Origin of the sequence: Pinirhizobacter soli (genome assembly GCF_015905305.1) — a bacterium.
GTDB lineage: Bacteria > Pseudomonadota > Gammaproteobacteria > Xanthomonadales > Rhodanobacteraceae > Pinirhizobacter > Pinirhizobacter soli.
In genome coordinates this window covers 573,595-629,677 of sequence record NZ_JADZLQ010000001.1, presented here as the reverse complement: position 1 = coordinate 629,677, position 56,083 = coordinate 573,595, and the positions used below count along the sequence as shown (strand labels likewise).

The window sequence follows — 56,083 nt, the reverse complement described above, 5'->3', positions numbered from 1 at the left end:
GCTGGTCCTGAGCCCCGTGGCCACCGAGCTTCCTGAAACGGTCAACGCGGTGATCTGGGTGCGGCAGGGCAAGGAGCGCCTGGCGCTTGCCAATATTTCCGGCGCGATGATGATCCAGGCGACCATCCCCAGTTCCCTTGCCCTGTTCGCCACGCCCTGGCTGTTCGACGTGCCGCTGATGGCGGCAGGCGTGGTGACCATGATCGCGGTGATCGCCCTGTGGGTGATGTTCCGGCGCGGCGCGGTCAATGCCCGGTGGCTGGTGCCGGTGGGCCTTCTTTACGGTGTGTTTGCCGTCTTCGCCGGCTGGTATCTATCGCGCTGAGGATCAGTCCGGGTGCGAGGCGTTGCGGCCGCGCCCGGCGCCGACCTTCTTGTCCAGCGAGCCGAAGATCTTCTTCAGTACCCGGCTGAACTTGCCGCGTTTGGTCTTGCGGAGTTTTTCTTCCTCGCTGGTGAGCCACGCCACCTGGATCACGCGGCGCTCGCCCTCGTAGGGCAGGTGGCCGTGGAAGGAGTTTTCCGCCCGCTTGAACACGGCGAATTCGCCGTAGAGCGGTTTGAGCTCCGGCGAAACCATGCTGTCGATGTCGTCGATCTTGCCAAGGAAACGCAGGCAGCCATCGCTGGTGTCCGGCCATTGCGCGTTGAGGTAGATGAGCGCGGTGGCGACCTTGCTTTTCGAATCGGTGTGGATGGTGCCGTGGCGCTTGTTCAGCAGCCGGCACAGGGTGACCAGGGTGGGGTAATGGCCCAGGTTGTCTATCCCCAGGCGCTTGCCGATGGCATTGGCGAAATCACCCGAGGTCATGCGGTCGATCAGCGCATTGACCGAGGGGCCGCAGTCGCTGGCGTCATAAGGGAAGAACCCGGCGCTGGAGTACCGGGGGAAGTCCCGGTCGAGCTCGCCGCGGGCTTCTTCGGGCAGCTGGCCGTGGGCAATCATGAACGGAAACGGGTCGTGCCGCAGCGTCGTATCGGGACGATCCAGACGGGCAGGGTCGAGCAGGATGGCGTTCATCTAGGTACCGGCAGTGCGCTTCGGACGCATTGTACCGCCAGCGGCGGCCGCGCAAGCGGGTTCAGCGCGGTGGACAGAAATGGGCCGGGAACGTATCATTTGCACCCGCCCAAGCAACATCCTTCCCCAGGTCCTCGAGCCGCCCCAGGCAGGCTTGCGGACCTTGCTGCACCTAAAAGGCGGTCCCATGCTCACTCCCGCTCTGCTTGCCCTCGAAGATGGCAGCATTTTTCACGGCCATGCCGTCGGCGCCCTTGGCGAGACGGTCGGGGAGGTGGTTTTCAATACCGCCATGACGGGCTACCAGGAGATCCTCACCGATCCCTCCTATGCCCAGCAGATCGTCACCCTGACCTATCCCCACATCGGCAACACCGGCGTGAACGAGGTCGATGCCGAATCCGACCGCGTGCACGCCGCCGGCCTGATCGTTCGCGACGTACCTCGCCTGGCCAGCAACTGGCGGAGCGAGGAAAGCCTGCCCTCGTACCTGGCCCGCAACAACATCGTGGCCATCGCCGGCATCGACACCCGCCGCCTTACCCGCATCCTGCGCGAGAAGGGCGCCCTGGCTGGCGCCATCGTTGCCGGTGACGCCATCGACGCCGATGCCGCCCTGGCCAAGGCGCGCGCCTTCCCGGGTCTCAACGGCCTGGACCTGGCCAAGGTGGTCAGCACGAAGAACCGCTTCACCTGGACCGATGGCCACTACGACCTGGACGCCACCGCCTTCCACAGCGTGCCTTCGCGCCTGAAGGTCGTGGCCTGGGACTTCGGCACCAAGCGCCAGATCCTGCGCCTTTTGGCCGCGCGCGGTTGCGAGGTCACCGTGGTGCCGGCGCAAACACCGGCATCCGAGGTGCTGGCCATGCAGCCCGATGGCGTGTTCCTGTCCAACGGCCCGGGCGATCCGGCAGCCTGCGATTACGCGATCGAGGCCACGCGCCAGGTGCTCGACGCCCGCGTGCCCACTTTCGGCATCTGCCTTGGGCACCAGGTCATGGGCCTGGCCATCGGTGCGAAGACGCTGAAAATGAAGTTCGGCCACCACGGCGCCAACCATCCGGTGAAGGACCACGATGACGGCCGCGTGCTGATCACCTCGCAGAACCATGGCTTCGCGGTGGACGCTTCCACCTTGCCGCCGCATGCCAAGGTCACCCACACCTCGCTGTTCGATGGCTCGCTCCAGGGCTTCGCGCTCACCGACCGCCCGGCCTTCTGCTTCCAGGGCCATCCGGAAGCGGCGCCGGGCCCGCACGACCTGGGTTACCTCTTCGACCGATTCATTGACCTGATGGACAAGGCCAAGCGCGAGAAAGCCGGATAAGACGCAACCGCGCACCGTCCCGCCAAGCCACCGCCACCACGCCCGGAGATACAGCACACCATGCCTAAGCGCCACGACATCAAGACCATCCTCATCATCGGCGCCGGCCCCATCGTGATCGGCCAGGCCTGTGAGTTCGACTACTCCGGCGCACAGGCCTGCAAGGCGCTGAAGGAGGAAGGTTTCCGCGTGGTGCTGGTGAACTCCAACCCCGCCACCATCATGACCGACCCCGACACCGCGGACGCGGTGTACATCGAGCCGATCAACTGGCAGACGGTCGAGCGCATCATCGAGAAGGAACGCCCGGACGCGGTGCTTCCCACCATGGGCGGCCAGACGGGCCTGAACTGCGCGCTGGATCTTGCCGACCACGGCGTGCTCGACAAGTACAACGTCGAACTGATCGGCGCTTCGCGCGAAGCCATCCGCATGGCTGAGGACCGCGACCTGTTCCGCCACGCCATGGCCGATATCGGCCTGGACTGCCCCAAGGCTGGCGTCGCCCGCTCGATCGAGCAGGCGCACGAGATCCAGGCCACTGTGGGCTTTCCCACCATCATCCGTCCGAGCTTCACCCTGGGTGGTTCCGGTGGTGGCATCGCCTACAACCGCGAGGAATTCATCGAGATCGTCGGCCGCGGCCTGGAACTCTCGCCCGTGCACGAAGTGCTGGTGGAGGAGTCGGTCCTGGGCTGGAAGGAGTTCGAGATGGAAGTGGTCCGCGACAAGGCGGACAACTGCATCATCGTGTGCTCGATCGAGAACTTCGATCCGATGGGCGTGCACACCGGCGATTCCATCACCGTAGCTCCTGCGCAGACGCTCACCGACAAGGAGTACCAGCGCCTGCGCGATGCCTCCATCGCGGTGCTGCGCAAGATCGGCGTGGATACCGGCGGCTCCAATGTGCAGTTCGGCATCAACGCCCGCGATGGCCGCGTGGTGGTGATCGAAATGAACCCGCGCGTATCGCGCTCATCCGCGCTGGCGTCCAAGGCCACCGGTTTCCCGATCGCCAAGATCGCGGCCAAGCTTGCGGTGGGTTACACGCTCGATGAACTGAAGAACGACATCACCGGTGGCCTAACCCCGGCGTCGTTCGAGCCGAGCATCGACTACGTCGTCACCAAGATCCCGCGCTTTGCCTTCGAGAAATTCCCCGCCGCCGATGCCCGCCTGACCACCCAGATGAAGTCGGTGGGCGAGGTGATGGCCATGGGCCGCAGCTTCTCCGAGTCGCTGCAAAAGGCGCTTCGCGGCCTGGAGATCGGCAAGACGGGCCTGAACCCCACGGGCCTGGATATCGGCAGCGAGGAAGGCTTCCTCACCTTGAAGCGCGAACTGCGCGAACCGCGCCCGGATCGCGTGTTCCACGTGGCCGACGCCTTCCGTGCCGGCCTGTCGCTGCAGGAAGTGCACGAGCTCACCCACATCGACCCATGGTTCCTCGCCGCTTTCGAGGACATCGTGATGACCGAGGGCGAAGTGCAGCGCCTTGGCGTATCCAGCCTCGACGCGCCGCGCATGCGTGAGCTCAAGCGCATGGGCTTCTCTGACGCGCGCCTGGCAGAACTGGTCGATGGTGACGAAAACACCATGCGCCACCTGCGCCATACCCTGGGCGTGCGCCCGGTGTACAAGCGCGTGGATTCCTGCGCTGCTGAATTCGCCACCACTACCGCGTACATGTATTCCACCTACGAGGAGGAATGCGAGGCGCAGCCCACCAACCGCGACAAGATCATCGTGCTCGGCGGCGGTCCGAACCGCATCGGCCAGGGCATCGAGTTCGACTACTGCTGCGTGCATGCGTCGCTGGCGCTGCGTGAAGATGGTTTCGAAACCATCATGATCAACTGCAACCCCGAGACGGTCTCCACCGATTACGACACCTCCGACCGCCTGTACTTCGAGCCGCTTACGCTCGAAGACGTGCTGGAGATCGTGGATCTTGAAAAGCCCAAGGGCATCATTGTGCAGTACGGCGGACAGACTCCGCTGAAGCTCGCCCGTGCGCTCGAAGCCGCCGGCGCCCCGGTGATCGGCACCAGCCCCGATTCGATTGACCTCGCCGAAGACCGCGAACGCTTCCAGCAATTGATCGAGCGCATAAAGCTGCGCCAGCCGCCCAACCGCACCGCCCGCCATGCCGAAGAAGCGCTGGCCCTGGCCCGCGAGATCGGCTATCCGATGGTGGTGCGCCCAAGCTACGTGCTCGGTGGTCGTGCGATGGAGATCGTCTACAGCGACGCTGATCTCTCGCGCTACATCCGCGATGCGGTGAAGGTCTCCAACGACTCCCCGGTGCTGCTGGACCGCTTCCTCGACCACGCGGTGGAGGTGGACGTCGACATCGTTGCCGACGCCGACGGCAATGTGCTGGTCGGCGGCATCATGGAGCACATCGAGGAAGCCGGCGTGCACTCGGGCGATTCGTCGTGCTCGTTGCCCGCCTATTCGCTCAGCCAGGAAGTACAGGATGAAATGCGTCGCCAGGTGAAGCTGCTGGCGAAGGAACTGAAGGTCGTTGGCCTGATGAACACCCAGTTCGCCATTCAGGGCGATGAAGTATTCATCCTGGAAGTGAACCCGCGCGCCTCGCGCACGGTGCCGTTCGTCTGCAAGGCCACCGGTGTGTCGCTGGCCAAGATCGCCGCCCGGGCGATGGCCGGCCGTTCACTTATCGACCAGGGCACCTTGCGCGAAGTCATCCCCAGCTACTACTCGGTGAAGGAAGCGATCTTCCCGTTCCTGAAGTTCCAGAATGTCGACCCGATCCTCGGCCCCGAGATGCGCTCGACGGGCGAGGTCATGGGCGTGGGCCGCACCTTCGGCGCCGCCTTCGCGCGTGGTCACGAGGCCGCGGGCATCCGCGAGCCCGCCGTCGGCAAGGTCTTCCTTTCCGTGCGCGATGCCGACAAGGATCGCCTGCTGCCGATCGCCCAGGAACTCATCCGCCGCGGCTTCACCCTGGTGGCGACGCAAGGTACGGCATCGTTCCTCTCGTCCCATGATGTTTCTTGCGAGCGCATCAACAAGGTGCTCGAGGGCCGGCCGCACATCGTCGACCTTATCAAGAACGGCGAGATCGTCTATATCGTCAATACGACGGAGGGCAAGCAGGCCATCTCCGATTCGTTCTCCATCCGGCGCGAGGCCCTGCAGCACCGCGTCACCTATTCAACCACCGTGGCGGGCGCGCGCGCACTGGTGCACTCGCTGGACTTCCACGGTGCCGGCAGCGTGCACAGCCTGCAGGAACTGCACAAGGAACTGAACGCATGAGTCGTGCACCGATGACCAAGAAGGGCGCCGAGCGCCTGCGCGCGGAGCTGGAGCGACTGAAGTCTGTCGACCGCCCGCGCATCATCGCGGCCATCGCCGAGGCCCGCGCTCACGGCGACCTGAAGGAAAACGCCGAGTACCACGCCGCCCGCGAACAACAAAGCTTCTGCGAGGGCCGCATCAACGAATTGGAAGCCGCACTCTCCACCGCCGAGGTCTTCGACACTTCGCGCCTCTCGGCCGGCAGCCGCGTCGTCTTCGGCGCCATCGTCGACCTCGAAGACGAAGACTCCGGGGACGCCGTGACCTACCAAATCGTCGGCGACCTCGAAGCCGACATCAAACAGCGCCTGATCGCCGTGTCCTCACCGATCGCCCGCGCACTGATCGGCAAGAGCGAAGGCGACAACTTCGAATTCACCGCCCCGAACGGCGTGAAGCGCTACGAGATCACTGGCGTTCGCTACGAGACCTGACGCTTTCGGGCGTGGCGTGGCGTGGCGAGCGGGCGGGGCCCAGCGGCGGCACTCCGGGCTGCGGCGACCCTCGGGAGCTGCGCCCCCATCGGGGCGGGCTACGGCCGGGGGTTTTCGATTCGCCATCCTGGCTCAGCGAAAACGGCCGGCCATCCATGGCCGGCCCCCTGCGGGCCTTTTCCGACCGAAGCCCTTCGCCTACGCACGGAGCGCTGCCGCTGGGCGCCGCCCACTCGCCCCACCACGCCCGAACGGTGAGGTTCGCGAGGAGAGGGCACGATGGACACAGCCACTCAGTCAGGGCCGCGTGGGGCCTGACGGTATGCACGTACGGCTCGCATCGCGCCACCGCCCCACAGCTCCCCGTCAGAGTCTCGGGCATCGTGTCCAGAGCCGGGGGCGATCAGCCTCGTCGGCGACTTGTGGAACCGAGCGGTGCGGGCGGAACAGGCCCGAAGGGGGTCGGCTTCAGCCGGCCGTTTTCGCGAAGGCCGCAGGCCGCCTCGAAAACCCCCGCCCGCAGCGCGGGCGCGCCGGGGCGCAGCCATAAGAAAAAGCCGCGCAGCGGCCTCTTCTCCCAAGCGCCGGTGTAACCGGAGCGACGAGGCTGATCGCCCCCGGCTCCTGCGACCACGCCCGAGCACCGCTTTCATCGCGATGCCGAAGGCGAGCCGAAAAAAAAGACCGCCGGAGCGGTCTTCCTTCGTTCGCCGCTGCTGGTGGATCAGCGCTGGCGAGCCTTGAAGCGCGGGTTGCTCTTGCAGATTACGAACGTTTTGCCGCGACGACGGACGACCTTGCAGTCACGGTGCCGCAGCTTGGCGGACTTCAGGGATGACAGCACCTTCACGGCAAGCTCCTGGGAAACTTATGGACAATGGAAAACCGGAATTATAGCCACGTTGTGCCGTCAGGGCAAGCCAAGTGACTGTTTCGATGCGGCAACCGTGCGTAGGAAGGCGTCCAGGGCCGGTGAAGGGTCGTCGGCGCGGCTGGCCACCGCCAGCAATAGCCAGGCGTCGGCGTCGTCCACTGGTACGAAACTCACGCCGGACAGTCGTACGGCGCACAGGGAGACGGGGACCAGGGCCAGTCCTAGCCCTGCGGCCACCAGCGACAGCAGGGAGCTTACCTGCTGGCTGATCTGCCGCACTTCCGGCTGGAAGCCGGCTTTGGTGCACAGGTGCATCAGGCGGTCATACAACGTGACGGCCAGCTTCCGGGGCTGGGCCAGGAATGTTTCGTCGGCCAGTTGGCGCATCCGCAGCGATGCCTTGCCGGCCAGCGGGTGGGCGGCGGGCAGGGCTACTACCAGGCGTTCCTGGTCGACCACGTCCAGACGGAAGGCCTTTGCCTGCAGGGCTGTACGCGGGGCGCCACGAAGGAATCCGACGTCGATGTCGCCATTGGCCAGGGCGTCGTATTGCTCGGTGGTGTACATCTCGCTTAAGGCCAGGCGGACCCCGGGGGTCTCCTGACGGAAGCGGAGCAGGGCCTCGGGCAGGGCGGGGTGGAAGGACACCGATACGGCGTAGGCCAGCCGCAGTTGCCCGGAAAAGCCGGCAGCGGCGTCAGTGACCACGCGCCGCGCCGTTTCGGCCTGCGCCAGCAACTTCCGGGCTTCCACCAGGAACAGTCGTCCGGGCTCGGTCAGTGCCACGCGGCGGCGAGTACGGTCGAACAGTCGTACGTCCAGCCCCGCCTCAAGTGCCTGGATCTGCTGCGAAAGCGGCGGCTGGGACATGTGCAGCGCCTGGGCGGCGCGGGTGAAGCTCAGGGTGTCGGCCACGGCGACGAAATAGCGGAGCTGGCGCAGGTCGAACATAGTCGATTACCGAATAAGTACCAATCACAATATATATTGGCGCTTATCAAACCGTAAGCCCATAATCCGCCTGCTCGCCACCAACCCCTCCCCCTGGGTCGGCGGGCCCTTCGCTCCGCAGCGGCGCTGTTTTTAGCGACATCTGGCTCTCCTCCCCCTCGAAGCCCATGTCGTCGCGCCGTTTGCGGGGCGAACTCCTTTCTGAAGATCGCCATCACCTGCGGGCTACGCTGGACACACGCGCCGCCACGGCATGCTGCAGCAACTTCAATGCAGGAGAGCCTTCATGCTCTGGTTGATCGTGCTGATCGTCTTGCTGGCCGTGTTCGCAGCACCGGCCTGGCCCTATAGCCGCGGCTGGGGCTACTACCCGACGGGCGGCCTGGGCCTGATCGTCCTGATCCTGGTGATCCTGCTGCTAATGGGCATGATCTAGCCAGGCCTCGTCAGCGTACGCGGGGTGGGCGGGCGCGATGCCCGCTCATCTCCATGCCTGCGTTGGCGGCAAGCCGTGCGCTGACTGGCACGGAAAGGATCGATATCGCCGTGATTACCAGGAACGCTACCGAGAAATCACCCGGCACGGCATGTTCGCGGCCGTGCAACTGCACACTCGCGTGCAGGACGCCGGCTGCCACGCAAATGCCCAGCGACAGCATCAGCTGCTGGAACGTGGTGTAGAAGCTGGTGGCTGCGCTCAACGCCTCACTTGGTAGCTCCGCGTAAGCAATGGTGTTGTACGCGGTGAACTGCAGCGACTGGAAGAATCCGCCCACGCCAAGGACCAGGTAGATCGCCGTCAACGACCAGCCGGGTCGGAAAGCTGCGCATGCGGTGATCATCAGGGTGCTGAAGATCCCATTCCACACCAGCACGTTGCGGAAGCCGAAGCGGCGCAGGAACGGCTTGGCCGTGGTTTTCATCAGCACCGCGCCGGCGGCGGATATGAAAGTTATCAGGCCGCTCTTCGCCGCAGACATGCCAAAACCCAGCTGCATCATCAGTGGCAACAGGAACGGCAACGCACCAGCGCTGATGCGCGTGAGCGAGCCTGCGATCATCGACAATCGGAAGGTGTCGAAGCGCAGCAGCGAAATGTCCAGGATCGGATGCTCGATGCGGCGCGCATGCATCACGTACGCCACCATGGCCAACGCGCCACCACCGAGCAGGCCCGCCGACACGCCAAGGCCGCCGATGCCGCGCGAGGCCAGTTCCAGCCCAAACACCAGGCACGCAAGGCCAAGACCTGAGAGGAAGAAGCCCAGCATGTCGAAGCGGTGGCGCACTTCGCCGCGCACGTCCGGCACCATTCGCGCCGCCAGCACGAAGCCGATCAGCCCGATCGGCAGGTTGACGTAGAAGATCCACTGCCACGACAACACCTGCACTATCAGTCCGCCCAGTGGCGGGCCCAGTACCGGGCCGATCATCGCCGGTACCAGCAGCCACGACATCGCCGAGACCAGATCCTGCTTGCTCACCGCGCGAAGCAGGACAAGCCTCCCTACGGGCACCATCATCGCGCCGCCCATGCCCTGGATCAGCCGCGCACCCACGAGAAAAGGTAGCGTGGTGGCCTGGGCGCAAAGGATCGATCCGAACGTGAACACGGCGATGGCCGCGCAGAAGACGCGCCGGGCGCCATAGCGGTCGGCCACGGTGCCGCTGGCCGGGATGAACACCGCCAGGCTCAACATGTAGGACGTGAGTGCGACGCTCATCATCAGCGGCGACACGCCGAAGGTCTGGGCCATCGACGGCAATGCGGTGGCCAGGATCGTGCCGTCGAGCTGCTCCATGAAGAGCGCACTGGCGATGATCAGGGCGAGCGTTCGGAAGTGCGGGGTCGGGGACAATGCGCAGGGTCGATGCGTGACCGGTATATGGTGCGCCGCGCCCTCCGGAGTGTCGAGTGCCGAAAGGATTCACGCACGCCACTTCAAGCGGCGTGCGATGCTTGCGTCCTGGCGGGGCGACACACCGGGATCGAAGAGGACACGTGCATGGGAGTCTTCGTCAAGCTCGCAACGATGGCGCTTGCCGTCGTCGCAACATCAACCCTGGCGGATCCGCCAGGGTTGATCCGCGCCATGGATCAGGCAGCTGCCAAGCATCATGGCAAGTCGAAGCCCGCTGCTTCATCGACGGCGGCTGCGCCCGTCCAGGGCGATGCGCCCGGCGTTACCCGCCGCCTGGAACACGCCAACGACCATGCACTGGACGCACAAGGCCACAAGCTTGATGCCGCCGGTCATCCCGTAGGCCAGGCGCCTACGCCAGCGCCCACGTCAAGCGGCCGATAGCGGCCGGCGATACGTCATGCGATAGCGACGCATGGAGTGAACGGGGTCCGCCGATGGCTTTCCCCATGCAATGTCTAGCGGTTGCCACCGCGATTGCCGCCACCACCGCCGCCACCACCGCCGCCACCACCGCCGCTACCACCACGGTTACCGCCACCACCACCACCCGGACGCGGGCCACGGTTGCCGCCGCCCGGCCCGCGATTGCCGCCCGGACCACGGTTCTGGCCGCCCGGGCCGCGATTGGCGGCGCCCGGACCACCGGTGCCGCCCGGACGCGGGCCACGATTGCCCGGTCGCGGGCCGTTGGTGTTGCCGCGGTTGTCGTTGCCGCCGTAACCGGGGGCCACGTTGCCGCGGTTGTCCGCGTAGCGCGAGCCCGCACCCTGGCCCTGGCCACCCTGGCCGGGATTCGGACCACGGCGCTGCTGGGTGCGCGGGCCACCCGGGCGGGCACCGCCGCCGGCTGGACCGCCCGCGGTGTTGCCACGGGCGTCACCGGCGAACCAGGTGCGCATCGAAGGCAGTTCCTGACCCGGGGCGACGCGCCCACGGCGCTGGCCCTGCGGGCGGGCCGGGCGGTCGACGTTGCCGTTGACCTCGCGGCCCGGAGGACGGGGACCGCCGGCGCCAGGCGCGCCGGTCTTGCGCCGCTTGCCACCCGGACCCGGGCGGAAGGGCTCATCGCGGATGCGGTCGTAGGCGGAAAGCTCGCGGGCTTCGTCCTTGGCGCTGTTCCAGGCACTGCTGGTACCGCGGCCTTCGGGCTTGTACTCGGTTACATTGCGCGGGGCGCGGCGCTGATGAAGCACGGGACTGAGCGTGAGCACCGGAGCCGGATCACCCAGGCCTGCGCGGGTGCGAATTTCCTTGACGGCGTCCTCGCCGAGGTTTTCCGTGTCGCCGCGGCGCAGTGCGCGCGGCAGTTCCACGCTGCCGTAGCGGATGCGCTTCAGGCGGCTGACCAGGAAGCCTTGCGAATCCCACAAGCGGCGCACTTCACGGTTGCGGCCTTCGCGGATGACCACGCGGAACCAGCTATGGCTACCGCCGCGGCTGATCACGCCGATGTCGTCGAAGCGGGCAGGGCCGTCGTCCAGTTCCACGCCCGACTTCAGGCGCTCGATGGTTTCGTCGGGCACCTCGCCATGTACGCGGCAAAGGTATTCACGCTCCAGGCCGCTCTTCGGGTGCATCAGCGCATTGGCGAGCTCCCCGTCGGTGGTGAGCAGCAAAAGGCCCGTGGTGTTGATGTCCAGGCGACCAACAGCGACCCAGCGCGCATTCTTAAGGCGCGGCAGTTGTTCGAAGACGGTGGGACGGCCATCGGGATCTTCGCGCGTGGTCACCACGCCCTCGGGCTTGTGGTAGATGATGACCTCGGCGTCGCTGCGCGAGTCGGTGGACACCACGAACTGCTTGCCGTCGATGACCACCCGGTCGCCGGCGTGGACCGACGAACCAATGCCGGCGGCGGCGCCGTTGACCTCGATCTCGCCGGCCTGGATGCGCTGTTCGAGCATCCGGCGCGAGCCCAGGCCCGCATTGGCCAGCACTTTGTGCAGGCGTTCTTCCAGTCCAGCCGCTTCGGGCTTGACGTCACGTTTCAGGGATAGCACGGATCGCTGCGGCGCATTCATGCGCGGTACTCCTCGGTGTCTTGCGTTGCGGCGTCATCGTCGACGCCTGCGGGTTCTGCCTCGTCGGCAGTAGGGGAAGCCGAGGCGATGTCATCGGCCGGCTCATCGGTATCGGAGGCCAGCGCGTCGGCCGGCTCCTGGTTGTCGGCGGCAGGCATAAAAGCCAGGTCGCCAGAGTGGGCAGCGGCGTCGGCCACTGCCTGGTTTTCGTCATCCGATGCATCGGCGTCGGCGGTGAGGGCGGGCAGGGCCCGCTCGTCGCCGTCCAGGCGCATCTGCGGATTGAGATCCTCCATGTCGCGGATTTCCGACAGGGGAGGCAGGGCATCGAGCGACTTCAGGTTGAAGTAGTCGAGGAAGATGCGTGTGGTGCCGAACAGGGCAGGTTTGCCCGGGACGTCCCGGTAGCCCACTACGCGGATCCATTCGCGTTCTTCCAACGTTTTGATGATGTTGCTCGATACCACGACGCCGCGGATCTGTTCGATCTCCGGACGGGTGATCGGCTGGCGGTAGGCGATCAGCGAAAGCGTTTCGAGCAGCGCGCGCGAATACCGGCTGGGTTTCTCCGTCCACAGGCGCGAGATGAAGGCATGTTCACGCTGGCGGACCTGGTAACGGAAGCCGGAGGCGACTTCCACCAGTTCGATGCCGCGGCCTTCGCAGTCTTCGCGCAGGGATTCCAACGCGCGGGAGAGCTCCTCGTGGCCGACGTCGTCTTCCTCGACGAACAGACCGTCGAGCTGCTGCACCGTCATCGGCTGCGAGCTCGCCAGCAGGGCGGCCTCGAGGATCGGTTTGAGCTGTTCTTGTTCCATGGTTTCCTGGAATGTGGAGGAAGGCGTCGCCGTCAGGCGCTCGCCTGGTCCTCTTCGGGCAGTTCGATGGCGGCGGCGTCGGCGACCTTGGTCTTGACGTAGATGGCGCCGAGGGGCTCTTCCTGGACGATCTCCACCAGCAATTCCTTGGCCAGCTCAAGCATGGCAAGGAAGGTGACGACCACGCCCAGCCGGCCCTCGGTGGGGTCGAACATGGTTTCGAAGCGGTGGAAGCTGCCATCGCCAAGTGCGTTCAGGAGGTCGCCCATGCGCTGGCGCACGCTCAACGGTTCGCGCGCGATGGCGTGGTGGGTGAAGAGGTCGGCCCGCTGCAGGACGTCGCGCAGGGCCAGCAGCAGTTCGCGCAGGTCCAGCGGCGGCGGCAGCTTCACCACTACCCGCTCGCCGACTTCCGCGTGCACCGGTACGGTATCGCGCTCGAGCCGTGGCAGCGCGTCGAGGTCGGCGGCGGCCTTCTTGAAGCGTTCGTATTCCTGCAGGCGGCGGACGAGTTCGGCGCGCGGGTCTTCCTCGATGCCTTCCTCGGCCGGCGGCCGGGGCAGCAGCAGACGGGATTTGATCTCGGCCAGGATCGCCGCCATCAGCAGGTACTCGGCCGCCAGTTCCAGTCGCATGACGTCGCGCATCATGTCGATGTAGTCCATGTACTGGCGGGTGATCTCGGCGATCGGGACGTCCAGGACGTCCAGGTTCTGCCGGCGGATCAAGTACAGCAGCAGATCCAGCGGGCCCTCGAAGGCCTCCAGGATCACTTCCAGCGCATCAGGCGGGATATACAGATCCTGCGGCATCTGAAGCACGGCCTGGCCACGCACGACTGCCAGCGGCATTTCCTGCTGCTGGGGCTGGTGCGCGAACGGATCGCTGGTTGGCTTGCTAGCCATGGGCTGAGCTGGATCGATGCTCATCTGGACTCGAAAGACGCCGCCGTGGCGGCAGGACAAAGGTGTCACGTGCGGCGTTGCCGCAACGCATCCGGGGTGTTGCCGGACGGGCTTCGTGTCGTCGTCGTCGGACCGCGTGCGACGAAAGGGGCCATGGGGCCTATTCTGTCCGCTCTGGGCCGATCACCGACCGTATCGCACCTTCGCGTCATGAGCCCATGCGGCGAAGGCGTAGCTGGATATCGAAACGAGGGTTTCGATCAGCTTGCAGGAGATAAGTGGAGGACACACGGTAAACCGCGCTGGCTACCGCCTTGCGCATCCACGTCACTACCCGATGGGCTTTAGGGTAGCGCCTGCAAGCGGCCAAGTCCAGCGCCGACAGCGGCGGGCCAGATGGGCACAATAGCCGCCATGGCCACCGAGCGCGCGATCATCCACGTGGACATGGACGCCTTCTACGCCTCCGTGGAGGAGCTCGACGACCCCACGCTTGCGGGAAAGCCGGTGATCGTGGGTGGCTTGGGCGGGCGAGGGGTGGTGTCCACCTGCAACTACGAGGCGCGCAAGTACGGCGTGCGCTCGGCGATGCCGACCTCCCGGGCCCAGCGCCTTTGCCCCCAGGCGGTATTCATTTTCCCCAGGCACGATCGCTACGCGGAGATTTCCGCCCAGGTATTCGCGGTTTTCGGCGAATTCACCGACGACATCGAGGGACTGTCGCTGGACGAGGCCTTCCTGGACGTGACCGGCAGCCTGCGGTTGTTCGCGTCCATCGAGGCCATCGGCCGGCAGATCAAGCTGCGCATCCGCGAACGGACGGGCCTTAATGCCTCGGTGGGCATGGCGACCAACAAGCTGGTGGCCAAGCTTGCCAGTGAATTGTCAAAACCTGACGGTTTTTTGCGTGTCCGGCCCGAGGAGGTTCGGGCCACGCTCGATCCGTTGCCGGTCGGGCGCCTGTGGACGGTGGGCAAGGTCGCCGAGGAAAACCTGCACCGAATCGGCATCCTCACCATCGGCGAACTGGTGCGGTGTGATCCGGCCAGGCTGCAGCGGGCCCTGGGGCGCCAGGTCGCCGGCCTGCAGGCGCTCGCCAGGGGCGAGGACGAGCGCCCTGTACACCGCGAGGTGGCCGAGCAATCCATCAGCGCGGAGAACACTTTCGAGGTGGATATCGCCGACCTCGCCATGGCTGAGGCATGGCTGTTGCGGATGAGCGAGAAGGTCGCCCGGCGTGCCCGCGACCGGCAGATGAAGGGACGCACGGTGACGGTGAAATTGCGCGAGCCGCCCTTTACCACCTACACCCGCCAGGCCCAGTTGCCGGTGGCAGGCTATGCCACACAGGATATCCATCAGTTGGCACGCCGCTTGCTGCATGCGTGGTGGACCCAGCAGCCGCGTCCACGGCTGCGCTTGTTGGGTGTCGGACTTTCCGGATTTGGTGAACGGGCGCAGAATGATCTGTTCCAGCCGGCGGCCAGTGCGCCGCAGGCCGATCGGATCCAGGACCGGATCAACGAGAAGTTCGGAGCGGGGAGCCTGGTACGTGCCGGCGTGTTGAAGACACGCGAATAGGGCAGGTACGGTGGGACACCCGATTGGCCTTACGTACGGAGACGCAGCCGACGTGGAGACAGCAGCATTGAGCAACAAGGACGACAACGGCGACAAGCTTCGACTGCGCCACGCGCGCATGAAAGTCGAGACGGCCGTGCTGATGAGCCGGGGCGCAGAAGCGCACCCGACGGAATTGGTTGATATTTCCGCCACCGGCGCGCTGCTTCGCCGGCCGCTGGGCTGGCGCGGCGACGTGGGCGAGACATGGGTGCTGGACATGATCTTCGGCAGCGACCTGCACATCCACATGGAAGCGCAGGTCACGCGCGTGTCGGCGCGGCAGGTGGGCATGGCCTACACGCATATTCCCGACGACAAGCAGGAGCCGCTGTGGAATCTCCTGGGCGGCTACGCCGATACGCTTGAGACCTGGTCGGACGACTAGCCTGCTTGACCCGGACGCCGATGGCATCCGGGTGCTTGGCTTCAGCCTGCTTTCTTCTTTTCTTCGTCGCGCAATTCGCGGCGGAGGATCTTGCCCACGTTGGACTTGGGCAGGCTGTCGCGAAATTCGATCAGCTTCGGACGCTTGTAGCCGGTGAGGTATTCCCGGCACCAGGCCTTGATGGTTTCCTCGGTGAGCGAGGGATCCTTCCTTACCACGAAGAGCTTGACCACCTCGCCGGAGTGCTCGTCGGGCACGCCGACGGCGGCGCATTCGAGAACTCCCGGGCAGCGGACCACGATGTCTTCGATCTCGTTCGGGTAAACGTTGAAGCCGGAAACCAGGATCATGTCCTTCTTGCGGTCGACGATATACACCAGGCCTTTTTCATCGATGCGGCCGATGTCGCCGGTGCGCAGCCAGCCATCGCTGCTGATGGCCTTGGCCGTCTCGCCCGGCTGATTCCAGTAGCCCTTCATCACCTGCGGGCCATGGATGCAGATCTCGCCGATCTCGCCGATCGCCAGGTGCTTGCCGTCATCGTCCTGGATGCTGATGTCGGTGGATGGCACCGGCATGCCGATGGAACCGGAGAAGCTGGCGCCCTCGATCATCGGATTGATGGTGGCCACCGGCGAGCTTTCGGTCATGCCGTAGCCCTCGATCAGCGGGCAGCCGGTGATCGCTTGCCACTTCTCGGCCACCGCGCGCTGCACGGCCATGCCGCCGCCGAAACTCATGCGCAGGGAGGAGAAGTTGAGCTTGTCGAAGCCCTCGGTGTGCACCAGCCCGTTGAACAGCGTGTTGACGCCGGTGATGGCGGTGAAGCGCACCTTGGAGAGTTCTTTCACGAAGCCAGGCATGTCGCGCGGATTGGTGATCAGTACGCTTCGTCCGCCGAAGCGCAGGAAGATGAAGCAATTACAGGTCAGCGCGAAGATGTGGTACAGCGGCAGCGCGGTGATGATGGTTTCCTCACCCGGCCGGATCTGCTTGCCGAACCAGGCGCCGGCCTGCAGCATGTTGGCCACCATGTTGCCGTGGGTGAGCATCGCGCCCTTGGCCACGCCCGTAGTGCCGCCGGTGTACTGCAGGAAGGCGATGTCTTCGCGCGAGACATCCGGCGAGGTGGTCTCGTGGCGGCCGCCGCGGGAGAGCGCATCGCCAAAGCGCACGGCGCCGTCGATACGGAACTCTGGCACCATCTTCTTAACGTGCTTGAGCACGAAGTTGATCACCGCGCCCTTGATGCCGAGCAGGTCGCCGATGCCGGTGGTGATCACGTGCGGTACTGGCACGTGCTTGAGCGCTTCCTGCGCGGTGGCGGCGAAGTTGTCCAGCACGATCAGCGCTTTGGCGCCTGAGTCCTTCAACTGGTGTTCGAGCTCGCGCGGGGTGTACAGCGGGTTGGTGTTGACCACCACCAGGCCCAGGCGAAGCGCCGCGAACAGCGCCACCGGATACTGGATGACATTGAGCAGCATGATCGCGATGCGATCGCCCTTGGCCAGCTTCAGTTCGCCTGAGAGATACCCCGCGAACTGGTTGCTCAGTTCGTCGATCTCGCCATAGGTGACGGTTTTACCGAAGCTGGTGAACGCCGGGCGATCACGGTATTTCTCGAAGGATTCCTCGAGCACGTCGACGATCGAGCGGTACTGCGTGATGTCGATGTCGGCCGGCACGCCGGGGGGATAGTTGTCCAGCCACGGGCGGTCGTTACTCATGCTTGGTCCAGCTCTCCATGGGGTTGCGCTCGCGGCATGCTGCCGTCGTAGTATCAAGGCATTGGAGCATACGCCCGCGTATAGCGGCAAGCCGCACTGCAACGAGGGATTCCTCATGTCTGGCAGGTTCTGGAAGACGCTCGCCATCGGAGTTCTGGTGACCCTGGCGGCCGCCTGCCACCGCGGGTCCGACGAGGAACAGGTACGCCAGGCCATCGGCGCCACGAAGGCGGCCGTGGAAGCGGGCAAGGCCGGCGACACCGTGGCCTCGCTCACCGATGATTTCGACGGCAACGGCGGCGAACTCGACCGCCGGCGACTGGAAGGCATGGTTCGCCTGGCGGCCCTGCGGAGAGCCCATCTTGGCGTGACGATGGGACCGGTGGGCGTGGAAAAGCGTGGCGAGCGCCTGGTGGCCACGTTCACTGTTACCTTGACCAGCAGCACCGGCCTGATCCCTGATGAAGGCGGGATCTACCACGTGGAAACGGCCTGGCGCCGGGAAGGCTCGCGATGGTTGTGCTATTCGGCCACGTGGTCGCGTTAGCGCCATAAAAAGCCCCGCTTTCGCGGGGCTTTTGGTCTTAGCGCTTGGCCAGCTGGCGCAGCACGTATTGCAGGATGCCGCCGTGGCGGAAGAACTCGCGTTCCTTCGGCGTCAGCAGCAGTACCTTCACCGTGAACTGCTTCTTCTTGCCGTCCTTCGACGTGGCAGTGACCGTGGCGCGGGTGCTCTTGCCGCCGTCAAGGCCGGTGATGTCGAAGGTCTCATCGCCCGTCAGGCCCAGCGTCTGTGCGTTTTCACCGTCCATGAACTGGCAGGGCAGCACGCCCATGCCGACCAGGTTCGAGCGGTGGATGCGCTCGAAGCTCTCGGTGATAACCGCCTTGACGCCCAGCAGCAACGTACCCTTGGCAGCCCAGTCACGCGAGGAGCCGGTGCCATATTCCTTGCCGCCCAGTACCACCAGCGGCGTGCTGGCGGCCTTGTACTTCATGGCCGCGTCGTAGATCGGCATGGTTTCGCCGGTGGGCACGTGGCGGGTAAAGCCGCCTTCCACGCCATCGAGCATCAGGTTCTTGATACGGATGTTGGCGAAGGTGCCACGGACCATCACGTCGTCGTTGCCGCGGCGCGAACCGTAGGAGTTGAAATCCTTCGGCTGTACGCCACGCGACATCAGGAAGGCGCCGGCGGGGGAATCCTTCTTGATGGAGCCGGCCGGGGAGATGTGGTCGGTGGTGATGGAGTCGCCGAAGATGCCCAGGGCGCTGGCGCCGTGGATGTCTTCGATTTCGCCGGCTTCGGCGCTCATGCCGTCGAAGTAGGGCGGGTTCTTGATGTAGGTGGAATCGTCCCACTGGTACAGCGCGCCATCGGGCGATGCGATCTGGTTCCAGCGGCTGTCGCCCTTGAACACGTCGGCGTAGTTGGCCTTGAACATGTCCGCGTTGATGGAGCTGGCAATGGCGTCGGAGATTTCCTGGTTGGACGGCCAGATGTCCTTCAGGTAGACCGGCTTGCCATCGCTGCCGTTGGCGATCGGGTCGTTGGTGAGGTCGATGTCCAGCGTGCCGGCCAGCGCATAGGCCACTACCAGCGGCGGCGAGGCCAGGTAGTTCATCTTCACTTCCGGATGCACGCGGCCTTCGAAGTTGCGGTTGCCCGACAGCACCGACGCCACGGCCAGGTCGCCCTCGGCGATGCCCTTGCTGATCTCGGCGGGCAACGGACCGGAATTGCCGATGCAGGTGGTGCAGCCGTAGCCGACCACGTAGAAGCCGACTTTCTCAAGCTCGGTCAGGAGGTTGGTCTTCTTCAGGTAATCGGTGACCACCAGCGAACCCGGGCCGAGCGAGGGCTTGACCCACGGCTTGGAGGTCAGGCCGCGCGCGGCGGCCTTCTTGGCCAGGATGCCGGCGCCGATCATCACGGCGGGGTTGGAGGTATTGGTGCACGAGGTGATCGCGGCGATCACCACCGCGCCGTCGTTGAGCTTGAAGCTCTTGCCGTCTTTCTCGACGGTGACGCCGCCGTTGCCCACATTGTTAGCCTCGTTGCCGATGGCGGTGGCGCCGCCTTCGTTGGCGAAGCGTTCGGTGGATTCGCTCTTCGGCTTGCGGTTGGCGGTGAGCGGGCCCACGGCATCGAGGAAGCTCTGCTGCACGCCTTCAAGCAGCACGCGGTCCTGCGGACGCTTGGGACCGGCCATCGACGGGCGAACGTCGGCCAGGTTCAGTTCCAGCGTGTCGGTGAATTCCGCGTGCGGGGTGTTGGCGTCGTGCCACAACCCTTGAGCCTTGGCATAGGTTTCCACCAGCGTGATCTGGTGTTCGTCGCGGCCGGACAGGCGCAGGTAGTTCAGCGATTCCTGGTCGACCGGGAAGATGCCGCAGGTGGCGCCGTATTCCGGGGCCATGTTGGCGATGGTGGCGCGGTCGGCCAGCGGCAGGGCGGCCAGGCCGTCGCCGAAGAATTCAACGAACTTGCCCACCACGCCGAGCTTGCGCAGCATCTGGGTGACGGTGAGCACCAGGTCCGTGGCGGTGACGCCCTCATTGAGCTTGCCCAAGAGCTTGAAGCCGATTACCTGCGGGATCAGCATCGAGGAGGGCTGGCCCAGCATGGCGGCCTCGGCCTCGATACCGCCCACGCCCCAGCCAAGCACGCCGATGCCATTGATCATCGTGGTGTGCGAGTCGGTGCCGAACACGGTGTCGGGGTAGGCCCAGCTTTCACCATCCACATCCGCGGTGAAGACCACGCGGGCGAGGTTCTCCAGGTTCACCTGGTGGACGATGCCGGTGCGCGGCGGCACCACCTTGAAGTTGTTGAAGGCCTTCTGGCCCCAGCGCAGGAAGCTGTAGCGCTCCTGGTTGCGCTCGAATTCGATCTCGACGTTGGTGTCCAGCGAGCTGGAGGAGCCGAAGGCATCGACCTGCACGGAATGGTCGATCACCAGTTCCGCCGGCGCCAGCGGGTTGATCTGGGTGGCGTCGCCGCCGAGCTTCACCACCGCATCGCGCATGGCGGCAAGGTCGACCACGCAGGGCACGCCGGTGAAGTCCTGCAGCACGACGCGGGCGGGCATGAAGGAGATTTCGGTATCGGGTTCGGCCTTGGCGTTCCAGTTGGCCACCGCCTCGATTTCCTTCGAGGTGACGTTCACCCCGTCCTCGGCGCGCAGGAGGTTCTCAAGCAGGATCTTCATGGAGTAGGGCAGGCGCTTCAGGTCGAATCGCTCACCCAGCTTGGTAAGGCTGGCGATGGCGTGGCGCTTGCCGTTGACTTCGATGCTGTCCCGGACGGAGAACGAGTCTTTCATTGCTTGCTCCTGGCTTGATGCTGGCTGGGGAGACGCCTTGGGCGTACGGCCCGTCAAAGTTGGTAATTATCGCCCAAAACCATGACCGGACGTGAGGGTGGCGCCGCCGACCCTGGCCTTGGGGCGGCTAAGATGCCCGCCTTGAGAGGATCGTGATTTTCCGCGGCGAAGGATGGGGCCCTGGGTCTCCTGGCACAAACGGTTTTGATGGCATGCAGCGTTCGATGATTTCGACGGCACTTTCTGCGGTATCGCTGCGCGACCTGGCGCTGGTGCAGGCGGTGGCGCGTGAAGGAAGCTTCATCTCGGCCGCGCGGCTGATGAACATCAGCGCCTCGGGCCTTTCCCACCAGGTGCAGAAGGTGGAACAGGCCCTGGGCATCACCTTGTTCGAGCGTGGCGGGCGCGGCGTTGCCCTGGCTGGCGGCGGTGCGCGGGTGATTGCCCTGATCGACGACGTGCTGGCCGGCGCCGAGCGGTTGCAGGCCGGGGCGCTGGCCGGGAGCATCGCTTTTGGCGGCGAGTTGCGGCTGGGCGTGCCGGCTACCCTGGGCCCTTACCTGCTGCCCCAGTTGATCGAGCCGTTCCCGCAGCGCTTTGGCGAAACCAGGCTCACCATCAGCGAAGGCAAGCCCAAGGGCTTGCTACGGCGCCTGGCCGAGGGCGAACTCGATGCGGTGCTGGCGCCGCCGGGAACCACCGTGCCGGGCCTATCGCAGCGAACGCTGTTCTTCGAGCCCTACGAACTGCTGATGCATGCCGATCATCCGGCGGCAGGTAACACGAGCGTATCGCTGGCGTCGCTGGACCCGGCCCAGGCCACGCTGATGGCCGAGAGCCATGCCGGTGCCCAGGGCGGCGAACGCATCCAGGACGTAAGCCTGGAAAGCCTGGCGACCCTGGTGGCCGTGCGCGGCGGCTACACGCTGGTGCCGGTGCTGGCCCACGATCGCCTGGCGTCGATTCCCAACGTTTCGCTGGTAAGCGTGGAAGGGCAGGCGCCAGGGCGCGAGGTGGCGCTGTACTGGCGCAGTGCCACGGCCTGGGGCGAGGACCTGGCTGGACTGGGCGACCTGCTGGTTAATCTGGCCGGGCGGATGCCAGGGTTAACCCCCGTTGTCGAGGGTGGCGCCGGTGAGCATCCCGCGGGCGATCATGCTGGCGCGGCGCCGGTATAGCACCAGGTGCCATTGGCGGCCGCCGAGCTGGTGCCACAACACCGCCGCGCGCACGGCTGCCAGCAGGGCGGCGCGGACGCGGTCGACCACCGCCTTCTGCTGCAGATGCGAAGGCATGCCCGTCACCATCACGCGAGGCTTGAGCGTAGACAGGGTGCTGGCATAGAGCTCGGCCAGGCGGGCTGCCACGTTCGGATGGGCCATGCCGAAGTGCTCCACCTGTCGGCGCGCGGCGACGATGCCTTCCTGCAGGCGCGCAAGTAGTTCCGGCTTGCGCGAAAGCGTGCGTTCCAGGCGCAACACGGTGATCGTGGTGCGCATCACGGCGATATCGCGGGCGCTGGCGTCTTCAAGCTGGCTCACCAGCGTGCGCAGGCCCAGCCGCACGCCGCTGACGCCGCCGAAGATCGCCTCCACGGTATCTGCATCCAGGTGGAACACGCTGCCAAGGCTTGCCTCCATGGCGGCATCGTCGGCCCGGCCTTCGGTGGCCAGTTGCTGTACCAGCGCGGTGGCCTGGAACAGGCCGGCCAGCGCCAGGACGCGTTCTTCGTTCATGCGGAAACCTTAGCTTGCGTAGGGGTGGCCAGGCCGCCGTAGGCGGCGTCGGTCGCTTCGATCACGGCGCCGCCAAGGCAGGCTTCACCATCGTAGAAGACCACCGATTGGCCCGGGGTAACGGCGCGCTGTGCCTGGTCAAACTGGACGAACAGATGGTTGCCCGATGCGCGGACGGTGCAGGCCTGGTCGTCCTGGCGATAGCGGGTCTTGGCGGTGCAGGCGAATGCTTCTGCCGGGGCCACGCCCGCCACCCAGGTGGCGCCGCTGGCTTCCAGGCGATGCGATGCCAGGTAGCGGTTGCTGCCGCCCTGGGCCACGATCAGCGTGTTTTCGGCCACGTCCTTGCCCACCACGTACCACGGCTCGCCGCCGGACTCGCGCCGGCCGCCGATCCCCAGGCCATTGCGCTGGCCCAGCGTGTAATACATCGCGCCCTGGTGCTCGCCCACGTCGATTCCGTCAGGCGTGACCATGCGACCAGGCCTTGCCGGGATGTACTGGGCCAGGAAGCTGCGGAAATCGCGCTCGCCGATGAAGCAGATGCCGGTGGAGTCCTTCTTCGCCGCGGTACCAAGGCCGGCCTCGCGCGCCAGATCGCGGACGCGGGGCTTTTCGATCTCGCCCACCGGGAACAGGGTGGCGGCCAGTTGCTCCTGGCCCAGCGCATGCAGGAAGTAGGTCTGGTCCTTCGCGCGGTCCACGGCGCGCAGCAGGCGGTAGCGCCCGTCGTGGAAATCAACGCGGGCGTAGTGGCCGGTGGCTATCTTTTCGCCTCCCAGGGCGCGGGCGTGGTCCAGGAAGGTGCGGAACTTGATCTCGCGGTTGCACAGCACATCCGGATTGGGCGTGCGCCCGGCCCGGTATTCGGCCAGGAAATGCTCGAACACGCCGTCCCAGTATTCGGCGGCGAAGTTCCGCGCATGGAAAGGCAGGCCCAGCCGGCCGCAGACGGCGACGGCGTCTTTCCGGTCCTGGTCGGTCGTACATGGACCCTGGCGGTCGTCTTCTTCCCAGTTCTGCATGAACATGCCTTCGACCTGGTGCCCCGCCTGTTGCAGCAGGAGGGCCGCCACGGAAGAGTCCACGCCGCCGGAAATGCCCAGGATCACTTTCATCCCGGCTGCCCGGGTAGCAGGTTGCCGATGATCGAAAGCGGCAGGCGGGAGCCTGAGAGCCACTTGTCGATGCTCGATTCCACCAGCGGGCTGCGCAGTTGCGCGCCCAGGGCGCCGATCTGGGCGCGCGTTAGCCACAGCGCGCGCTCGATGCCGGCGTCGAGCGGGCGATCGTCGTGTCCCAGGGCGCGCGCGGCGAAGGTAAACCGCAACACTTGGTCGCCATGCTCATGGCTGCGCCACTGGTCGATGGCCACCAGATGCTCCACCTCAACCGTCCAGCCGGTTTCCTCGACCGTTTCCCGGCGGGCGGCAGCAGTCAGGCATTCACCCTCGTCCAGGTGGCCAGCGGGCTGGTTGTAGGCAATTTTGCCGTTTACCCGTTCCTCGACCATGAGGAAACGCTCACCGTCATGGACGATGGTGGCGACTGTCACATGTGGACGCCAGACGTCGTTGCCGGGCGGGGAAGGCATCATTGGAAGTTCAGGCCACTGGAAAAACGCCTATTGTGCCATCACCTGACCCATTCACGCGGCGCGCACCAGCGCTTGCGGCATATACTTGGACCAAAGCTGACCCACGTGCCCATGCCGACCGAAAACGAACAAGAACACAGCCAGGAACACGGCCTTGCGCTCGATACCGCGCGGCCGGAAGTAGCCCGACCGCCGTTGTTCCAGGTGTTGTTGATGAATGACGATTTCACCCCGATGGATTTCGTCATCGAGGTGCTGCGGTCCTTCTTCGGCATGGACCAGGAGCGCGCCGTGCAGGTGATGCTCCACGTCCACACCCGGGGGAAGGGCGTTTGCGGGGTATTTACCCGCGAAGTGGCCGAAACGAAGGTGACGCAGGTGAACGAGTACTCGCGCAGTAACCAGCATCCTCTGTTGTGCACTATGGAAAAGTTGTAAGGGAGCCCCATCTACCGGGCATGCGGCATCCCTTTTGCATGGCCGCCCAAGACATCAGCGGAGACGTTCCGTATGTTCAGCAAGGATCTCGAAGTCACCATTGGCCATTGCTACAAGCAAGCCCGTGAGCAGCGCCACGAGTTCATGACGGTCGAGCACCTGTTGCTTGCCCTGTCAGAGAATTCCTCCGCGCTGGCCGCGTTGCGAGCTTGTGGCGTGGATCTTCCGCGCCTGGTCGCGGACCTGCAGCGCATCATCGCCGAGACGGTTCCGGTACTCGCACCCGGCGACGAGCGCGACACGCAGCCCACCTTGGGCTTCCAGCGCGTGCTGCAGCGCGCGGTGTACCACGTGCAGTCTTCCGGACGGAAGGAAGTGACCGGCGCCAACGTGCTGGTCGCCATCTTCGGCGAAAAAGACTCCCACGCCGTGTATTTCCTGCACCAGCAGGAAATCACCCGCCTGGACGTGGTCAACTACATTTCCCATGGCATCGCCAAGATCGGCGACGACCCCGCCGTGGCCCCGGCCGCGAGCGAGCGCGAAGGCGAGGAAGGCGGGGAGGGCAAGTCCAACCCGCTGGCCGAATATGCCTCCAACCTCAATGAACTGGCCATGCAGGGCAAGATCGATCCCCTGATTGGGCGCAAGGATGAAGTCGAGCGCACCATCCAGGTGCTTTGCCGCCGCCGCAAGAACAACCCGCTTTACGTGGGCGAGGCGGGCGTGGGCAAGACGGCCCTGGCCGAGGGCCTGGCCAAGCGCATCGTCGAAGGCGACGTGCCCGAGGTGCTGGAAGACTGCACCATCTGGGCTTTGGACTTGGGCGCCCTGGTTGCCGGCACCAAGTACCGCGGCGACTTCGAAAAGCGCCTGAAGGCGGTGATTGCGCAGCTCAAGAAGCAGCCCAATTCCATCCTGTTCATCGACGAGATCCACACCATCATCGGTGCAGGTTCCGCCTCGGGTGGCACCATGGATGCCTCGAACCTGATCAAGCCGATGCTGGCCGCAGGCGAGCTTCGCTGCATCGGCTCGACCACCTTCCAGGAATTTCGCGGTGTCTTCGAGAAAGACCGTGCCCTGGCCCGTCGCTTCCAGAAAATCGACGTGGTCGAGCCCACGGTGGCCGAGAGCATCGAGATCCTGAAGGGCCTTAAGAGTCGTTTCGAGGAGCATCACGGCGTGGAATACAGCGCCGATGCGCTCAAGGCCGCGGTGGACCTGGCTGTCAAGCACATCCCCGACCGCCTGCTGCCGGACAAGGCCATCGATGTCATCGATGAGGCCGGCGCCCGTCAGCGCCTCTTGCCTGAAGGCGAGCGGGTAACGCAGATCGGCGTGTCGGAAATCGAATACATCGTGGCCAAGATGGCGCGGATCCCGGCCAAGCAGGTCTCGGCATCCGACCGCGACGTGCTGCGCAACCTCGAACGCAACCTCAAGATGGTGGTGTTCGGCCAGGATGCGGCGATCGAGGCCCTGGCCTCGTCGATCAAGATGGCGCGCTCGGGCCTGGGCGACCCGGCCAAGCCGATCGGCAGCTTCCTGCTGGCCGGCCCCACGGGCGTAGGCAAGACCGAAGTTACCCGCCAGCTTGCCATGCAGCTGGGCATCGAGATGGTCCGCTTCGACATGTCCGAATACATGGAAGCCCATTCGGTATCGCGCCTGGTGGGCGCGCCCCCGGGCTATGTCGGCTTCGACCAGGGTGGCCTGCTCACCGAGCAGATCACCAAGCATCCGCACTGCGTGCTGCTGCTGGACGAAATCGAGAAAGCCCATCCGGATGTGTACAACATCCTGTTGCAGGTCATGGATCGTGGCGTCCTTACCGACACCAACGGCCGCGAAGCGAACTTCAAGAACGTGATCGTGGTGATGACCACCAACGCCGGCGCCCAGCAGGCGGCGCGTCGCGGGATCGGCTTCGTCAAGCAGAACCACTCGCTCGATGCCATGGAAACGATCCGCCGGCTGTTCACGCCGGAATTCCGCAACCGCCTGGACGCGGTGATCCAGTTCAATCCGCTGGATTTCGAGCACATCCTGCGCGTGGTGGACAAGTTCCTGATCGAGCTGGAAGCCCAGCTGGGCGAGAAGCGCGTCAGTGTCGACGTCTCCTCCGATGCCCGCCGCTGGCTGGCGGAGAACGGCTTCGACCCGCAGATGGGTGCCCGCCCGATGGCCCGCGTGATCCAGGACAAGGTGAAGCGGAAGCTGGCCGATGAACTGCTTTTCGGCAAGCTTGCCGATGGCGGCAAGGTGAGCCTGGACGTCGTCGATGGCGAGCTTACCGTCGCCACCGAGGCAGCGGAGCCGGTGCCGGCGGAAGCCTAAGGCGTCATGGGGGCGGGGAGGCCGCGAGGTCACGCCCCTTGCCGGAATACGAAAAAGGCCGCGCAATGCGCGGCCTTTCTTTTGACCATCATCCCCGGCAACGCCGGTGGAAGATGGCGGATTACTTCATGCGGTAGGTGATCCGGCCCTTGGTCAGGTCGTAGGGGGTCATTTCCACCTTCACCTTGTCGCCGGTAAGAATGCGGATGTAGTGCTTGCGCATCCGGCCCGAGATATGGGCGGTAATGACGTGCCCGTTCTCCAGCTGCACGCGGAACATGGTGTTGGGCAGGGTCTCCTGGACCGTGCCTTCCATTTCGATGACGTCGTCTTTTGCCATGTGACCCGGTTCGATGTGCGGCCGAAGTGGTCGCAATAGCCCACTATTATTGCACGAAGGCGGCTTAGGTCAAAGCCTTGGGGGCTCAGGCGAAGTATTGATCGAGCTTCTGGCGGATTTCCTGCTCGATCATGCCCTTCATGGGGCTGAGCAGCATGCCAAGCTCAGCCTGTACGCGCACGAGGGCGGGCTCGAGTGTGATGCCGCCCTTCACGCCTGAGCGCTCGAAGCGCAAGGTGTCGCCTTCCCAGCGCGAGGTGGTGCCGAACTTCTCGCCCAGCCGTGCGGCGACCTTGTCGACGACGGCGCGGGCCTGGGCGGCTTCGAGGTGATGATCGCGCTGGATGTCGATGCGTGCCATGGATTTGAAAGCTTCGTTGCCAACAGGGCCGCGCATCGTAGCAAATGAGGCGCGGCTCATCTGTTACGATCCCCACCACGCCATCCAGACACACGCATGCGCATTGAGTTCGCCAATTCGGCCCGCGGGGATTTTCACTGGTCGGCTGGTGTGTTGCGCATAGGCGGCAGCGACGACAACGACCTTGTGCTGGCCGAACCGCAAGTGGCCGATCACCATCTGGTGATCCACGACGATCGCCGTGGCCTGGTACTGGAAGTCCTTCCTGGCGCCGGGCGCGTCTACGTGAATGCGCGTCCCGTTCGCGAGCGTGCGCTGCTGCGCGAGGGCGATCATCTTGGCGTTGGCGAGTGCCGCATGTTGTTGCGCGCCGACCAGGATGTATCCGGGCGCACATGCGTCGACGCTGAAGACATCCGTCCCGGTGCCGCCGCGTTGCGTGCCTTGGCCGGGCCGCTGTCGGGTCGGGTGCTGGGTATCGGTGCGCGGCTCATCCTGGGGCCGCAGGGCGACCACCCGCTGGAACTCCCGCAGGGCGATGCCGGCACCCTGACCATCGGCTGGGACGGCGGCTGCCTGCTGCTGGACGCCGAACGCGTACCCACCCGCTACGTGGTTCGCTTGAATGGCATTTCGATTCGCCGCGCCGTGCTGCAGCCGGGCGACCACATCGGCGTAGGCGCCCACCGTTTCGTCATCGACGCCCCAGGCTGGATGCCCGACCCGGTCGCCGTGCCTGCCGCGGTGGAAGAACCACCGCTGCCCGAGGAAATCGCGGGCCCGCGCGGCGAAGTGTGGTGGCTGATCCTTACCGCGGCGCTGCTTGCGCTGGGCATCGCGCTGGTGCTGCTGGTTCGTTTCTGACGAAACCAGTTGTTGCCCGGTTGTCGTTATGCTGCAGGGCGGCATAATGCAGGACTGCGGTTAAGTCCATTCACTCTTCCCAAGGAGACTGGCGTCTTGTCCAGGGTCTTCAATTTCAGCGCCGGCCCCGCCGCCATCCCACAACCCGTGCTTGAACGTGCCCGTGCCGAATTGCTCGACTGGAACGGCACCGGCGCCTCGGTGATGGAGCTGTCCCACCGCGGCAAGGATTTCATCGCCCTGGCAGCCCAGGCGGAGGCCGACCTTCGCGAATTGATGGCGATCCCCGCCAACTACCGCGTGCTGTTCCTGCAGGGCGGCGCCACCTTGCAGTTCCCGTTGGTGCCGATGAACTTTGCCCGGGCCGGCCAGCGTGCCGACTACGTGGTGACCGGGCATTGGGGCGAGAAAGCCGTGCGCGAGGCAGCGCCCTATGCCGACGTGCACGTGGCGGCGTCCTCGAAAGACGATCACTACCTGAAGCTGCCGCCGCGCGAACGTTGGGACCTGTCGCCTTCATCGGCCTACGTGCACTACACGCCGAACGAGACCATCCATGGTGTTGAGTTCCACGATGTCCCCGATGTCGGTGACGTGCCGCTGGTGGCGGACATGTCCTCGAGCATCCTTTCAGGCCCGGTGGATGTCTCGCGCTTTGCGATGATCTACGCCGGCGCTCAGAAGAACATCGGGCCTTCGGGCCTCGTGGTGGCCATCATCCGCGACGACATGCTCTCGCGCGCCACGCAGCCGATGGCGAAGATCTTCTCCTACGCCGAGCACGCGGCGAACGATTCGATGCTCAACACCCCCAACACCTGGGGCTGGTACCTGGCGGGCCTCACCTTCGGATGGCTGAAGGAGCAGGGCGGCCTGGCGGCGATCGACGCCATCAACCAGCGCAAGGCGTCCACGCTTTATGCCGCCATCGACGGCTCGGGCGGGTATTACCGTTGCCCGGTGGAGCCCGCGGCGCGTTCGCGCATGAACGTGCCTTTCACCCTGCACGACCCCTCGCTCGATGCGGCGTTCCTCGCCGAGTCGCTCGAAGTGGGATTGCTGGCGCTCAAGGGCCACAAGGCCGTGGGCGGCATGCGCGCCTCGTTGTACAACGCCGTCACCCTTGACGCGGTTCAAACCCTCGTGGCTTTCATGAGCGACTTCGCCCGACGCCACGGTTAGCAATAAGCAGGAAGGAATCCCATGAGCAAGCCGACCACCGACAAACAGGCCACGCTGGCCGAAGCGCGCGTGCGCATCGACAGCATCGACCACCAACTGCAACAGCTGATTTCCGAGCGCGCGCGCTGGGCCCAGCAGGTGGGGCGGGCCAAGGGCCCGCTGAAGGCCGCGGTGGAGTATTACCGACCCGAGCGTGAGGCCCAGGTGTTGCGTGGTGTGATCGACCGTAACGACGGTCCGTTGCCCGATGGTGAACTGGTCCGGCTGTTCCGCGAGATCATGTCCTCGTGCCTGTCGCAGCAGCAGCCGCTGAAGATCGGTTTCCTGGGCCCGGAGGGCACCTTCAGCGAACAGGCCGTGCGCAAGCAGTTCGGACACGCCGCCTACGGCCTGCCGCTGGGCAGCATCGAGGAAGTGTTCCAGGAAGTGACCTCCGGCAACGCCGACTTCGGCGTGGTGCCGGTGGAGAACTCAGGCCAGGGCATGATCCAGGTCACCCTGGATATGTTCTTGGCCTCCAAGGCGACAATCTGCGGTGAAGTGGAACTTCGCGTGCACCAGAACCTCTTGTCGCTGGGCGGCAAGCTTGCCGATGTGCAGCGCGTGTATTCACATCCGCAGTCGCTGCAGCAGTGCCAGGCGTGGTTGCGCATCAACCTGCCCAAGGCCGAGCGCATTGCCGTTTCCAGCAACGCGGAAGCCGCGCGCATGGCCCGTGGCGACGAAGCAGCGGCGGCGATCGCCGGCGAGACGGCCGCGCGCGTCTATGGCCTGAAGACCATCGCAGGTCCCATCGAGGACCGCGCCGACAACACCACGCGTTTCCTGGTGATCGGCCGCGGCATCTTCCCGCCGTCGGGCAACGACCGAACCTCGCTATTGGTGAGCGTGCGCGACAAGCCCGGCGCGCTGTACGACATCCTGCGTCCGCTGGCCGAGCGTGGCATCAGCATGAACCGCATCGAGTCACGCCCCTCGCACACGGGCAAATGGCAGTACGCGTTCTTCATCGACATCAGCGGCCATGTCGAGGACGAAGGCATCCAGGAAGCGCTGAAGGACATGGAACCCGCCGCTGCCGATGTGCGCGTGTTGGGCGCCTATCCGGTGGCCTTGCCGTGAGTTTCGACGCAACCTTGCTTGCCAATGCCGCCGTGTCGGCACTGCGTGCCTACGATCCCGGGCACGATTTGCCGACCTTGAGGCAGCGGTTCGGTGCTGCGTTGTCGGAACTTGGTTCCAACGAAAATCCACTCGGCCCCAGTCCGGCGGCGATTGCCGCTGCACGCGAAGCGGTGGGGACGATGTGGCGGTATCCGGATCCGGTCGGTGCTTCGCTCAAGCGGGTGCTGGCCGATCGTCTGGGCGTGGAAACCTGCCAACTGGTGCTGGGCAACGGCTCGCATGAGCTCTTGATGCTGTTGGCGCAATGCTTTGCCGATGCTGCGCACTCGGTGGTGTATTCGCAATTTGGGTTTGCCGTGTTTCCCATCGCCACCGCGGCGGCGGGCGCACAGGGCATTGCGGTGCCCGCATTGCCGTCCGACCACCCCGAGGCGCCTTTCGGCCACGACCTGGATGCCATGGCCGCGGCGATCCGCACCGACACGCGGCTGGTGTACCTGGCCAACCCGAACAATCCGACGGGAAGCTCCTTCGGCGACGCCGAGCTCGAGGCTTTCATGGCCTGCGTACCGGGTCATGTGATCGTGGTGGTGGACGAGGCGTATCACGAGTATGTCGACCGTCCCGGGCTTTCCACGGCGATGCACCTGCTCGACCGGTATCGCAACCTGGTCGTCACGCGTACCTTCTCCAAGGCCTACGCGCTGGCGGGCCTGCGCACGGGCTACCTTGCCGCTGACGCGTCCATCGCCGCGGTGCTTGAACGTCTTCGTGAGTCGTTCAACGTCAACGGCATTGCCCTGGCTGCCGCCGAAGCCGCGCTTGGCGACGAAGCCCACTTAGGCCGTGTGCGTGATACCAACGCAAGCGACCGCGCGTGGCTTGCCGGGGAACTCGTAGCGCGCGGCCTGCGCGTGTTTCCTTCGCAGACCAACTTCCTGCTGGTGGACATCGGCGGTGATGCCAGCGCCCTGGAGGCCCGCCTGTTCGCCGCCGGTGTGATCGTGCGGCCCATGGGAGGCTATGGACTTGGGCAGACGGTGCGCATCAGCATCGGTAGCCGCGGGGAATTGGATCGCCTGTTGGAGCACCTGAAGTGACCTCGATCGACTGGACCAGCCGTCCGGTGCATGCGCCGCTCAAGGGTGAGCTCACCATTCCTGGCGATAAATCGGTTTCCCACCGCGCGATGATGTTCGCCGGATTGGCCGATGGCACATCCACCGTCCGCGGGTTCCTCGAAGGCGAGGACACGCGTGCCACGGCGAAGATGTTCGCAAGCATGGGCGTGCTCATGGAAACGCCCATGCCTGGCGTGCGCATTGTGCACGGTGTGGGGATCGACGGCTTGCGTGCCAGTGACGGTGCCCTTGATTGCGGCAACGCCGGTACCGGCATGCGGCTGATGGCCGGTGTGCTGGCCGGGCAGGCGTTTGACTCCACCCTGGTGGGCGATGCGTCGCTGTCCTCGCGGCCCATGCGCCGCGTCACCGACCCGCTGGCAAGCATGGGTGCGCGCATCGATACCCACGATGGCAAGCCACCGCTGCGGGTCCATGGCGGGGCGAAGCTCAAGGGCATCCGCTATAAGCCGCCGGTGGCCAGTGCCCAGGTGAAATCCGCAGTGCTGCTGGCGGGGCTTTATGCCGATGGCGAAACCTGCGTGATCGAGCAGCATCCCACGCGCGACTACACCGAACGCATGCTGGCCGCTTTCGGCTGGCCGATCGAGTTTTCCCCCGGGAAGGCGACGCTTGCCGGCGGTCATCGCCTGCGCGCCACCGACATCGACGTGCCGGCGGATTTTTCATCCGCCGCGTTCTTCGTCGTCGCCGCATCCATTGTGCCTGGCTCCGCCTTGCGCCTGCATTCGGTGGGCCTGAACCCCCGGCGCACGGGCCTGCTCGAGGCGTTGCGCCTGATGGGCGCGGATATCGTCATCGAAAACCGCCGGGAAAGCGGCGGGGAGCCAGTGGGCGATCTCATCGTCCGCTACGCTAGGCTCCAGGGAGCCGTGATCCCGGAGGCCGTGGTGCCCGACATGATCGATGAATTCCCGGCCTTGTTCGTTGCGGCGGCGATGGCCGATGGCCCGACCACGATTTCCGGTGCTGCCGAATTACGGGTGAAGGAATCCGATCGCCTCGCTGCCATGGCGACCGGCTTGCGCATCCTTGGGATCAGGGTGGATGAAACACCCGACGGCGCCACCATCCATGGCGGGCGCCTTGGCGGGGGCCGAGTGGAAGCGGTGGGCGACCATCGCATCGCCATGAGCTTTGTGCTGGCGGGATTGGTGGCATCGGCACCGGTCACCATCGGCGATTGCGAGAATGTCGCCACGTCGTTTCCGAACTTCATGGATCTTGCGCGCGAGTGCGGCTTCAACCTGGCACAGGTGCCTTGACGATGGTCGACTTCCCGTTCGTGGTGGTCATTCCCGCGCGCTATGCCTCCACCCGGCTGCCGGGCAAACCGCTGGCGAATATCGCCGGCGAGCCGATGGTCAGGCACGTGGCGCGCCGTGCGTTGCAGGCCGGGGCAGGGCAGGTGGCGGTGGCGATCGATGATGAACGCGTGGGCCAGGCATTGCAGGGGCTGCCAGTCACGGTTTGCATGACCCGCATCGACCACGCCTCCGGCAGCGACCGCATCGCCGAATGCGTCGACCAGCTCGGCTGGGCCGATGACACGATCGTGGTGAACCTGCAGGGTGACGAGCCCTTTGCGCCCATTGCCGGGATCCAGGCGGTGGCCCGGGCCCTGGCCCTGGACGATGCGCCGGTGGCCACCCTTGCCACGCCGGTGACCTCGGTGGAGGAATTGTTCGACCCCAACGCGGTGAAGCTGGTGCGTGGTGCCGACGGCCGCGCGCTGTATTTCAGCCGCGCGCCGCTGCCCTGGGCCCGCGATGCCTTCGCAGGCGGGCGTGATGCCTTGCCGGCCGATATTCCCTTCCTGCGGCATATCGGCATCTACGCCTATCGCGCGCGCTTCCTGCGGGCGTACGCGAACCTGCCGCAGACCCCGCTGGAGCAAGCCGAATCGCTCGAGCAGCTTCGCGTGCTGGAAAACGGCCATGCCATTGCCGTGCGGCTGTCCCCCGAGGCCTTCCCGCCCGGCATCGATACCCCGGCCGACCTCGAGCGCGCCCATCGCTTCCTTGCCGGGGGTTGAGGTCCAAACTCCGCGCTTAAGGAAAGTCGTTCCCGGACAGGGTAAAATGGGCCATGGAGCCTGCATCGCATCCGCCGTTCGACGGCAAGGCCTTCGTCCGCACCCTGACTACCTCGGCCGGCGTCTACCGCTACTTCGACGCCGATAACGAGTTGTTGTACGTGGGCAAGGCGGCGAACCTCAAGAAACGCGTGGGCAACTATTTCCTGAAGCCCCGCATGGAGCCGCGCATCGCGGCCATGGTGTCGCAGATCGCCCACGTCGAGGTCACGCTCACGCGTACCGCGGGTGAAGCGCTGTTGCTTGAATCGCAACTGATCAAGTCGCTCAAGCCGCGCTACAACATCATGTTGCGCGACGACAAGAGCTACCCGTACATCTATCTTTCCGCCGGCGAAGACTACCCGCGCCTGGCCTTCCATCGCGGCGGCAAGACCGGCCAGGGCAAGTATTTCGGTCCCTATCCGAGCACCTTCGCAGTCAGGGAGAGCCTGAACCTGATGCAGAAGCTGTTTCACGTGCGCCAGTGCGAGGACAGCTATTTCCGCAACCGTTCGCGCCCATGCCTCCAGCACCAGATCGGCCGTTGCAGTGCGCCCTGCGTCAAGCTGATCAGCGTGGACGACTACCAGGTTGATGTGCGCCATGCGCAGATGTTCCTGGAGGGTCGCAGCAGCACGGTGATCGACGAACTGGCCGGATCGATGGAAAAGGCGGCCACGGCATTGAAGTTCGAACGCGCAGCCCAACTGCGTGACCAGGTGGCGGCGTTGCGCCGCCTGCATGCCCAGCACTTCGTGCAGGGCGCCAGCGCGGACATGGACGTGATCGCCTGCCGGGTGGAAGGCGGGATCGCTTGTGTCAGCGTTTTGTTTTTCCGTGATGGCGTGAGCCTGGGTTCGCGCGATTTCTTCCCGCGCCTGCCGATCGATGCCACCACCGCGGATATCGTCGAGCAATTCATTGCCCAGTATTACCTCGAGCGGCAGGTGCCGCGCGAATTGATCCTGGACGTCGCCCTGGAAGATCCTGACACGCTTGCCCAGGTACTGGCCGACCATGCAGGCCATGGCGTATCGATCAAGTCGAGCGTACGCGGCGAGCGTGCGCGTTTCGTCGAGATGGCCGAGCGTAATGCCGTTGCCGCGCTCACCTCCCGCCTGGCCAGCCGGCAGACACTGGGTGTGCGCTTCGACGACCTGCAGAAGCTGCTGGGCCTGGACGCGCCGCCGCGGCGCATCGAATGCTTCGACATCAGCCACACCATGGGTGAGGCCACGGTGGCGTCATGCGTGGTCTTCGGACCGGAAGGCGCCGAAAAATCGCATTATCGCCGCTTCAACATCACCGGCATTACCCCGGGCGACGACTACGCCGCCATGCACCAGGCGCTCACCCGGCGCTTCCGCAAGGTGGTCGAGGGCGGCGTGCGGCCGGATATCCTGCTGATCGACGGTGGCGCGGGGCAGGTGGCCCAGGCGATGGAGGTGCTCGCATCGCTCGATGTCCGTGACATCCGCGTGGTGGGCGTGGCCAAGGGTCCCGGCCGGCGCGCTGGAGAGGAAACATTGATCCTTGCCGAGAGCGGGCGTGAATTGCACCCGGGCCATGCGTCGCCGGCGCTGCACCTGGTGGCGGCGGTGCGCGACGAAGCACATCGCTTTGCCATCACCAGCCATCGCAAACGGCGCGAGGCGGCCCGCGAACGCAGCACGCTGGAAGACGTGCCCGGCGTGGGTGCCCGCCGCCGCTCGGCCCTGCTCAAGGCCTTCGGCGGCCTGTCGGGCGTGGAGGCCGCCGGCGTTGAGGAACTGACCCAGGTCAAGGGCATCGATCGCAGCCTCGCCGAACGCATTTACGCCACCCTGCATCCCTAACTACCCCCGGTGATGTGAGACACTCACCACCTGTCATCCGGAACTGTCCATGCGCATCAACCTGCCGACCTGGCTCACCCTTTTCCGGGTCATGTTGCTTCCGGTGATGGTCATCGTGTTCTACCTGCCGTTCCGCGGCCACAACCTCACTGCCGCGGTGGTTTTCCTGCTGGCCGGCTTTACCGACTGGCTCGATGGCTATCTTGCGCGCCGGCTCAACCAGACGTCCGCCTTCGGTGCCTTCCTGGACCCTGTTGCCGACAAGCTGATGGTGGCGGTCACGCTGTTCCTGCTGGTGGAATCCCATCGCAGCTCCACCGATGGCCCGCTGGGGAATTGGTCGGGCATCCTGATGGCGGTGACCGCCGCGATCATCGTCGGCCGCGAGATCAGCGTGTCGGCGCTGCGCGAATGGATGGCGCAGATCGGCGAGCACGGCAAGGTCAAGGTGGCCTTCATCGGCAAGGTCAAGACGCTGGCGCAGATCATCGCCCTGGTGGTGTTGCTGCTGCAGCACGATGCGGAAACCTTGCGGCTGTACCACATCGGCGAGGCCTTGCTGGTGGTCGCCGGCGTGCTGACCATCTGGTCGGGCCTGGGCTACCTGCGCGCGGCGTGGCCGAGCCTGCGCGACGACCGCCGCGCCCGCGAAGACACCTGAAAAAGTTGCTGCAAGATGGTTGACACATGGTCGCTTTCCTCTAGAATAGCGGGACTTCGACGCGGGAATAGCTCAGTTGGTAGAGCACGACCTTGCCAAGGTCGGGGTCGCGAGTTCGAGTCTCGTTTCCCGCTCCATATTCGAATCAAAACCTCGGGTCCCCGGGGTTTTGTTTTTTAAAGGCCGTGAGGATACCCTCTCGGCGATGCGCAACAGCGATGGCCTGGTGGCAGAGTGGTCATGCAGCGGACTGCAAATCCGCGTACGCCGGTTCGATTCCGACCCAGGCCTCCATCGCTCGATTCAAAGGCGCTCCAGCGTATGCTGGATGCGCCTTCTTTTTTGGCCCGGATGGCGAAACTGGTAAACGCAAGGGACTTAAAATCCCTCAGTCGAAAGACTTTGTCGGTTCGATTCCGACTCCGGGCACACACCATGGGCAGCGGCCCATCCAGGGACTGTCACGACGTTTGTCATATCGTTCGTAAGCATTCGACGTCGGATTGGCGTATTAACCCGTCAAAGTCCGAAATGTTTGTAGGATAAACGTTGTCATCGATACGGAACGATCCGGCTCAGCCGTGATCTTGATTTCCAATGATTACCGCAGGACGTAATCCGATGGGGAGAAAGTTAGAATTCCTTGCCTTGTTTTACTTGGTTGCTCATTTGGCTATCGAGAAAACGCTTTCAGCTTGCAAGGGATCAATGATTGCGCAGTGGCGCAGCTTCAGCGGAATCTGGCATTGTAGGTTCGTGAGCCGGATCCACCCATGATCCGCGTTGCCGCATCAGGGACGAAGCATCCAGGAAGGATTTCATGATCAACATCATTCTCATCGACGATCACGAGCTGGTACGCACCGGCTTCAAGATGATCCTGCAACAACAGCCGGACATGCGCGTACAGGGCGAGGCCGGTACCGCGGAGGAAGGTTTGCGGCTGATTCGCAACCTTCAGCCCGAGATCGCCCTGGTCGATGTCCACATGCCGGGCATGAGTGGCGTGGAACTGACCGAGCGGGTCATCCGTGCCAAGCTCCGCACCCACGTGGTGATCCTGACGGTCGTTGATGACGCGCGCTTCCCCAAGCGCCTGCTCGACGCCGGGGCGCTGGGCTACCTCACCAAGGGCTGTTCGGCCGCCGAGCTCCTGGCTGCCATCCGTCAGGTCGCGCAGGGGCGCCGCTATCTCGCACCCGCCGTGGCGCAGCAGCTTGCCCTGGCCACGCTCGATGGTACCGATTCACCGTTCGATGCCCTTTCCAGCCGCGAGATGGAAGTAGCGATGATGCTGGTGCGCGGCATGCCGCTCACGGCCATTGGCGAGCGGTTGAATCTCAGTCCGAAGACAGTCAGCACCTACAAGCAGCGATTGATGGAAAAGCTGCGTGTCGATCACATCGTGGGGCTTGCCCACATGATGACGGTGCATTCACTGCTCGACACCAGCAATCATCATGTAGGGAGCTAGTCGCCCGGTTCATCCGGAGGGACAAAAAAAAACCCGCCAGTTGGCGGGTTTTTTTGTGTGTTGGCAGGCCGTTAGTGGCGGTGGTCGTCGCCCTGGGCACGGGGAAGTGGCGGTTCCTCGCCTTTGTCCTCGGTGTCATCGGCGTCTTCCCCGGCGCGGGGCTCTGGCATCGGCGTGGGTTGTGCGGCGTGGGCCGGCGTGCTGGCCGTCGATGGTGCGGCGTGCTTGTTGTCGTCAGTGTCGACGGCAGCTGCCGCGGAGCGGCCGAGCAGGTCGCCCTGCCTTGGGCTGATCCACGGCGTCGAGGAAGCAGGCGCTGCGGCAGCATCGTCGGTAAGCGGCGAGACGGTGGGTTCCGCGGCAGCATGCGTGTCAACGGGCGCAGGGGTAGCCGGTGCTGGGGCCGCCACTGGCGCAGGAACGGCAACCGGCACGTGCGCGACAACCGGCGTCGTCGCAGCGACGGGGGCGGCCGGAGTAACCGGTGCCGGCGCAACGACTGGTGCGGGTGCAGCGACAGGTTCAGGTGTCGGCTCCGGGATACGCGCGGCCAGTGCCGCGGCGTCCACGTCGGCGACTGTGCGGTCTCTGTGTTCGCGGGCTTCGATCACATCCGGCTTGGCTACCTCGGCGTGCGCTACCACCGGTGTGGACACGACGGTCTCCGATCGGTCATGCGTGGCCTCGGCGATCGGCGAGGGGGCATGGGCCATGGGGACGGAACCATCGTGGGCCGCGGCGATGCCGCGTTCCGGTGCCGCCACGGGGGGCAGATCCGGCAGCGGCGGCAAGGGTGGCAGGTTGAAGGCGTTCGTCGAATGGTGCTGCGGAGTCGGCTCCGCCACGGGCAGCGGTGCGTCATCGGCAGCCTGCCGCACGGGCGTTGGCCGGATGTCGGCGTGGGTCGGGCGTTCGACGACGGGCGCGGCTTCCAGCGCCGGCTCATCGGCACGGGGCGCGCGGGCGGCGGTCTCTTCCACGGCAACGGCCGGCGCGGCAACGATCTCGTCGTCACCGTCGGTATCGTCATCGCCAAGGTCGGCATCGAGTGCACCGGCGACGCCGCCGGCCTGGGTGTCGTCCTGGCGACGGCGGCGGCGACCGCCACGGCGACCACGACGACGGCGCTGGCCGCCCTCGGTGTCCTTTGCATCTTCGGAGCCCGGCGGCGCCTGCGCGGTCGCCACATCCTGGGTGACCAGGGTGTCGCCGGCTTCCTGCACCGGGGTCGGGGCGACCTTCAGCTGGATGTCTTCCGCGCTGCCTGGCGCCGCGGGCTTGTCGCCACGGGGCTGACGGGGCTGCTGCGCCGGACGCTCGGCCTTCTCGGTGGCGGCCTGCTGCTTGCGTGGATCGTCCTTGGGACCTTCCATCGGACCCTGGCGGCCGGCGTTGTTGCCGCGACCACCGGCCTGCGGCTGACGGCCCTCACGGGCCGGGGCGGCATCGGGCCGGGGCTGCTGTTTGTTGCGGCCTTGCTGCTGGGGCTGCTGGCGGCCGGCGTTGGCAGCGGAGGCGTCCTTGGTGCCGCCGCCTTCGCGACGCGGCTGCTGGCGCTGACCGCCACCGCTCTGGCGATTGCCGCCCTGGCCACCGCGACCGTCACGGCGTTCGGAGCCCTGGCGGCTGCCGCGCTCACCACGTTCGCCGCGCGCCTGGCGTGCTTCGGGCTGGGGCTGGGCAGGTGCCGAGGGGGCCGGGCGGAACCAGCTGAGGATGCGGGAAAGTACGCCGCCACCAGTGGCCGCTACCTGCGTGGAAGCACGTGGCGCAACCTGACGTGGCGCGGGCGCCGCCGGGGCGGAAGCGGCTTCGGCCAGGTCGTCGCGCACGGGTGCCGGCGTTGCCGGGACCACGCCGCTGACCAGTGGCTGTTCGCCGCTGCCGAGCGCCTGGCCCATCTTGGGCAGAGCCGCGGCTTCGACGGTGACGGTACGTTCGTAGCTGGGCTTGCTGTGCTCGCCCATATCCGCCTCGCGGATGCGCTGGATCTCGATGTGCGGGGTTTCGAGCTGTTCGTCGGCCACCACCACCACGTGCACGCTGTGGCGCAGTTCGATTTCGACGATCGAGGCGCGCTTTTCGTTCAGCATGAAGTTGGCCACCGCTGCCGGCGCCTGCACCAGCACCTGGCCGGTGTTTTCCTTCATGGCGTGTTCTTCGATCAGGCGCAGGGTGCTGAGCGCCAGCGACTCTACGCTGCGGATGTGGCCGTGGCCCTCGCAGCGCGGACAGACGATCTGGGTGGCTTCGCCCAGGCTCGGGCGCAGGCGCTGGCGGGACATTTCCAGCAGGCCGAAGCGCGAGATGCGGCCGATCTGGACGCGGGCGCGGTCGTTCTTCAGGGCGTCCTTGAGCTTTTCTTCCACCTCGCGCTGGTGGCGCGGGCTGTCCATGTCGATGAAGTCGATGACGATCAGGCCGCCGGCGTCGCGGATGCGCAGCTGGCGGGCGATTTCCACCGCCGCTTCGCAGTTGGTGTTGAACGCCGTTTCCTCGATGTCCGAACCCTTGGTGGCCTTGGAGGAGTTGATGTCCACGGCGGTCAGGGCTTCGGTCTGGTCGATGACGATGGAGCCGCCGGAGGGCAGGCGCACGCTGCGGGCGAAGATGTTCTCGATCTGGGTTTCGATCTGGTAGCGCGAGAACAGCGGGGTGGGGTCCTGGTAGAGCTTGAGCTTGCGCAGGTTGTTGGGCATCACCTGCTGGACGAACTCGCGCGCATCGTTGAAGAGGGATTCCTCGTCGATGAGGATCTCGCCGATGTCGTTGCGCAGGTAGTCGCGAAGCGCCCGGATGAAAAGCTTCGATTCCTGGTAGATCAGGAAGGGGGCCTTCTGGCTGCTGGCGGCGGCGGAGACGGCCTTCCATAGCTGCAGGAGGTAGTCCAGGTCCCACTGGAGCTCTTCGGCGTCGCGGCCCATGCCGGCGGTGCGCACGATCAGGCCCACGTCGTCGGGGACGCTGAGGTGGTCCATGGCCTCTTTCAGGGCCTGGCGGTCCTCGCCCTCGATGCGGCGGGAGACGCCGCCGGCACGGGGGTTGTTGGGCATCAGCACCATGTAGCGGCCGGCCAGGCTGATGAACGTGGTGAGGGCAGCGCCCTTGTTGCCGCGTTCTTCCTTCTCGACCTGGACGATGATTTCCTGGCCTTCGCGCAGGAGGTCGCGGATGTTGGACTTGCCCTCTGCCTGGGGGTTGAAATACTCCCGGGCAATTTCCTTCAGGGGCAGGAAGCCATGGCGCTCGGCGCCGTAGTCGATGAAGCAGGCTTCCAGGGAGGGCTCGACCCGCGTGATGCGGCCCTTGTAAATATTGGCTTTTTTCTGTTCGCGGGAGGGGATCTCGATGTCGAGATCGTAAAGGTTCTGGCCATCGACGATGGCCACACGCAACTCTTCACGCTGAGTCGCGTTGATCAACATACGTTTCATTGTGGGTTCCTTGGCTTGCCGCGCGTCGCGTGCCTCGGTGGCGCCACATGGCGGCCTGCCGGGGATCGCGCCGCAGCGGTAAAGCGGCAAAAGTCCGGGGCCGTCGCTGGCTCCGGCGTGATTCTTGGCATTTCGCGCCAACGCAGATCTAAGCCCGTACCCGACAAGGCACCGGACAACCGCGACCCGAACCGTTACGATGAAAGGGAATGGCGACCGGCCGCCTGACTGATGGCCTGCCGACGCAATCCTCGCCGGCGTGACGGGCGGGCGTATTGCCTCCGGGGCAAGCCCTTCGGCGCTACGTAGCGCTGGTCGAGTATCCTATCTAATTCGGATTTTTTCAATGCAGACGGTAACTTCCCAAGACGGCTCGCACGGCGTGCGACAGCTGGAGGTCGGCGCGGAGCGCGATGGCCAGCGTATCGACAATGCCTTGGCGACGATCCTCAAAGGGGTCCCGAAGAGCCTGATCTACCGCATCCTGCGCACCGGCCAGGTGCGCGTGAACGGCAAGCGCGCCAAGCCCGATACCCGCCTGGTGGCCGGCGACATGCTGCGCATTCCCCCCGTTCGCGTGGCCGAAAGGGAGTCGAGCGAGGCCCCGGCCGGGCAGGTGGCCGAGGTCGCCGATGCCGTGATCTTCGAGGACAAGCACTTCCTGGTGATCGACAAGCCGCCCGGGGTGGCAAGCCACGGCGGCAGCGGGGTAAGCCACGGCGCCATCGAACTGCTGCGCGCCGCCCGGCCGAAGGAATCCCTCGAACTGGTCCACCGCCTGGACCGCGATACCAGCGGCGTACTGGTGTTTTCCCGTACCCGGCCTGCGCTGACGGGCCTGCAGGCCCTGATCCGCGAGGGCGAAGTGACCAAGCAGTACCTGTGCCTGATGACCGGCGCGCCCTCGCGGGCGAAGTTCGACGTCAACGCGCCGCTGCAGAAATCGATCCTCCAGGGCGGAGAACGGATGGTAAGAGTGTCCGATAAAGGCAAGCCATCGCTCACTTTTTTCCGCGAAGTCGAGCAATACCCAGGCGCACGGCTGATGGAAGCGACCCTGGGCACCGGACGGACGCACCAGATCCGCGTTCACGCGGCACACGTGGGGCATCCGCTGGCGGGCGATCCGAAATACGGCGATGCCGAGGCCAACCAGCGCTTCCGCAAGCAGGGCCTGAAGCGAATGTTCCTGCATGCCTCGCTCATGTCGTTCGAACTGGACGGCCGGGCCTACGCGTTCTCAGCCCCCCTTCCGGACGAACTGAAGGACTTCCTGGACAAGCTCCGCGGCCGGCCTAGAGGAAAAACCGCGCGCTGACTTCCAGCGACCGGAGGTACGAGCTACCGGCGAGCCCTGCCTCGAGCACCAGGGCACAGGCGGCGTGGGCCACCGCGATCGGTACCAGCGTCCGCCCGCGGTAGTAGCACCAGGCCCACCACAGCTCGGCGATGAAGCACATCTGCATCAGCGCCCCGTTGGGCGTGTGCAGCAGGGCGAAAGCCAACGCGGTGACGAACATCGCCGCTGCGGGCGGCAGCAGCCGGTGCAGGCGCCGGCCCACAAGCTGGAGCAGCAGCCACTGCTGGACGAACGCCCAGGCAATGTAGGTGAGCACCCGCAACTGGTCCGGCGCGGTCCAATTGCGCTCGGCTCCCATTGCCAGCACGATGGCCACCGGTAGCAGCAGGAAGGGCGTGAGCCATCGTTCGGCACCGGTGGCTAGCCGCAATCCGTAGGGTGCATGCCGGTCGCGCCAGGCCAGCAAGGCCCCGAAGGCGAGTGCCGCGACGCAGGCGACGGCGGGCAAGGGAATGTCGGCCGTGCCGAAATGGAGCCCCGCCACCAGCCACAAGGGACCTGCCAGTAGCCCCGCGGTTTCAATGCCGGCGCGCAGTCCCGGCCGCGTGGGTGGGCGGCGCCAGAGCCAGATCAGGGCCAGCACGTAGAAGATGACCAGGACGGCCGCCAGCCGCTGGCTGGCCCAGGCGGGCAGGCCCGGATGCGGTGCGCCGCTGCCGACGATGGCGGCCGGGATGGCGTCGCGGGCACGGTCGCGCCAGTGCAGGAGGTTTTCCGCGCGCTGGCTTGCCGTCGGTACCAGCCAGGGGATCTGCCTGGAGTCCAGGCGGCTGGCGGCATCGATCCATGCGCCCAGCGAATGGGTGCGTGGCGGCGTGCCTGGCGTGGGCCGGGCGACGGGTGCCATCGGTTCGAGCGACGCGCCGGAGAAAACCACGGCCTTTCCCGGCTGCAATTGCAGGCGCAGCCGAAGCATCGCCGCCCGCGTCGGTGGCACCGATGGATGCCCGTCGGCCGACCAGTTGAGCGATGGTGTGTCCAGCGCCAGGTCCGTCGAGCCGAGAACGGCGTCGCTGACAAACGCAGGACCGTCCAGGCGCTCGCGCACCACCAATTGCACCGATACCGGCGCCTCGGGCTTCATCAGGATATGCAGCCGGCCCGCGTGCGTCAGGTCGGCCGTCCGTGCCAGCGGCAGCCCCATCTCGAAAGGCGAGCTCTCTTCGCTGCGCAGCACCAGGCCGTCGGGGCTCGTCGCCTGGCTGACTTCGCCGAAGACGCGGCCGGCGACGAGGTCTTCGGGACGGCGGATGGTCCAGTGCCAGGGCGACGCCTGGCGGCTCCAGCTGGCGGCGTCGGCCTGGGCCGTTTGCGCCAGTTCCCGCCAGGTCAGCCAGGTCGAAAGCCCCGGCAGCAGGGTGAGCGCCAGGGCCGCGGCCCCAAGGAACACGGCGGCCGCCAGGACGCGACGCGAGGTCGAGCCCATGTCAACCGGCGAGCAGGCGTTCGACGCGGGCCGCGCAGATGAAATCGTTCAGTGACAGGCCGCCCACGTCGTGGGTGGACCACAGCAGCCTGCAATGCCCGTAGCCGGCTTCCAGGTCCGGATGGTGGTCCTGCGTGTTGGCCATGAAACCCACCGCATTGATGAAGCCCAGGGTGTGGTGGAAGTCCTTGAAACGGAAATCCTTGACGATGGCCTTGCCATCGGCAGTCTTCTGCCAGCCGGGCAGGTCGGCAAGGTACGTGGATACCGCCTTGTCGTCGAGCGCGTCGGCGGCACCCTTGCGCGGCTGGCAGGAGGCTTCGGCGAGCTGGGTGATCGACATGGAGGTTCCCGATTGGCTAGTGAGGCGCAAAGGGTCGAAGGTCGGCCGTGAAAAGTAAAGCACTTACCATGTGCGCCCGGATCGAATCCGTACTAAAATGGTCGGGTATCCCCGCCGGCTCCCCACGGCGGCACGGAGTTCCCATGATCGACATCACCGAACGCGCGCAGGGCCATTTCCGCCGGCTCATTGCGCAGCAGGACATCGAAGGCCTCGGCATCCGCTTGCGCGTGGTCGATGCAGGCAGCCCTTCGGCCACCTGCGACCTGGAATTTTGCGAACCTTCCGAGCTTACCGGCGATGAATGGACCGTCGAGTGCGAGGGTTTCCATCTTTACGTGGAAGGTGAAAGCGTGCGCTGGCTTGATCCTGCCAGCATCGATTTCGAAACCAACGCCACGGGCGGCCAGTTGAACATCCGCGCTCCCCGCATCAAGGGCGAGATGCCCGGCGAGGGCGCAGGGCTGGTCGAGCGCGTGCAGTACGTGGTGGCCACCGAGATCAACCCGATGGTGGCCTCGCACGGCGGCCGTATCAGCCTGAAGGAAGTCACCGCCGAGGGCGTAGTGGTGTTGCAGTTCGGCGGCGGTTGCCACGGCTGCGGCATGGTGGACGTCACCCTGAAACAGGGCGTGGAGAAAACCCTGCGCGAGCGGGTGCCGGAGGTGACCGAAGTGCGCGACGCCACCGACCACGCATCAGGCGAAAATCCCTACTACGCAGGTTCGGCGAAGGGCGCTTCAGCGGCTGTGTGATCACGCCCGCCGCCGCGATGCCGGCGACGCGCCATAAAAAAACCCGCCTTCGAGGCGGGTTTTTCTTAAGGGCCTGCCAGTGCGCTTACTGCGCGCCCTGGATATGGTTGTGCAGGTCGTCAAGCTTGGTCGGCAACGAGCCGAAGTAGGCCGAGACATCGTTGATGTCTTCGTCCGACAGCTGGGCGGCGAAGCCCTTCATGATGGCATTGCCGCGGCGGCCATCCTTGTATTCGTGCAGGGCCATGGCGAGGTAGTCGGCGTACTGGCCGGCCAGGCGGGGGTATTGCGGATCGACGGAATTGCCATCCTGGCCGTGGCAGGCCACGCAGGTGGCGACTTTCGCCTTGCCCTTCTCAATGTCACCGGCGGCAAACGCCTGGACGGAAACGGCGAGGGCAACGCCAGCGACGAGCAGACTGATCGAACGATTCATGCTTGGGTCCTTGGCGCTTTACTTTTTGGTGATGCTGGAAAGGTAGGCTGCGATGTCCTCGATTTCCTGGTCGGACATGCTCTGCGCCTGGGCGCCCATGGTCGGGTGCTTGCGGTCGCCGGACTTGTATTCGTGCAGCGCGCTGATGATGTACTGCTCGTTCTGGCCGGCGATCCGCGGCACGTGATAGGTGGGGTAGACGTTCTCGTAGCCGGGAACACCATGGCAGCCGGCACACGTGTACACCAGGCTGCGGCCGTTGGCCTTGTCGCCCGCGGCATGCGCGGAGCCGGCCGCCAGGAGGGCGACCGTCACGGCCAGGCCAAGCACTTGCAATCGCTTCATAGGGATTCCCGTCAGACCGGCCTGCGACCGGGATTAAAAACCCGTTGATTATAGGGGGCGGTCCGGATAACCGACAATCCTTAGTTTTCTACAGTAGCGACTTGACGATGTGGAACCCGGCAAGGTACTCCCCGGCCAGGGTGCCGAGGCTGACGAAGAAGAAATTCAAAAGTGTCCGCGCCACGCGGTTGGTCCACCAGCCCTTCCAGTGCGACACATCGTTGGCCAGTGTCTCGAAATCGCCTACGCGAGGCTTGCGCACCCAGGCTTCGGTCATGGCGCTGATGCCGCCGGCGGGAATGCCTGGGCGAAAGGGCTTGAGCGGTGCGGCGATGAAGGCGGCCAGTGCGCTCAAGGGATGCCCCCCTGCGGCAAAAGCGCCCACCGCGGCCAGGCAACCGGTGAAAAGGATCCAGCTGCGCAGCGCGGCAAAGCCCACGGCGGTATTGCGGGTGAAGGCGTAGGCAATCAACCCGAATACGGCCAGCACCAGGCCCACGGCAAGATATTTCGGCCAACGCGCCGCAGACGGCACGACGGCGAGTTCATCGGCAAGCGTGGTGGGATCTTGCTGCTGGCTCCCTAGTTGTTCGACCAATCCCTTCAGGTGACCGGCGCCGATCACCACCAGTACGCGTTGCACGCCGGGCGCCCGCATGGCCGCTTCGCGCAGGCGGGCGGCCATGTATTCATCCCGTTCGCCGATCAGCGCGCGATACAGCGGCTGCGATCCCTTGGCGAAATCGCTGAAGGCGCTTTCCAGGATATCGTTCTGCTTGAGGTTTTCGATGTCCTCTTCAGCGATGTCGTCCTTGTCGAAGACACTGGCCAAGAGGCCGCCCATCAGGCCGAAACGCTGCCAGAAGCCGACGCTGCGCCAGGCGCGCTTGAGCGTGGTGCCCACTTCGCGATCCACCAGCCACACCGGCAGGTTGCGTGCGTGCCCGCCTTCCATGGCCGCTTTCATCTCAGCGCCGGGCTCGATGCCGTAGCGCGAAGCCATGCGGCGCTGGAACGAAGACAGCACCAGGCTCGCGGCAACCATGCCGGCCTTGCCCTGGCGGATCACCTGGAACAGGTCCATGCGCTTGAAGGCTTCCGGGTCGCGCACGCTGGCCGCGCGGCTCTCGCACAACTCGATGGCCACGGCATCGAAGCTCTCGTGCGCCAGCAGGGCTTGAACTGCCTCCACCGAGGCGCGCGATACATGCGCGGTGCCCAGCAGTACGTACTGCACGCCGTCGCGTGTGATCCGTTCGATCGGCTGGCCGTCGAGCGCAGCGGGCAGGATGGCTGCGGGTTCGGGGATGGTCATCGGCGGCCTTAGTCGCGGAAACGCTTGGTGAGGTCGCCATAGGCGTCGATGCGGCGGTCGCGCAGGAACGGCCAGATGCGGCGGACGTTTTCGCTGCGTTCCATGTCGATGTCCACCACCAGCAACTCACGCCCCTCGGCGCGGGCCTGGGCCAGGAATTCGCCCTGGGGGCCGGCGACGAAGCTTGAGCCCCAGAACTGGATGCCGTTGCCGACTTTGGCCGTGTCCGGTTCAAAGCCCGTGCGGTTGACTGCCAGCAGCGGCAAGCCATTGGCTACCGCATGGCCGCGCTGCACGGTGATCCACGCTTCGCGCTGGCGGGATTTTTCAACGTCGTCGTCGTTCGGATCCCAGCCGATGGCGGTGGGATAGAGCAGTAGCTCGGCGCCTGCCAGCGCCATCAGGCGTGCAGCTTCCGGATACCACTGGTCCCAGCACACCAGCACGCCCAGCTTGCCGACGGAGGTTTCGATCGGATCGAAACCGAGGTCGCCCGGGGTGAAGTAGAATTTCTCGTAGAAGCCCGGGTCGTCGGGGATGTGCATCTTGCGATAGCGGCCGGCGATCTCGGACGAACGATCGAACACCACCGCGGTGTTGTGGTACAGGCCCGCGGCACGCTTTTCGAAGATCGACGCCACCACCACGAGCTTCAGTTCCCCGGCGAGCTTGCCGATGCGATCGGTGCCGGGACCGGGGATCGTTTCGGCCAGGTCAAAGGTGTCCACGCTTTCGTTCTGGCAGAAATAGGGGCCGTTGTGCAGTTCCTGCAGCAGCACCAGTTCGGCGCCCGCGCGCGCGGCTTCGCGCAACCCCGCCTCGATCGCATCGAGGTTGGCATCGCGGCTGCCATGGTTGGTTTCCTGCAGCAGGGCGACTTTCAGCGTCTTCTTCTTCATGCGGGGTCGTTTCCAAGCGCGGCGGGCAGTTGCATGGTGATGCAGTGCAGGCTGCCGTTCTGCCAGATCAACGGTCGGCACGGCACCTGCACCACGGTGCGGCCAGGGTAGGCCTCGCCGATGATGCGGGCGGCGTCGTCATCGACGGCGTCGCCATAGGCCGGTACCAGCACCGCACCGTTGACGATGAGGTAGTTGGCATAGGAAGCGGCGAGCCGCCGCCCTTCGTCAAGGATCGGTTTCGCCCATGGCAGTGCATACAGCGCGTAGGGCTTGCCATCCATCGTGCGCAGCGCGGCCAGCTCATCGGCCATGCTTTGCAGTTCATTGAAATGGGGGTCGTTGCGGTCGTCGCAAGCCTGGAAGACGATGCGATGGCCCGGGGCGAAGCGGGCGAGGGTGTCGATATGGGCGTCGGTGTCGTCGCCTTCCAGGTAGCCGGAGTCCAGCCACAGGATGCGCTCGGCCGACAATCCTTCGCGCAGGAGCTGGCTCATTTCCTCGCGCGGTTGCCCTGGGTGGCGCTGGGCCAGACATTTCCAGGTGGTGAGCACGGTGCCTTCGCCGTCGCTTTCGATGCCGCCGCCTTCCAGCGCCCAGTCGATGCGCCGGTGGCTGGCCTTGCCGAACACGCCATCGTGTACCAGCCCGGCCACCAGGGCGTCGTCACGCTCGGCGCCGAACTTGCCGCCCCAACCGGTGAAGCGGAAATCGGTGAGCTGGGCGCCGCCTGAGTCGTCGAGCAGGGTGATCGGGCCTGAATCGCGCAGCCACGTATCATCGTAGTCGCGCTGGACCAGGCGCAGCCTGGCCATGTCCACGCCAGCCTCGGTGAGAAGTTCGATGGCACGGGCCTTGACCGCCTCGTTGGCGACCACGATCACCAGGGGCTCGAAACGGGTCACAGCAGCCGCCAGGGCCACGTAGGTGGTTTCGACCCCAACCAGGCGTTCGGCCCAGTCGGTACCCGCGTGCGGCCAGGCAATCAGCACGGCCGACTGGGGTTCCCATTCGGCGGGAAGACGGAACTTGGGGGTCATCGCGGGCGGGCCAGGTCGGGGGCCGCCGATTGTAGCGTGCCGTCGCCCGCCGGTCAGGCGGGCGAGGAGGGGCGGCTTACTTTGCCGCCGCCGGGTTGGTGTTATTGCCTGCCGGGGTGTTGAGCACGGTATGCACCACGTGGCTGCGCTCGAAGTACACGATGTACCCGGGATATTCCCAGCGGTGGATGACCGGATGCTTGGGCGTGTCGCCGCCGCGGGGGTCGAGCTTGGTGGTGGGTGCGCCGAACTGGCGCTCCACCTGGTCCATGCTCATGCCTTTCTTCGGCAGGTTCATGCCTTTTTCCTGCTGCACGCGCTTCATCAGCAGGCTGTCGGCACGGGCGATGGTCGGTCCTGCGATAAGCAGGGCCGCGGCCAGGGCCAGAATGGTAGTGGTGTTCTTCATGTTGTCGGTATCCCCTTTCCCGACGTCGTTTTAGCAGATGCGAAGGGCCCGCGCCATGTCGATTGCATCGATTCGTGACGACGAGCCGCTATCATGGCGCTTTTGCCGGTGGCGCCGCTGCCTGCCGGCTGGACTTCCAAGCATGATTTCGTTCCGACGTTTCGCTCTTCGCCGGGGCAGCCGCCTGCTGCTCTCGGACATTGACCTTACCTTGCAAAGCGGCTGGCGCCTGGGCGTGATCGGGCGCAATGGCTGTGGCAAGTCCAGCCTGTTCGCCGCCTTGAAGGGCGAGTTGGAGGCCGATGCGGGCGAGCTGGACATGCCAGGCAAGGCGCGCATGGCCTCGGTGGCGCAGGAAACCCCGGCACTGCCCGATCCTGCCATCGAATATGTGCTGGGCGGCGATGTGGAGATTGCCGCGGCGCTGAAGGCCGAAAGCGACGCCCTGGACGCCAATGACATGGACGGCGTGGCCGCCGCCCACCACCGCATCGAGGAACTGAACGGCTACGACGCCCGCGCCCGTGCGGGCCGCCTGCTGCATGGCCTGGGGTTCCCGGCCGAGACGCACGAACGCGCCGTGGCCTCGTTCTCCGGCGGCTGGCGCGTGCGCCTGAACCTGGCCCGCGCGCTGATGGCGCCTTCGGACCTGCTGCTGCTGGACGAACCGACCAACCACCTGGACCTCGACGCGGTGCTGTGGCTCGAAGAATGGCTGCGCCGCTACCAGGGTACGCTGCTGATCATTTCCCATGATCGCGAGTTCCTGGACGGGGTGATCACGCACACGATGCACCTGCACGATGGCAAGGCGAAGCTCTACACCGGCAACTACTCGGCCTTCGAGCGCCTGCGCGCCGAACAGTTGCGCCAGCAGCAGATCGCCCATGACCGCGAGCAGGCCGAGCGCGCACACCTGCAGAGCTTCGTCGACCGCTTCAAGGCCAAGGCCAGCAAGGCCAAGCAGGCGCAGTCGCGCATGAAGCGCCTGGAGAAGCTTGCCGGCACCGAGGCCGTGCGCGCCGACCGCGCGTTCCGCTTCCAGTTCGCCGATCCCGATCGCGTGCCGACGTCGATGCTGCGGCTGGAAGAAGTGGATGCCGGTTACGGCGACAAGGTGGTGCTGGCCAACGTCGGTTTCGGCCTGGAGGCCGGCGACCGCATCGGATTGCTCGGTCCCAACGGCGCGGGCAAGTCCACGCTGGTGAAATCACTGGTCGGGGAATTGATTCCGCTATCTGGCGAGCGCGCCGCACACAAGGACACCCGCATCGGCTACTTCGCCCAGCACACGGTGGAAAGCCTGCGCGAAGGCGCCAGCCCTATCGAGCACCTGATGGACAAAGCCCCGACGGCCAGCCAGCAGAGCCTGCGCGATTTCCTTGGCACGTGGAATTTCGCCGGCGACCGCGCATTCGAATCGGTTGACGGGTTTTCCGGCGGCGAGCGCGCGCGACTGGCGTTGGCGCTGATTGCCTGGGACAAGCCCAACCTGTTGCTGCTGGACGAGCCCACCAACCATCTGGACCTGGACATGCGCGAGGCCCTGGCCGATGCGTTGGCCGATTTCGGCGGCGCCATCGTGCTGGTCTCGCATGACCGCCACCTGCTTGGATTGGTGTGCGACGAATTCTGGCGCGTCTCCGACGGCGTGGTCGAATCCTTCGACGGCGACCTGGACGACTACGCGCGCTGGCTGCGTTCACGCAACAACGCGCAGGGCAAGCCTTCCGCTGCCGTGGCCGCAGCTGCGGCGGCAGCGATTGAAAAGGAACGTCGCCAGGCCGATGCCCAGACCCGCGAGCGCGAAAAACCGCTGCGTTCGAAGCTTAAGAAGATCGAGTCGCGCATGGGCGCGCTCGACGGGGAGCTTGCCACCGTGCAGGCGAAGCTGGCCGATCCGAAGATCTATGAAGGCTCTACCGCTGAGCTGATGTCCCTTAGCCAGAAGCAGGGCGCGTGGCGCCAGGAAAAGGAAACGCTCGAGGCGGAATGGCTGCAGCTGATGGAACAACTGGAAGCGTGATGGCAGCAACCGAACGCCATGTACTGATGCCGGCGCGCGCGCGCCTGGCCGCTGTCACTGCCATGGCGCCGTGGCTTGCCCGTGGCAACCGCTTGGCTGATGCAACGCCGGGATTCATCCCGGCGTTGTCGTCGTACTTTCGCACCGAGGGTGACCTTCCGGTCGCCGCCTTGATTCGCCAACTGGTGGCAGGCGATGCCAGGGGTCATCAATGGCTTTGCGCCGATCCGGCCTGGGTGCAGCCGGAGGTCAACGGCGCCAGGCTATTGGCCTGTGGCGATGAGTTGGGACTTACCGCCGGTGAAGCCGATGCCTTGCGCGGCGACCTCGTCGAGGCCTTTGCCGCGCACGGTTTTGCCTTCGAGATGGCCGATGCTTCGCATTGGCAATTGCGCTTGCCCGCGTTCGCCGAACTGCCGCACTTTGTCGGGCCCGACGGCGCACGCGGTGCGGACCTTTTCGACCACCTGCCTGCGGGCGTGGAAGGTCGTCGGTGGCGCGCGGTGTTGGGCGAAGTGCAGATCGTGTTGCATAACCACCCAGTGAACCTGCGGCGCCGTGAACGCGGGGCGGTGCCGGTGAACAGCGTGTGGTTCTGGGGTGCTGGCACATTGCCCGAGGGCTTGGAGTCCGGGCTGACCCACGCCTTCGCCGACGATTTGCTGGTGTGGGCGCTCGGCGCCCGCGCCGATGTCCATGTGGATGGCCTGGGAGCGTGGCCGGGCCCGGCCAGTGCATTCGAGCTGGTTGATCTTTCCGCGCAGGATGAACAGGTGATCGCCAGCCGCTGGTGGCCGCGGCTGGAAGAGGATCTCCTTGCCGGCCGTACCCACCGTTTGCGGCTGCATTTTGCCGGCGGTGAACGCTGGCAGCTTTCCCGCGGGCAGCGCCTTCGGTTCTGGCGCGGACGCGGCTGACGGTGGAGATCCGTCGGCGGCAAGCGCAGGTAGTGCCTTCGGGCTGGCCAGAGCAAGTACACCCGGTGTTGCAGCGTGTCTACGCCGCGCGCGGCATCGCCGGGCCCGGCGATGCCGACCATCGCCTAGCCCGCATGCTTGGGTTCGATGCCCTCGGCGGCATCGACCGGGCCGTCGCGTTGCTGGCGAAGGCGATCGCCGAAGGGCAGGGCATCGTCGTTGCCGGCGATTACGACTGTGACGGTGCCACGGGCACCGCGGTTGCCGTGCGCGGCCTGCGCATGCTTGGCGCGCAGCAGGTGGGTTATGTCATTCCGAACCGCTTCCTGCACGGCTACGGCCTGACACCGGCGCTGGTGGCTTCGATGCCGACGGCGCCGGATGTGTTGCTGACCGTGGACAACGGAGTGGCCAGCATCGATGGCGTGGCGGCGGCGCGGGCGCGAGGCAGCGTGGTGATCGTGACCGACCATCACCTTCCCGGTCCGTCGCTACCGGCCGCCGATGCGATGGTGAACCCGAATCTCGATGGCGATGGATTCCCCAGCAAGGCATTGGCGGGCGTCGGCGTTGTCTTTTACCTGTTGCTGGCGTTGCGGGCCCACCTGCGCGAAGCAGGTCACGCGGCGGCGAGGGACGCTGATCTTTCCACCTTGCTCGACCTGGTTGCTCTGGGCACCGTGGCCGACCTGGTACCCCTGGACTTCAACAACCGGGTGCTCGTCGATGCAGGCCTGCGACGGATGCGCCAGGGGCGTGCCTGCCCAGGCATCGTGGCATTGGTGGAAGCCAGCGGGCGCAGCATGGAAGCCTTGAGCGCCGTGGATCTGGGCTTTGCCATCGCACCGCGCCTGAATGCCGCCGGGCGCCTGGAAGACATGCGCTTGGGCGTGGAGGCCCTGCTGACCGACGATGCAGCCCAGGCACGTGGCTGGGCGATGCAACTGGACACGATCAACCGTGAGCGCCGCCAGTTGCAGGCGGACATGGTGGCCGATGCCGAAGCGATGGTGGCGCGCACCCAGGTGTCCGGCGATGCCGCGGGCGTGGCCCTGTTCGATCCCTCCTGGCACGCAGGCGTCGTGGGGCTGGTGGCGTCCAAATTGAAGGAACGCCTGCATCGCCCGGTGCTGGCTTTCGCGCCCGCCGGCGACGCGACGGATGAACTGCGCGGTTCCGGCCGCTCCATCGCCGGGTTCCATCTGCGCGATGCACTGGCCTTGATCGACGCAAGGCATCCCGGACTTATCCTGCGCTTCGGCGGTCATGCGATGGCGGCGGGGCTCAGCTTGCGCCAAGCGGATTTCCCACTGTTGGCGCAAGCCTTCGACCGCATCGCCCGCGAGCAACTGGACGAATCGGCGCTGGCGGCACGCGTGCATACCGACGGCGGACTGGAACCTGGCGACCTTTGCATCGAACTCGCCCTGCAGCTTCGCCAGGGCGGCCCGTGGGGCCAGGCCTTTGCCCCTCCATGCTTCGACGATGTCTTTGTTTGCCTGGGCCATCGGGTCATGGCCGGCCGGCACTGGCGCCTGGACCTGGTCGATCCCCGCGACGGCAGGCGTCACCAGGGCGTGATGTTCAATGTCGACGCCAGCCACGTACCTGCGCGGGAACTGCGCCTGGTGTACGAGTTGGACATCAACCACTGGCAGGGCAGGGACAGCCTGCAGCTGCTGGTACAGCACATGCTCCCGGCCTGACGACGCCAACGCTACGCACACGCACGGTGGGCTAGCCTTAAGGTCGTCACCAGGAGAGCGCCATGATCGAACAGATCCCCAACCTACCCGCTGGCACCCTTGGTTTTCGCGCTACCGGCACGGTCACCGCGGCCGACTACGAAAACGTTCTGGTACCGGATATCGAGGCGGCCTTCGCGGTCAATCGCAAGTTGCGGCTGCTCTACCACGTGGCTCCCGGGTTTGAGTCCTTCGAGGCTGGCGCCATGTGGGACGACGCCAAGCTCGGCTTCCGCCACTTCAGCGGCTGGGATCGCGTGGCGCTGGTCACCGACGTGGCCTGGTTGCGCGGCCTGGCCGGCGCCATGAAGATTTTCGTGCCGGCGGACCTGCGGCTTTTCGCCGATGCCGACCTTGAAAAGGCCAAGGCATGGATTGCCGAGCAGCCGTGGGATGGTGGGCAGCAATGACGTAAATCATGAAGCGTGCGTGTAGGCGCATGCCTAGGATTGCCCTCTCTTACATCCTGAGAGATAGGCATGCCCGTCAGCAGCGTAGCTTCCCCATCGCATCCGCCCGTCGTCGCTTCCGGCAGGCTGCCGATCGCCATGGTTCCGCGGCCGCAGGGGGTAAGTAACCTTCCGCGTAGCATTGCCGTCACCCGCGATCGAACCGTGGGGAAGCCAGGGGTCGAACGTGGTCCCATCGAACTGCCCTTGACAGGTGTCCCGAGGGAGGCCCTGCAGCGGCTTGGGGAGATGCTTAGTGGCCGGGCATTGACGGATCGGGAACTGGCTACGCTCATCACTGGTGGCTTTGGCCGTACGCCATTGGGCGACGCCATGGCCCCCCGGTTGGTGACCGAGGCGCTGCTTGTCGCCTTGCCAGAGGCCAATGCGGAAGAGCGCAAAATCTGGGAAGCGGTCGTTGAAGATGCCGTCAGGATGCCCGTGCAATCGTGGCACGAGCGGCATGCGAATCCACCGCCCGCGCTTGTTCGCCCGGCAACGTCGCGAATGTTGAATGAACTGTACAAGCGGTTGCATGAAAGCTCTCTCGAACCGGCATCATGGTCCGGTGTATTTCCCGCCAGGCAGGGGGTCAGCGCGCGCATCAAGGAACTCGAACGGGTGTCGCGCGACGCTACCCTGGACACGTCCGTCCCGGTTCGAAACGGGCAGGGCAACCCATGGAGCGCAGCCGCGGTCGGCGCGCTGGTGCTTCTCGGCGGGATACCCGCCGCGCAGGCCGAAATCGTCCCGGGGGAAGCGGACGGGGCAGACGCGCAGATGCCACTTCTCCGGCAGCAGCTGGCCAACGTTGCCTCACCGGTGGTTCGCTGCCTTGCGCCGATTGGACCCTTCATCACAAGGCATCCACGGGCAACACTTGCCACGCTTGCTGGCACTCTGGCCGCCGGGCTCACCACGGCGCTATACAACCAGCTCGGGCACGCGAGAACGCTCGTTCCCCACACCCAATCTGAAAAGTTCGCGCCGCTTGCCGGCATTGTTGCGCGAGACGTCCTGGCCAACGTCACCAACCAGGTGCGCCAGGGCGACGCATCGCTGCCTGCGGAAGATCGCACGTTACAAGCGGTGCAGGCGCTTGGACCTGCAGCAGATGGCGCACGGCTTCTTTGGCAGATCGACCAGCATGGACGCAGTGATCGGCTTGACCTGATGTCGCCAGGCCTGGACATCGAGTTCGGCCGGTGGTTGATCAAGCAGGTGTTCGGCGATCCGGTGCCGACCGGCGGCGTGGACATGACCTGGAGCGATTGGAGCCTGCCTAATGGCTTGCGCGTGATCCTGGTGCCCGGCAAGGGCGACACGGTGGGCGTGCAGCTTC

General features: G+C 65.5%; 51 protein-coding genes and 3 tRNA genes (2 of these 54 running past the window's edge). 31 read left to right on the top strand and 23 right to left on the bottom strand.

Going from position 1 to position 56,083, the window contains the following annotated elements; translation table 11 throughout:
* Positions 1 to 325: the 3' end of a sodium:calcium antiporter gene (locus NDK18_RS02385; RefSeq protein WP_250626993.1), read on the top strand. It extends 680 nt beyond the left edge of the window; only the last 325 of its 1,005 coding nucleotides appear in the window; its start codon lies beyond the left edge, outside the window; its stop codon occupies positions 323 to 325.
* Between the two features lie 3 nt (positions 326 to 328).
* Here NDK18_RS02385 and NDK18_RS02380 read toward each other — a convergent pair whose 3' ends face one another.
* Positions 329 to 1,021, bottom strand: coding sequence for a 2OG-Fe(II) oxygenase (locus tag NDK18_RS02380; protein ID WP_250626992.1), 693 nt, complete (start codon positions 1,019 to 1,021; stop codon positions 329 to 331).
* 187 nt (positions 1,022 to 1,208) lie between these two features.
* Between NDK18_RS02380 and carA the strand changes: the two genes are divergently transcribed.
* The 3 genes from carA to greA are packed head-to-tail and all read left to right on the top strand — an operon-like array spanning position 1,209 to position 6,115.
* A complete protein-coding gene (carA, locus tag NDK18_RS02375) occupies positions 1,209 to 2,351 on the top strand; it encodes a glutamine-hydrolyzing carbamoyl-phosphate synthase small subunit (RefSeq protein ID WP_250622713.1) in 1,143 nt (380 codons plus the stop codon).
* A gap of 60 nt (positions 2,352 to 2,411) precedes the next feature.
* Positions 2,412 to 5,639 (top strand): carbamoyl-phosphate synthase large subunit, encoded by a 3,228-nt coding sequence (gene carB, locus NDK18_RS02370; RefSeq protein ID WP_250622714.1) that lies wholly within the window; start codon positions 2,412 to 2,414, stop codon positions 5,637 to 5,639.
* Positions 5,636 to 6,115 carry a transcription elongation factor GreA gene (gene greA, locus NDK18_RS02365; protein WP_250626991.1) on the top strand — a complete coding sequence of 160 codons (480 nt, stop codon included), beginning with the start codon at positions 5,636 to 5,638 and terminating at the stop codon, positions 6,113 to 6,115. Before carB ends, greA begins: the two co-directional genes overlap by 4 nt.
* A 724-nt stretch (positions 6,116 to 6,839) precedes the next feature.
* On the opposite strand, the gene ykgO is transcribed toward greA, so the two are convergent.
* Positions 6,840 to 6,965, bottom strand: a complete 126-nt coding sequence (ykgO, locus tag NDK18_RS02360; protein ID WP_250622716.1) for a type B 50S ribosomal protein L36 — start codon at positions 6,963 to 6,965, stop codon at positions 6,840 to 6,842.
* Positions 6,966 to 7,025: 60 nt separating this feature from the next.
* A complete protein-coding gene (locus NDK18_RS02355; RefSeq protein ID WP_250622717.1) occupies positions 7,026 to 7,940 on the bottom strand; it encodes a LysR family transcriptional regulator in 915 nt (304 codons plus the stop codon).
* A gap of 286 nt (positions 7,941 to 8,226) precedes the next feature.
* Between NDK18_RS02355 and NDK18_RS02350 the strand changes: the two genes are divergently transcribed.
* Entirely contained in the window at positions 8,227 to 8,376 is a 150-nt protein-coding gene (locus NDK18_RS02350; RefSeq protein WP_250622718.1) for a DUF3309 family protein, read from the top strand.
* 10 nt (positions 8,377 to 8,386) lie between these two features.
* On the opposite strand, the gene NDK18_RS02345 is transcribed toward NDK18_RS02350, so the two are convergent.
* Positions 8,387 to 9,799 (bottom strand): MFS transporter, encoded by a 1,413-nt coding sequence (locus NDK18_RS02345; RefSeq protein ID WP_284691897.1) that lies wholly within the window; start codon positions 9,797 to 9,799, stop codon positions 8,387 to 8,389.
* A gap of 147 nt (positions 9,800 to 9,946) precedes the next feature.
* Between NDK18_RS02345 and NDK18_RS02340 the strand changes: the two genes are divergently transcribed.
* Complete coding sequence (locus NDK18_RS02340; protein ID WP_250622719.1) at positions 9,947 to 10,246, top strand: hypothetical protein; 300 nt, start codon at positions 9,947 to 9,949, stop codon at positions 10,244 to 10,246.
* 74 nt (positions 10,247 to 10,320) lie between these two features.
* Here NDK18_RS02340 and NDK18_RS02335 read toward each other — a convergent pair whose 3' ends face one another.
* The 3 genes from NDK18_RS02335 to NDK18_RS02325 are packed head-to-tail and all read right to left on the bottom strand — an operon-like array spanning position 10,321 to position 13,609.
* Positions 10,321 to 11,886: a pseudouridine synthase gene (locus NDK18_RS02335; RefSeq protein WP_250626990.1), complete on the bottom strand. Its 1,566-nt coding sequence runs from the start codon at positions 11,884 to 11,886 to the stop codon at positions 10,321 to 10,323.
* Complete coding sequence (gene scpB / locus NDK18_RS02330; RefSeq protein ID WP_250622721.1) at positions 11,883 to 12,704, bottom strand: SMC-Scp complex subunit ScpB; 822 nt, start codon at positions 12,702 to 12,704, stop codon at positions 11,883 to 11,885. Before scpB ends, NDK18_RS02335 begins: the two co-directional genes overlap by 4 nt.
* A 32-nt stretch (positions 12,705 to 12,736) precedes the next feature.
* Positions 12,737 to 13,609, bottom strand: coding sequence for a segregation and condensation protein A (locus NDK18_RS02325; protein ID WP_250622722.1), 873 nt, complete (start codon positions 13,607 to 13,609; stop codon positions 12,737 to 12,739).
* A gap of 396 nt (positions 13,610 to 14,005) precedes the next feature.
* Here NDK18_RS02325 and NDK18_RS02320 point away from each other — a divergent pair, with 396 nt between their 5' ends.
* A complete protein-coding gene (locus NDK18_RS02320) occupies positions 14,006 to 15,190 on the top strand; it encodes a DNA polymerase IV (RefSeq protein ID WP_250626989.1) in 1,185 nt (394 codons plus the stop codon).
* A gap of 118 nt (positions 15,191 to 15,308) precedes the next feature.
* Positions 15,309 to 15,617, top strand: coding sequence for a PilZ domain-containing protein (locus tag NDK18_RS02315; protein WP_250624393.1), 309 nt, complete (start codon positions 15,309 to 15,311; stop codon positions 15,615 to 15,617).
* 41 nt (positions 15,618 to 15,658) lie between these two features.
* Here NDK18_RS02315 and NDK18_RS02310 read toward each other — a convergent pair whose 3' ends face one another.
* Positions 15,659 to 17,344 (bottom strand): long-chain-fatty-acid--CoA ligase, encoded by a 1,686-nt coding sequence (locus NDK18_RS02310; protein WP_250626988.1) that lies wholly within the window; start codon positions 17,342 to 17,344, stop codon positions 15,659 to 15,661.
* 115 nt (positions 17,345 to 17,459) lie between these two features.
* On the opposite strand from NDK18_RS02310, the gene NDK18_RS02305 reads away from it, so the two are divergent.
* The gene (locus NDK18_RS02305; RefSeq protein WP_250626987.1) at positions 17,460 to 17,891 is read left to right on the top strand and encodes a hypothetical protein; all 432 of its coding nucleotides are present in this window, start codon (positions 17,460 to 17,462) and stop codon (positions 17,889 to 17,891) included.
* 37 nt (positions 17,892 to 17,928) lie between these two features.
* Here the strand turns inward: NDK18_RS02305 and acnA are convergent, their stop codons facing one another.
* The gene (gene acnA, locus NDK18_RS02300) at positions 17,929 to 20,670 is read right to left on the bottom strand and encodes an aconitate hydratase AcnA (protein WP_250622726.1); all 2,742 of its coding nucleotides are present in this window, start codon (positions 20,668 to 20,670) and stop codon (positions 17,929 to 17,931) included.
* A 212-nt stretch (positions 20,671 to 20,882) separates the two neighbouring features.
* On the opposite strand from acnA, the gene NDK18_RS02295 reads away from it, so the two are divergent.
* The gene (locus NDK18_RS02295; protein WP_250626986.1) at positions 20,883 to 21,848 is read left to right on the top strand and encodes a LysR family transcriptional regulator; all 966 of its coding nucleotides are present in this window, start codon (positions 20,883 to 20,885) and stop codon (positions 21,846 to 21,848) included.
* On the opposite strand, the gene hflD is transcribed toward NDK18_RS02295, so the two are convergent.
* The 3 genes from hflD to NDK18_RS02280 are packed head-to-tail and all read right to left on the bottom strand — an operon-like array spanning position 21,777 to position 24,003.
* A complete protein-coding gene (hflD, locus tag NDK18_RS02290) occupies positions 21,777 to 22,406 on the bottom strand; it encodes a high frequency lysogenization protein HflD (protein ID WP_250622728.1) in 630 nt (209 codons plus the stop codon). The two genes, NDK18_RS02295 and hflD, sit on opposite strands and share 72 nt — an antisense overlap.
* Complete coding sequence (gene mnmA / locus NDK18_RS02285; RefSeq protein WP_250626985.1) at positions 22,403 to 23,524, bottom strand: tRNA 2-thiouridine(34) synthase MnmA; 1,122 nt, start codon at positions 23,522 to 23,524, stop codon at positions 22,403 to 22,405. The genes hflD and mnmA overlap by 4 nt, the downstream gene beginning before the upstream one ends.
* On the bottom strand, positions 23,521 to 24,003 hold the full coding sequence (locus NDK18_RS02280) for an NUDIX hydrolase (protein ID WP_425502766.1): 483 nt from the start codon (positions 24,001 to 24,003) through the stop codon (positions 23,521 to 23,523). The genes mnmA and NDK18_RS02280 overlap by 4 nt, the downstream gene beginning before the upstream one ends.
* Positions 24,004 to 24,114: 111 nt before the next feature.
* Here NDK18_RS02280 and clpS point away from each other — a divergent pair, with 111 nt between their 5' ends.
* Positions 24,115 to 24,441 (top strand): ATP-dependent Clp protease adapter ClpS, encoded by a 327-nt coding sequence (gene clpS / locus NDK18_RS02275; RefSeq protein WP_250622730.1) that lies wholly within the window; start codon positions 24,115 to 24,117, stop codon positions 24,439 to 24,441.
* 72 nt (positions 24,442 to 24,513) lie between these two features.
* A complete protein-coding gene (clpA, locus tag NDK18_RS02270) occupies positions 24,514 to 26,781 on the top strand; it encodes an ATP-dependent Clp protease ATP-binding subunit ClpA (protein WP_250622731.1) in 2,268 nt (755 codons plus the stop codon).
* Positions 26,782 to 26,902: 121 nt separating this feature from the next.
* Here clpA and infA read toward each other — a convergent pair whose 3' ends face one another.
* Entirely contained in the window at positions 26,903 to 27,121 is a 219-nt protein-coding gene (infA, locus tag NDK18_RS02265) for a translation initiation factor IF-1 (RefSeq protein ID WP_019466733.1), read from the bottom strand.
* 85 nt (positions 27,122 to 27,206) lie between these two features.
* Positions 27,207 to 27,482 (bottom strand): polyhydroxyalkanoic acid system family protein, encoded by a 276-nt coding sequence (locus NDK18_RS02260; protein WP_250622732.1) that lies wholly within the window; start codon positions 27,480 to 27,482, stop codon positions 27,207 to 27,209.
* A 96-nt stretch (positions 27,483 to 27,578) separates the two neighbouring features.
* Between NDK18_RS02260 and NDK18_RS02255 the strand changes: the two genes are divergently transcribed.
* From NDK18_RS02255 to NDK18_RS02200, 12 genes are all read left to right on the top strand, one after another.
* Entirely contained in the window at positions 27,579 to 28,346 is a 768-nt protein-coding gene (locus NDK18_RS02255) for an FHA domain-containing protein (RefSeq protein ID WP_250622733.1), read from the top strand.
* Between the two features lie 96 nt (positions 28,347 to 28,442).
* Entirely contained in the window at positions 28,443 to 29,528 is a 1,086-nt protein-coding gene (gene serC, locus NDK18_RS02250; protein WP_250626984.1) for a 3-phosphoserine/phosphohydroxythreonine transaminase, read from the top strand.
* A gap of 21 nt (positions 29,529 to 29,549) precedes the next feature.
* Entirely contained in the window at positions 29,550 to 30,650 is a 1,101-nt protein-coding gene (gene pheA, locus NDK18_RS02245) for a prephenate dehydratase (protein ID WP_250626983.1), read from the top strand.
* A complete protein-coding gene (hisC, locus tag NDK18_RS02240) occupies positions 30,647 to 31,753 on the top strand; it encodes a histidinol-phosphate transaminase (protein WP_250622736.1) in 1,107 nt (368 codons plus the stop codon). Before pheA ends, hisC begins: the two co-directional genes overlap by 4 nt.
* Entirely contained in the window at positions 31,750 to 33,060 is a 1,311-nt protein-coding gene (gene aroA / locus NDK18_RS02235) for a 3-phosphoshikimate 1-carboxyvinyltransferase (protein ID WP_345777067.1), read from the top strand. The genes hisC and aroA overlap by 4 nt, the downstream gene beginning before the upstream one ends.
* Positions 33,061 to 33,062: 2 nt before the next feature.
* Positions 33,063 to 33,830, top strand: a complete 768-nt coding sequence (gene kdsB / locus NDK18_RS02230) for a 3-deoxy-manno-octulosonate cytidylyltransferase (protein WP_250622737.1) — start codon at positions 33,063 to 33,065, stop codon at positions 33,828 to 33,830.
* A 53-nt stretch (positions 33,831 to 33,883) separates the two neighbouring features.
* Positions 33,884 to 35,707 carry an excinuclease ABC subunit UvrC gene (gene uvrC, locus NDK18_RS02225; protein WP_250626982.1) on the top strand — a complete coding sequence of 608 codons (1,824 nt, stop codon included), beginning with the start codon at positions 33,884 to 33,886 and terminating at the stop codon, positions 35,705 to 35,707.
* Positions 35,708 to 35,756: 49 nt separating this feature from the next.
* Positions 35,757 to 36,368, top strand: coding sequence for a CDP-diacylglycerol--glycerol-3-phosphate 3-phosphatidyltransferase (pgsA, locus tag NDK18_RS02220; protein WP_250622739.1), 612 nt, complete (start codon positions 35,757 to 35,759; stop codon positions 36,366 to 36,368).
* Between the two features lie 61 nt (positions 36,369 to 36,429).
* Positions 36,430 to 36,505, top strand: a tRNA-Gly gene (locus tag NDK18_RS02215).
* 83 nt (positions 36,506 to 36,588) lie between these two features.
* Positions 36,589 to 36,662, top strand: a tRNA-Cys gene (locus NDK18_RS02210).
* Positions 36,663 to 36,713: 51 nt separating this feature from the next.
* Positions 36,714 to 36,797, top strand: a tRNA-Leu gene (locus tag NDK18_RS02205).
* Between the two features lie 391 nt (positions 36,798 to 37,188).
* Complete coding sequence (locus NDK18_RS02200; RefSeq protein ID WP_250622740.1) at positions 37,189 to 37,842, top strand: response regulator; 654 nt, start codon at positions 37,189 to 37,191, stop codon at positions 37,840 to 37,842.
* Positions 37,843 to 37,913: 71 nt separating this feature from the next.
* Here the strand turns inward: NDK18_RS02200 and NDK18_RS02195 are convergent, their stop codons facing one another.
* Positions 37,914 to 41,276 (bottom strand): Rne/Rng family ribonuclease, encoded by a 3,363-nt coding sequence (locus NDK18_RS02195; RefSeq protein WP_250626981.1) that lies wholly within the window; start codon positions 41,274 to 41,276, stop codon positions 37,914 to 37,916.
* Between the two features lie 346 nt (positions 41,277 to 41,622).
* On the opposite strand from NDK18_RS02195, the gene NDK18_RS02190 reads away from it, so the two are divergent.
* The gene (locus NDK18_RS02190) at positions 41,623 to 42,594 is read left to right on the top strand and encodes an RluA family pseudouridine synthase (RefSeq protein ID WP_250622742.1); all 972 of its coding nucleotides are present in this window, start codon (positions 41,623 to 41,625) and stop codon (positions 42,592 to 42,594) included.
* Here the strand turns inward: NDK18_RS02190 and NDK18_RS02185 are convergent.
* Together NDK18_RS02185 and NDK18_RS02180 are read right to left on the bottom strand one after the other, a co-directional pair.
* Positions 42,572 to 44,062: a CPBP family intramembrane glutamic endopeptidase gene (locus NDK18_RS02185; RefSeq protein ID WP_250626980.1), complete on the bottom strand. Its 1,491-nt coding sequence runs from the start codon at positions 44,060 to 44,062 to the stop codon at positions 42,572 to 42,574. The genes NDK18_RS02190 and NDK18_RS02185 overlap by 23 nt on opposite strands.
* Position 44,063: 1 nt before the next feature.
* Entirely contained in the window at positions 44,064 to 44,405 is a 342-nt protein-coding gene (locus tag NDK18_RS02180) for a 4a-hydroxytetrahydrobiopterin dehydratase (RefSeq protein ID WP_250622744.1), read from the bottom strand.
* A 143-nt stretch (positions 44,406 to 44,548) separates the two neighbouring features.
* Here NDK18_RS02180 and NDK18_RS02175 point away from each other — a divergent pair, with 143 nt between their 5' ends.
* The gene (locus NDK18_RS02175; protein WP_250622745.1) at positions 44,549 to 45,160 is read left to right on the top strand and encodes an NfuA family Fe-S biogenesis protein; all 612 of its coding nucleotides are present in this window, start codon (positions 44,549 to 44,551) and stop codon (positions 45,158 to 45,160) included.
* 85 nt (positions 45,161 to 45,245) lie between these two features.
* Here the strand turns inward: NDK18_RS02175 and NDK18_RS02170 are convergent, their stop codons facing one another.
* From NDK18_RS02170 to NDK18_RS02145, 6 genes are all read right to left on the bottom strand, one after another.
* The gene (locus NDK18_RS02170; RefSeq protein WP_250622746.1) at positions 45,246 to 45,596 is read right to left on the bottom strand and encodes a c-type cytochrome; all 351 of its coding nucleotides are present in this window, start codon (positions 45,594 to 45,596) and stop codon (positions 45,246 to 45,248) included.
* Between the two features lie 18 nt (positions 45,597 to 45,614).
* A complete protein-coding gene (locus NDK18_RS02165; RefSeq protein ID WP_250622747.1) occupies positions 45,615 to 45,941 on the bottom strand; it encodes a c-type cytochrome in 327 nt (108 codons plus the stop codon).
* Positions 45,942 to 46,029: 88 nt separating this feature from the next.
* A complete protein-coding gene (locus NDK18_RS02160; protein ID WP_250626979.1) occupies positions 46,030 to 47,256 on the bottom strand; it encodes a TraB/GumN family protein in 1,227 nt (408 codons plus the stop codon).
* Between the two features lie 8 nt (positions 47,257 to 47,264).
* On the bottom strand, positions 47,265 to 48,155 hold the full coding sequence (locus tag NDK18_RS02155; protein ID WP_250626978.1) for a carbon-nitrogen hydrolase: 891 nt from the start codon (positions 48,153 to 48,155) through the stop codon (positions 47,265 to 47,267).
* A complete protein-coding gene (locus NDK18_RS02150) occupies positions 48,152 to 49,195 on the bottom strand; it encodes an agmatine deiminase family protein (protein WP_250626977.1) in 1,044 nt (347 codons plus the stop codon). The genes NDK18_RS02155 and NDK18_RS02150 overlap by 4 nt, the downstream gene beginning before the upstream one ends.
* A gap of 76 nt (positions 49,196 to 49,271) precedes the next feature.
* Complete coding sequence (locus NDK18_RS02145; protein ID WP_250622751.1) at positions 49,272 to 49,604, bottom strand: hypothetical protein; 333 nt, start codon at positions 49,602 to 49,604, stop codon at positions 49,272 to 49,274.
* A gap of 142 nt (positions 49,605 to 49,746) precedes the next feature.
* Between NDK18_RS02145 and NDK18_RS02140 the strand changes: the two genes are divergently transcribed.
* From NDK18_RS02140 to NDK18_RS02120, 5 genes are all read left to right on the top strand, one after another.
* Entirely contained in the window at positions 49,747 to 51,630 is a 1,884-nt protein-coding gene (locus NDK18_RS02140; protein WP_250622752.1) for an ABC-F family ATP-binding cassette domain-containing protein, read from the top strand.
* Positions 51,630 to 52,547 (top strand): phosphoglycerate mutase, encoded by a 918-nt coding sequence (locus NDK18_RS02135; RefSeq protein WP_250626976.1) that lies wholly within the window; start codon positions 51,630 to 51,632, stop codon positions 52,545 to 52,547. Before NDK18_RS02140 ends, NDK18_RS02135 begins: the two co-directional genes overlap by 1 nt.
* 2 nt (positions 52,548 to 52,549) lie before the next feature.
* A complete protein-coding gene (gene recJ, locus NDK18_RS02130) occupies positions 52,550 to 54,253 on the top strand; it encodes a single-stranded-DNA-specific exonuclease RecJ (RefSeq protein WP_250626975.1) in 1,704 nt (567 codons plus the stop codon).
* A gap of 62 nt (positions 54,254 to 54,315) precedes the next feature.
* Positions 54,316 to 54,702, top strand: a complete 387-nt coding sequence (locus tag NDK18_RS02125) for a SpoIIAA family protein (protein ID WP_250626974.1) — start codon at positions 54,316 to 54,318, stop codon at positions 54,700 to 54,702.
* A 288-nt stretch (positions 54,703 to 54,990) separates the two neighbouring features.
* Positions 54,991 to 56,083, top strand: the beginning of a protein-coding gene (locus tag NDK18_RS02120; RefSeq protein WP_250626973.1) for a M16 family metallopeptidase. The gene runs 2,663 nt beyond the window's last position; the window shows 1,093 of its 3,756 coding nt (coding positions 1–1,093); its start codon is at positions 54,991 to 54,993; its stop codon lies beyond the right edge, outside the window.

Bases quoted from the DNA above. Each gene is read 5' to 3' on its own strand.
- NDK18_RS02380 (WP_250626992.1), bottom strand. From the start codon at position 1,021: ATGAACGCCATCCTGCTCGACCCTGCCCGTCTGGATCGTCCCGATACG.
- carA (WP_250622713.1), top strand. From the start codon at position 1,209: ATGCTCACTCCCGCTCTGCTTGCCCTCGAAGATGGCAGCATTTTTCAC.
- carB (WP_250622714.1), top strand. From the start codon at position 2,412: ATGCCTAAGCGCCACGACATCAAGACCATCCTCATCATCGGCGCCGGC.
- greA (WP_250626991.1), top strand. From the start codon at position 5,636: ATGAGTCGTGCACCGATGACCAAGAAGGGCGCCGAGCGCCTGCGCGCG.
- NDK18_RS02355 (WP_250622717.1), bottom strand. From the start codon at position 7,940: ATGTTCGACCTGCGCCAGCTCCGCTATTTCGTCGCCGTGGCCGACACC.
- NDK18_RS02350 (WP_250622718.1), top strand. From the start codon at position 8,227: ATGCTCTGGTTGATCGTGCTGATCGTCTTGCTGGCCGTGTTCGCAGCA.
- NDK18_RS02340 (WP_250622719.1), top strand. From the start codon at position 9,947: ATGGGAGTCTTCGTCAAGCTCGCAACGATGGCGCTTGCCGTCGTCGCA.
- NDK18_RS02335 (WP_250626990.1), bottom strand. From the start codon at position 11,886: ATGAATGCGCCGCAGCGATCCGTGCTATCCCTGAAACGTGACGTCAAG.
- scpB (WP_250622721.1), bottom strand. From the start codon at position 12,704: ATGGAACAAGAACAGCTCAAACCGATCCTCGAGGCCGCCCTGCTGGCG.
- NDK18_RS02325 (WP_250622722.1), bottom strand. From the start codon at position 13,609: ATGGCTAGCAAGCCAACCAGCGATCCGTTCGCGCACCAGCCCCAGCAG.
- NDK18_RS02320 (WP_250626989.1), top strand. From the start codon at position 14,006: ATGGGCACAATAGCCGCCATGGCCACCGAGCGCGCGATCATCCACGTG.
- NDK18_RS02315 (WP_250624393.1), top strand. From the start codon at position 15,309: ATGAAAGTCGAGACGGCCGTGCTGATGAGCCGGGGCGCAGAAGCGCAC.
- NDK18_RS02310 (WP_250626988.1), bottom strand. From the start codon at position 17,344: ATGAGTAACGACCGCCCGTGGCTGGACAACTATCCCCCCGGCGTGCCG.
- NDK18_RS02305 (WP_250626987.1), top strand. From the start codon at position 17,460: ATGTCTGGCAGGTTCTGGAAGACGCTCGCCATCGGAGTTCTGGTGACC.
- acnA (WP_250622726.1), bottom strand. From the start codon at position 20,670: ATGAAAGACTCGTTCTCCGTCCGGGACAGCATCGAAGTCAACGGCAAG.
- NDK18_RS02295 (WP_250626986.1), top strand. From the start codon at position 20,883: ATGCAGCGTTCGATGATTTCGACGGCACTTTCTGCGGTATCGCTGCGC.
- hflD (WP_250622728.1), bottom strand. From the start codon at position 22,406: ATGAACGAAGAACGCGTCCTGGCGCTGGCCGGCCTGTTCCAGGCCACC.
- mnmA (WP_250626985.1), bottom strand. From the start codon at position 23,524: ATGAAAGTGATCCTGGGCATTTCCGGCGGCGTGGACTCTTCCGTGGCG.
- NDK18_RS02280 (WP_425502766.1), bottom strand. From the start codon at position 24,003: ATGATGCCTTCCCCGCCCGGCAACGACGTCTGGCGTCCACATGTGACA.
- clpS (WP_250622730.1), top strand. From the start codon at position 24,115: ATGCCGACCGAAAACGAACAAGAACACAGCCAGGAACACGGCCTTGCG.
- clpA (WP_250622731.1), top strand. From the start codon at position 24,514: ATGTTCAGCAAGGATCTCGAAGTCACCATTGGCCATTGCTACAAGCAA.
- infA (WP_019466733.1), bottom strand. From the start codon at position 27,121: ATGGCAAAAGACGACGTCATCGAAATGGAAGGCACGGTCCAGGAGACC.
- NDK18_RS02260 (WP_250622732.1), bottom strand. From the start codon at position 27,482: ATGGCACGCATCGACATCCAGCGCGATCATCACCTCGAAGCCGCCCAG.
- NDK18_RS02255 (WP_250622733.1), top strand. From the start codon at position 27,579: ATGCGCATTGAGTTCGCCAATTCGGCCCGCGGGGATTTTCACTGGTCG.
- pheA (WP_250626983.1), top strand. From the start codon at position 29,550: ATGAGCAAGCCGACCACCGACAAACAGGCCACGCTGGCCGAAGCGCGC.
- kdsB (WP_250622737.1), top strand. From the start codon at position 33,063: ATGGTCGACTTCCCGTTCGTGGTGGTCATTCCCGCGCGCTATGCCTCC.
- uvrC (WP_250626982.1), top strand. From the start codon at position 33,884: ATGGAGCCTGCATCGCATCCGCCGTTCGACGGCAAGGCCTTCGTCCGC.
- pgsA (WP_250622739.1), top strand. From the start codon at position 35,757: ATGCGCATCAACCTGCCGACCTGGCTCACCCTTTTCCGGGTCATGTTG.
- NDK18_RS02200 (WP_250622740.1), top strand. From the start codon at position 37,189: ATGATCAACATCATTCTCATCGACGATCACGAGCTGGTACGCACCGGC.
- NDK18_RS02195 (WP_250626981.1), bottom strand. From the start codon at position 41,276: ATGAAACGTATGTTGATCAACGCGACTCAGCGTGAAGAGTTGCGTGTG.
- NDK18_RS02190 (WP_250622742.1), top strand. From the start codon at position 41,623: ATGCAGACGGTAACTTCCCAAGACGGCTCGCACGGCGTGCGACAGCTG.
- NDK18_RS02185 (WP_250626980.1), bottom strand. From the start codon at position 44,062: ATGGGCTCGACCTCGCGTCGCGTCCTGGCGGCCGCCGTGTTCCTTGGG.
- NDK18_RS02180 (WP_250622744.1), bottom strand. From the start codon at position 44,405: ATGTCGATCACCCAGCTCGCCGAAGCCTCCTGCCAGCCGCGCAAGGGT.
- NDK18_RS02175 (WP_250622745.1), top strand. From the start codon at position 44,549: ATGATCGACATCACCGAACGCGCGCAGGGCCATTTCCGCCGGCTCATT.
- NDK18_RS02170 (WP_250622746.1), bottom strand. From the start codon at position 45,596: ATGAATCGTTCGATCAGTCTGCTCGTCGCTGGCGTTGCCCTCGCCGTT.
- NDK18_RS02165 (WP_250622747.1), bottom strand. From the start codon at position 45,941: ATGAAGCGATTGCAAGTGCTTGGCCTGGCCGTGACGGTCGCCCTCCTG.
- NDK18_RS02160 (WP_250626979.1), bottom strand. From the start codon at position 47,256: ATGACCATCCCCGAACCCGCAGCCATCCTGCCCGCTGCGCTCGACGGC.
- NDK18_RS02155 (WP_250626978.1), bottom strand. From the start codon at position 48,155: ATGAAGAAGAAGACGCTGAAAGTCGCCCTGCTGCAGGAAACCAACCAT.
- NDK18_RS02150 (WP_250626977.1), bottom strand. From the start codon at position 49,195: ATGACCCCCAAGTTCCGTCTTCCCGCCGAATGGGAACCCCAGTCGGCC.
- NDK18_RS02145 (WP_250622751.1), bottom strand. From the start codon at position 49,604: ATGAAGAACACCACTACCATTCTGGCCCTGGCCGCGGCCCTGCTTATC.
- NDK18_RS02140 (WP_250622752.1), top strand. From the start codon at position 49,747: ATGATTTCGTTCCGACGTTTCGCTCTTCGCCGGGGCAGCCGCCTGCTG.
- NDK18_RS02135 (WP_250626976.1), top strand. From the start codon at position 51,630: ATGGCAGCAACCGAACGCCATGTACTGATGCCGGCGCGCGCGCGCCTG.
- NDK18_RS02125 (WP_250626974.1), top strand. From the start codon at position 54,316: ATGATCGAACAGATCCCCAACCTACCCGCTGGCACCCTTGGTTTTCGC.